General features: G+C 66.5%; 54 protein-coding genes (2 of these 54 cut by a window edge). 18 read left to right on the forward strand and 36 right to left on the reverse strand.

Going from position 1 to position 56,111, the window contains the following annotated elements:
* Positions 1-700, reverse strand: the 5' portion of a protein-coding gene (locus EV665_RS08020) for a branched-chain amino acid ABC transporter permease (protein WP_064331377.1). 170 nt of this gene lie to the left of the window's left edge; the window shows 700 of its 870 coding nt (coding positions 1-700); it begins with the start codon at positions 698-700; its stop codon lies off the left edge, out of view.
* A gap of 98 nt (positions 701-798) precedes the next feature.
* Complete coding sequence (locus EV665_RS08025) at positions 799-1,986, reverse strand: ABC transporter substrate-binding protein (RefSeq protein ID WP_064331378.1); 1,188 nt, start codon at positions 1,984-1,986, stop codon at positions 799-801.
* Positions 1,987-2,126: 140 nt separating this feature from the next.
* Between EV665_RS08025 and EV665_RS08030 the strand changes: the two genes are divergently transcribed.
* Complete coding sequence (locus EV665_RS08030; protein ID WP_133033689.1) at positions 2,127-2,921, forward strand: GntR family transcriptional regulator; 795 nt, start codon at positions 2,127-2,129, stop codon at positions 2,919-2,921.
* A 32-nt stretch (positions 2,922-2,953) separates the two neighbouring features.
* Here EV665_RS08030 and EV665_RS08035 read toward each other — a convergent pair whose 3' ends face one another.
* Positions 2,954-3,388: an Lrp/AsnC family transcriptional regulator gene (locus EV665_RS08035; protein WP_064331380.1), complete on the reverse strand. Its 435-nt coding sequence runs from the start codon at positions 3,386-3,388 to the stop codon at positions 2,954-2,956.
* Positions 3,389-3,513: 125 nt separating this feature from the next.
* On the opposite strand from EV665_RS08035, the gene EV665_RS08040 reads away from it, so the two are divergent.
* Both EV665_RS08040 and EV665_RS08045 read left to right on the forward strand, forming a co-directional pair.
* Positions 3,514-6,564, forward strand: a complete 3,051-nt coding sequence (locus EV665_RS08040; RefSeq protein WP_133033753.1) for an aminotransferase class III-fold pyridoxal phosphate-dependent enzyme — start codon at positions 3,514-3,516, stop codon at positions 6,562-6,564.
* A 95-nt stretch (positions 6,565-6,659) separates the two neighbouring features.
* On the forward strand, positions 6,660-7,670 hold the full coding sequence (locus EV665_RS08045; protein WP_133033690.1) for an amino acid ABC transporter substrate-binding protein: 1,011 nt from the start codon (positions 6,660-6,662) through the stop codon (positions 7,668-7,670).
* Positions 7,671-7,716: 46 nt separating this feature from the next.
* Here EV665_RS08045 and EV665_RS08050 read toward each other — a convergent pair whose 3' ends face one another.
* From EV665_RS08050 to nirK, 3 genes are all read right to left on the reverse strand, one after another.
* Positions 7,717-8,412 (reverse strand): Crp/Fnr family transcriptional regulator, encoded by a 696-nt coding sequence (locus EV665_RS08050; protein WP_133033754.1) that lies wholly within the window; start codon positions 8,410-8,412, stop codon positions 7,717-7,719.
* 75 nt (positions 8,413-8,487) lie between these two features.
* Complete coding sequence (locus EV665_RS08055) at positions 8,488-9,402, reverse strand: SUMF1/EgtB/PvdO family nonheme iron enzyme (RefSeq protein ID WP_133033691.1); 915 nt, start codon at positions 9,400-9,402, stop codon at positions 8,488-8,490.
* 133 nt (positions 9,403-9,535) lie between these two features.
* Positions 9,536-10,678, reverse strand: a complete 1,143-nt coding sequence (gene nirK / locus EV665_RS08060; protein WP_133033692.1) for a copper-containing nitrite reductase — start codon at positions 10,676-10,678, stop codon at positions 9,536-9,538.
* Positions 10,679-10,888: 210 nt separating this feature from the next.
* Between nirK and EV665_RS08065 the strand changes: the two genes are divergently transcribed.
* On the forward strand, positions 10,889-12,103 hold the full coding sequence (locus EV665_RS08065; RefSeq protein WP_133033693.1) for an NnrS family protein: 1,215 nt from the start codon (positions 10,889-10,891) through the stop codon (positions 12,101-12,103).
* A gap of 40 nt (positions 12,104-12,143) precedes the next feature.
* Here EV665_RS08065 and EV665_RS08070 read toward each other — a convergent pair whose 3' ends face one another.
* Genes EV665_RS08070 through EV665_RS08085 form a run of 4 tightly spaced genes read right to left on the reverse strand, consistent with a single transcriptional unit; the run spans position 12,144 to position 14,649 of the window.
* Positions 12,144-12,443, reverse strand: a complete 300-nt coding sequence (locus EV665_RS08070; RefSeq protein ID WP_133033694.1) for a metal-sulfur cluster assembly factor — start codon at positions 12,441-12,443, stop codon at positions 12,144-12,146.
* A gap of 4 nt (positions 12,444-12,447) precedes the next feature.
* On the reverse strand, positions 12,448-12,981 hold the full coding sequence (locus tag EV665_RS08075; protein ID WP_064331386.1) for a DUF2249 domain-containing protein: 534 nt from the start codon (positions 12,979-12,981) through the stop codon (positions 12,448-12,450).
* 3 nt (positions 12,982-12,984) lie between these two features.
* The gene (locus EV665_RS08080) at positions 12,985-14,337 is read right to left on the reverse strand and encodes a hypothetical protein (protein ID WP_133033695.1); all 1,353 of its coding nucleotides are present in this window, start codon (positions 14,335-14,337) and stop codon (positions 12,985-12,987) included.
* 33 nt (positions 14,338-14,370) lie between these two features.
* Entirely contained in the window at positions 14,371-14,649 is a 279-nt protein-coding gene (locus EV665_RS08085; protein WP_064331388.1) for a DUF2249 domain-containing protein, read from the reverse strand.
* A 227-nt stretch (positions 14,650-14,876) separates the two neighbouring features.
* Here EV665_RS08085 and hemN point away from each other — a divergent pair, with 227 nt between their 5' ends.
* On the forward strand, positions 14,877-16,229 hold the full coding sequence (hemN, locus tag EV665_RS08090; protein WP_133033696.1) for an oxygen-independent coproporphyrinogen III oxidase: 1,353 nt from the start codon (positions 14,877-14,879) through the stop codon (positions 16,227-16,229).
* A 67-nt stretch (positions 16,230-16,296) separates the two neighbouring features.
* Here the strand turns inward: hemN and EV665_RS08095 are convergent, their stop codons facing one another.
* From EV665_RS08095 to EV665_RS08120, 6 genes are all read right to left on the reverse strand, one after another.
* Positions 16,297-18,195, reverse strand: a complete 1,899-nt coding sequence (locus EV665_RS08095) for a nitric oxide reductase activation protein NorD (RefSeq protein ID WP_133033697.1) — start codon at positions 18,193-18,195, stop codon at positions 16,297-16,299.
* 9 nt (positions 18,196-18,204) lie between these two features.
* Positions 18,205-19,017: a CbbQ/NirQ/NorQ/GpvN family protein gene (locus EV665_RS08100; RefSeq protein ID WP_133033698.1), complete on the reverse strand. Its 813-nt coding sequence runs from the start codon at positions 19,015-19,017 to the stop codon at positions 18,205-18,207.
* Positions 19,018-19,082: 65 nt separating this feature from the next.
* Entirely contained in the window at positions 19,083-20,429 is a 1,347-nt protein-coding gene (locus EV665_RS08105) for a nitric-oxide reductase large subunit (RefSeq protein WP_133033699.1), read from the reverse strand.
* Between the two features lie 27 nt (positions 20,430-20,456).
* A complete protein-coding gene (locus EV665_RS08110; RefSeq protein WP_133033700.1) occupies positions 20,457-20,909 on the reverse strand; it encodes a c-type cytochrome in 453 nt (150 codons plus the stop codon).
* 157 nt (positions 20,910-21,066) lie between these two features.
* Positions 21,067-21,342: a cytochrome C oxidase subunit IV family protein gene (locus tag EV665_RS08115; RefSeq protein ID WP_064331394.1), complete on the reverse strand. Its 276-nt coding sequence runs from the start codon at positions 21,340-21,342 to the stop codon at positions 21,067-21,069.
* A gap of 7 nt (positions 21,343-21,349) precedes the next feature.
* Positions 21,350-21,901 (reverse strand): cytochrome c oxidase subunit 3, encoded by a 552-nt coding sequence (locus tag EV665_RS08120; protein ID WP_133033755.1) that lies wholly within the window; start codon positions 21,899-21,901, stop codon positions 21,350-21,352.
* 109 nt (positions 21,902-22,010) lie between these two features.
* Here EV665_RS08120 and EV665_RS32270 point away from each other — a divergent pair, with 109 nt between their 5' ends.
* Both EV665_RS32270 and EV665_RS08125 read left to right on the forward strand, forming a co-directional pair.
* Positions 22,011-22,166 carry a hypothetical protein gene (locus EV665_RS32270; RefSeq protein ID WP_023514989.1) on the forward strand — a complete coding sequence of 52 codons (156 nt, stop codon included), beginning with the start codon at positions 22,011-22,013 and terminating at the stop codon, positions 22,164-22,166.
* Between the two features lie 9 nt (positions 22,167-22,175).
* Complete coding sequence (locus tag EV665_RS08125; RefSeq protein ID WP_133033701.1) at positions 22,176-22,637, forward strand: hemerythrin domain-containing protein; 462 nt, start codon at positions 22,176-22,178, stop codon at positions 22,635-22,637.
* A 6-nt stretch (positions 22,638-22,643) separates the two neighbouring features.
* On the opposite strand, the gene ubiV is transcribed toward EV665_RS08125, so the two are convergent.
* The 3 genes from ubiV to ubiT are packed head-to-tail and all read right to left on the reverse strand — an operon-like array spanning position 22,644 to position 25,063.
* Positions 22,644-23,579, reverse strand: coding sequence for a ubiquinone anaerobic biosynthesis protein UbiV (gene ubiV, locus EV665_RS08130; protein WP_133033702.1), 936 nt, complete (start codon positions 23,577-23,579; stop codon positions 22,644-22,646).
* Positions 23,580-23,588: 9 nt separating this feature from the next.
* Positions 23,589-24,566, reverse strand: coding sequence for a ubiquinone anaerobic biosynthesis protein UbiU (gene ubiU / locus EV665_RS08135; protein WP_133033703.1), 978 nt, complete (start codon positions 24,564-24,566; stop codon positions 23,589-23,591).
* Entirely contained in the window at positions 24,557-25,063 is a 507-nt protein-coding gene (ubiT, locus tag EV665_RS08140) for a ubiquinone anaerobic biosynthesis accessory factor UbiT (RefSeq protein ID WP_133033704.1), read from the reverse strand. Before ubiT ends, ubiU begins: the two co-directional genes overlap by 10 nt.
* 104 nt (positions 25,064-25,167) lie before the next feature.
* Here ubiT and EV665_RS08145 point away from each other — a divergent pair, with 104 nt between their 5' ends.
* Both EV665_RS08145 and EV665_RS08150 read left to right on the forward strand, forming a co-directional pair.
* Complete coding sequence (locus EV665_RS08145) at positions 25,168-26,679, forward strand: UbiD family decarboxylase (protein WP_133033705.1); 1,512 nt, start codon at positions 25,168-25,170, stop codon at positions 26,677-26,679.
* Positions 26,676-27,254 (forward strand): UbiX family flavin prenyltransferase, encoded by a 579-nt coding sequence (locus EV665_RS08150; protein ID WP_133033706.1) that lies wholly within the window; start codon positions 26,676-26,678, stop codon positions 27,252-27,254. Before EV665_RS08145 ends, EV665_RS08150 begins: the two co-directional genes overlap by 4 nt.
* A gap of 53 nt (positions 27,255-27,307) precedes the next feature.
* Here EV665_RS08150 and putA read toward each other — a convergent pair whose 3' ends face one another.
* Positions 27,308-30,994, reverse strand: a complete 3,687-nt coding sequence (putA, locus tag EV665_RS08155) for a trifunctional transcriptional regulator/proline dehydrogenase/L-glutamate gamma-semialdehyde dehydrogenase (protein ID WP_162853004.1) — start codon at positions 30,992-30,994, stop codon at positions 27,308-27,310.
* A gap of 176 nt (positions 30,995-31,170) precedes the next feature.
* On the opposite strand from putA, the gene EV665_RS08160 reads away from it, so the two are divergent.
* Positions 31,171-31,644, forward strand: a complete 474-nt coding sequence (locus EV665_RS08160) for an Lrp/AsnC family transcriptional regulator (RefSeq protein ID WP_133033708.1) — start codon at positions 31,171-31,173, stop codon at positions 31,642-31,644.
* Positions 31,645-31,650: 6 nt separating this feature from the next.
* On the opposite strand, the gene EV665_RS08165 is transcribed toward EV665_RS08160, so the two are convergent.
* The 12 genes from EV665_RS08165 to EV665_RS08220 all read right to left on the reverse strand — a co-directional run bounded on the left by EV665_RS08165 (position 31,651) and on the right by EV665_RS08220 (position 43,646).
* Positions 31,651-32,400 carry an ABC transporter ATP-binding protein gene (locus tag EV665_RS08165; RefSeq protein WP_064331403.1) on the reverse strand — a complete coding sequence of 250 codons (750 nt, stop codon included), beginning with the start codon at positions 32,398-32,400 and terminating at the stop codon, positions 31,651-31,653.
* Entirely contained in the window at positions 32,397-33,230 is an 834-nt protein-coding gene (locus tag EV665_RS08170) for an ABC transporter ATP-binding protein (protein WP_133033709.1), read from the reverse strand. Before EV665_RS08170 ends, EV665_RS08165 begins: the two co-directional genes overlap by 4 nt.
* Complete coding sequence (nikC, locus tag EV665_RS08175) at positions 33,227-34,144, reverse strand: nickel transporter permease (protein ID WP_133033710.1); 918 nt, start codon at positions 34,142-34,144, stop codon at positions 33,227-33,229. The genes EV665_RS08170 and nikC overlap by 4 nt, the downstream gene beginning before the upstream one ends.
* Entirely contained in the window at positions 34,141-35,187 is a 1,047-nt protein-coding gene (locus tag EV665_RS08180; protein WP_064331406.1) for an ABC transporter permease, read from the reverse strand. The genes nikC and EV665_RS08180 overlap by 4 nt, the downstream gene beginning before the upstream one ends.
* A 39-nt stretch (positions 35,188-35,226) precedes the next feature.
* Positions 35,227-36,876 carry an ABC transporter substrate-binding protein gene (locus EV665_RS08185; protein WP_133033711.1) on the reverse strand — a complete coding sequence of 550 codons (1,650 nt, stop codon included), beginning with the start codon at positions 36,874-36,876 and terminating at the stop codon, positions 35,227-35,229.
* A 222-nt stretch (positions 36,877-37,098) separates the two neighbouring features.
* The gene (locus tag EV665_RS08190; RefSeq protein ID WP_162853005.1) at positions 37,099-38,064 is read right to left on the reverse strand and encodes a glucokinase; all 966 of its coding nucleotides are present in this window, start codon (positions 38,062-38,064) and stop codon (positions 37,099-37,101) included.
* Positions 38,065-38,074: 10 nt separating this feature from the next.
* Positions 38,075-39,100 carry a Gfo/Idh/MocA family protein gene (locus tag EV665_RS08195; protein ID WP_162853006.1) on the reverse strand — a complete coding sequence of 342 codons (1,026 nt, stop codon included), beginning with the start codon at positions 39,098-39,100 and terminating at the stop codon, positions 38,075-38,077.
* A complete protein-coding gene (locus EV665_RS08200; protein WP_133033714.1) occupies positions 39,091-40,158 on the reverse strand; it encodes a Gfo/Idh/MocA family protein in 1,068 nt (355 codons plus the stop codon). Before EV665_RS08200 ends, EV665_RS08195 begins: the two co-directional genes overlap by 10 nt.
* A 59-nt stretch (positions 40,159-40,217) precedes the next feature.
* Positions 40,218-41,261, reverse strand: a complete 1,044-nt coding sequence (locus EV665_RS08205) for an ABC transporter substrate-binding protein (RefSeq protein ID WP_133033715.1) — start codon at positions 41,259-41,261, stop codon at positions 40,218-40,220.
* Positions 41,262-41,284: 23 nt separating this feature from the next.
* Positions 41,285-42,064 (reverse strand): ABC transporter permease, encoded by a 780-nt coding sequence (locus EV665_RS08210; RefSeq protein WP_133033716.1) that lies wholly within the window; start codon positions 42,062-42,064, stop codon positions 41,285-41,287.
* On the reverse strand, positions 42,061-42,852 hold the full coding sequence (locus EV665_RS08215) for an ABC transporter permease (protein ID WP_133033717.1): 792 nt from the start codon (positions 42,850-42,852) through the stop codon (positions 42,061-42,063). Before EV665_RS08215 ends, EV665_RS08210 begins: the two co-directional genes overlap by 4 nt.
* Positions 42,849-43,646, reverse strand: a complete 798-nt coding sequence (locus EV665_RS08220) for an ABC transporter ATP-binding protein (RefSeq protein WP_133033718.1) — start codon at positions 43,644-43,646, stop codon at positions 42,849-42,851. The genes EV665_RS08215 and EV665_RS08220 overlap by 4 nt, the downstream gene beginning before the upstream one ends.
* A 257-nt stretch (positions 43,647-43,903) precedes the next feature.
* Between EV665_RS08220 and EV665_RS08225 the strand changes: the two genes are divergently transcribed.
* The 8 genes from EV665_RS08225 (at position 43,904) to EV665_RS08260 (ending at position 53,130) form a co-directional block, all read left to right on the forward strand.
* Entirely contained in the window at positions 43,904-45,007 is a 1,104-nt protein-coding gene (locus EV665_RS08225) for a GntR family transcriptional regulator (protein ID WP_162853007.1), read from the forward strand.
* A 154-nt stretch (positions 45,008-45,161) separates the two neighbouring features.
* Positions 45,162-46,712, forward strand: a complete 1,551-nt coding sequence (locus EV665_RS08230) for a CehA/McbA family metallohydrolase domain-containing protein (protein ID WP_245507661.1) — start codon at positions 45,162-45,164, stop codon at positions 46,710-46,712.
* 76 nt (positions 46,713-46,788) lie between these two features.
* Positions 46,789-48,144, forward strand: a complete 1,356-nt coding sequence (locus tag EV665_RS08235) for an extracellular solute-binding protein (RefSeq protein WP_162853008.1) — start codon at positions 46,789-46,791, stop codon at positions 48,142-48,144.
* A 10-nt stretch (positions 48,145-48,154) separates the two neighbouring features.
* Positions 48,155-49,090, forward strand: a complete 936-nt coding sequence (locus EV665_RS08240) for a carbohydrate ABC transporter permease (RefSeq protein WP_133033721.1) — start codon at positions 48,155-48,157, stop codon at positions 49,088-49,090.
* Complete coding sequence (locus tag EV665_RS08245; protein WP_133033722.1) at positions 49,087-49,914, forward strand: carbohydrate ABC transporter permease; 828 nt, start codon at positions 49,087-49,089, stop codon at positions 49,912-49,914. The genes EV665_RS08240 and EV665_RS08245 overlap by 4 nt, the downstream gene beginning before the upstream one ends.
* A 1-nt stretch (position 49,915) precedes the next feature.
* Entirely contained in the window at positions 49,916-51,451 is a 1,536-nt protein-coding gene (locus tag EV665_RS08250) for a sulfatase (RefSeq protein ID WP_133033723.1), read from the forward strand.
* A complete protein-coding gene (locus EV665_RS08255; protein WP_133033724.1) occupies positions 51,444-52,508 on the forward strand; it encodes an ABC transporter ATP-binding protein in 1,065 nt (354 codons plus the stop codon). The genes EV665_RS08250 and EV665_RS08255 overlap by 8 nt, the downstream gene beginning before the upstream one ends.
* A gap of 412 nt (positions 52,509-52,920) precedes the next feature.
* Complete coding sequence (locus EV665_RS08260; RefSeq protein ID WP_133033725.1) at positions 52,921-53,130, forward strand: hypothetical protein; 210 nt, start codon at positions 52,921-52,923, stop codon at positions 53,128-53,130.
* Between the two features lie 179 nt (positions 53,131-53,309).
* Here EV665_RS08260 and EV665_RS08265 read toward each other — a convergent pair whose 3' ends face one another.
* The 4 genes in view from EV665_RS08265 to EV665_RS08280 are tightly spaced (at most 1 nt apart) and all read right to left on the reverse strand, a layout consistent with a single transcriptional unit that may run on beyond the window.
* On the reverse strand, positions 53,310-54,209 hold the full coding sequence (locus tag EV665_RS08265) for an ABC transporter ATP-binding protein (protein ID WP_133033726.1): 900 nt from the start codon (positions 54,207-54,209) through the stop codon (positions 53,310-53,312).
* Complete coding sequence (locus tag EV665_RS08270) at positions 54,206-55,009, reverse strand: ABC transporter ATP-binding protein (RefSeq protein ID WP_133033727.1); 804 nt, start codon at positions 55,007-55,009, stop codon at positions 54,206-54,208. Before EV665_RS08270 ends, EV665_RS08265 begins: the two co-directional genes overlap by 4 nt.
* Entirely contained in the window at positions 55,006-55,896 is an 891-nt protein-coding gene (locus tag EV665_RS08275; RefSeq protein WP_380684732.1) for an ABC transporter permease, read from the reverse strand. The genes EV665_RS08270 and EV665_RS08275 overlap by 4 nt, the downstream gene beginning before the upstream one ends.
* 1 nt (position 55,897) lies before the next feature.
* On the reverse strand, positions 55,898-56,111 hold the 3' end of the coding sequence (locus EV665_RS08280; protein ID WP_133033728.1) for an ABC transporter permease. 767 nt of this gene lie beyond the right edge of the window; the window shows 214 of its 981 coding nt (coding positions 768-981); the start codon falls outside the window, past its right edge; the stop codon is at positions 55,898-55,900.

Below are 56,111 nucleotides of genomic sequence, written 5' to 3' on the forward strand. Positions count from 1 at the left end.
CCGCGCCGCCGATCATGATCATCAGGAAGGCCTTGATCGAGGTCGGCCCGCCCATGCCGAGATTGACGCCGGTGATGGTGACGAGCAGGCCGCCGACGAGGCCGGCCAGCATCGCGCCGAGCGCAAAGCCGATCATCGAATAGCGGGCGACGTTCACGCCCATCAGCTGGGCAGCCATCTTGTCCTGCGCGAGCGCACGCATGGCGCGCCCGGTCTTGGAGTAGTTCATGAAGGCGATGAAGACCACGATGAGCAGGATGGCGAGCACGCCGATCAGGATGCGGTCATAGGGCATGATGATGCGCATGTCCCAGTTGAAGACGCCGTTGACGATCTTCGGCACGCCGCGCTGCTTTTCCCCGAAGAACAAGAGGATGACGGCATCGAGGAAGAAGGCGACGCCCGCGGCGAGCAGCATGGTCGATTCATCGCGCTTGGAGCGGCGAACGACCGGCGCGAAGAGGAATTTCTCGATCGCCGCGCCCATGACCGCAAGGACCACCGCCGAGGCAAAGAGGCCGACGATGAAGGGCAGGCCGAGCTGGACGACGACGGTGTAGGTGACGAAGCCGCCGAAGACGTACATCTGCCCGTGGGCGAAGTTGAGCACGTTCATCAGCGAGAAGATCAGCGTCAGCCCGAGGGCGATCAACGCATATTGCGCACCAAGGTAGAGACCGTTGGCGATTATCTGTTCCATCGTGAGCCTCCAATGGAAAGAAGGTTCAGGCAAGGGAGACCCGGCCGGACGACGTGGCACCGCCCGGATCCCCTGTTTGGAAAATGCCTAGGCTCCGATCAGTCGACCTGGCCGACGAACAGCGTCTCGAACTTGCCGCCCTTGTACTCGTTCACGACGAGCGGGACCGAGACCTGGCGCTTCTGGCCGAAGGAGGTCGTGCCGACATATTTCAGCTTGGCGTCGCCCTTCATGAAGGGGTTGGCGGCCTCGAACGTGTCCATGGTCTTCTTGTACTCGTCGACATTGTCGATCGCCGCCGGGTTCGCCTTCAGCGTCTCGATGATATATTCGAGCGCATAGACCTTGGTGTTTGACTCGTCGTTGTATTCACCGAACATCTTCGTGTAGCGCTCGACGAATTCGTTCATCGCATCGCTGGCAAGTTCCGGCGTCGATGCGCCGCCGACCGAGATGAAGCCTTCGGCGAGCTCGCCTGCGCCTTCCTGCAGCACCGTCGCATCCTGCGCCGTCTCCGTGGAGATGAGGCCGGTATAGCCGAGTTCGCGCGCCGAGCGGATGAGCTGCGGCGCGTTGGCCGGCGAGACACCCGAGAGGACGAGCAGATCGGGCGAAGCCTGGATGACCGGCAGCAGCACCGGCGTGAAATCGGTCGTATCCACCTGGTAGGTCACGTTTCCGGAAACCACTTCGAGGCCGAGCGCCTGCGCGGCGGCAATGCCGGATTCACGCTGGCTGAGCGGGTCGGATTCGTTGGCGGCGACGAAGGCAACCTTCTTCACACCCTTGTTTTCCATGAGATATTTGTAGATGGCCGGGCCCGACTGGTAGTTCGCCACCATGCCGAGGATCGCATTGGAGGCCGGCGGCGTGTAGAGCTCCTTCGGGAAGGCGTAGGGGAAATACATGATGCCGTTCTGCTCGGCGACCGGGCGGACCGCCGCCGCGCCGTCGTCGACATTCGGGCCGACGACGTAATGCACGCCGTCCTGTGCCATCTTCTCCATGCCGGCGATGGCGCGCTTGGGGTCCTTCTGGTCATCGAAGGGCACGATCTCGATATTGTAGGTCTTGTCGCCGATCGTCACGCCGCCGAGCTCATTCAGCCAGGCCGCGCGCGCCTCCATCGAGCGCTGGTTGGAAATGCCCCAGGCCGCCGCCGGGCCGGAAGTGACGCCGACGAAGCCGATCTTCAGCGTGGCGTTCTGCGCATGGGCCATCAGCGGCAACGACAGCATGGTCGCTGCGGCAAGAGCGGAAACTTTCAGGAATGTGCGCTTGTGCATGATTGTTCTTCCTCTGGGCCATTGATCTGTTTTTGATAGGCGCATGGGTCGCAAGGTGCGGCCCCAATCGGCCTTGGCCAGAGCATTGAGCGCATTGTTAACGATCTTGTCAAGTGGTTGTGAACAAGACATGCTGCTCCATGTCGACGAAATCGGTGCTTGTTGGTCAACCAAATCAGCCTTATTTAGGGGCTGTGCAACAGACTGCGCATGTCAGGGTGAGTTCGGTGGTTGATGTAGGCAGGGAAAATCTGGTGGAAGCGGAGGAGATCGACGAGAGCGATATCGTCGATCGCATTTTCGAAGCGGTCATCGAACAGAGATTGCCGCCGGGCACGAAGCTGTCCGAATCGGCGCTATGCGAAGCCTTCGGCGTCGGGCGCATGCGCATTCGCCGCAGCCTGCTGCTGCTGGCGAGCCGCGAGGTCGTGGAGTTGCATGCCAATCGCGGCGCCTTCGTCGCCTCGCCGACGCCCGAGCAGGCCCGCGAGGTCTTCGAAGCCCGCCTCGCGCTGGAGCCGAACATCGCCCGCCTTGCCGTCCAGCGTGCGCGCGAAGAAGACATCGCGGCGCTGACCCGTCATCTGGAAATGGAATATGTGGCGCACAAGGAGCGCCATCGCCACGACGCGATCCGCCTGTCCGGCCAGTTTCACACCTTGCTGGCGCAGATCGCCGGCAATGCCATCCTCATCCGCACGATGAAGGAGCTGGTGACCCGCACCTCGCTGATCATCGGCCTTTTCGGCGCGCCCGGCGTCAGCAACTGTCGTGATGATGACCATGCCGCCATCGTCGGCGCCTTTCACACGCGGGATGCGGAAAAGGCGGCCTGGATGATGACGCTGCATCTTCGCCACATCCAGGAACATCTGGAAGCTGGCGCCAAGACCTCCGACAGCGTCGATCTCATGGCCCTGTTCGGCAAGGCGTGATCCGGAGCGATTCCGGCAGGAGGACGCCGCGATCAGCTCCGCTCGATATCCCGCCGGAGCACGATGGAGGTCGTGAGGTCCTCGACATTGTCCATGGTCGAGACCTCGTTGCGCAATTCGTTGAGCGCATTGATCGAGCCGACCTCCACCTCCACCACGAGATCGAGCTGGCCGCTGACCGAGGAGACCTTGCGCACCGCGGAAAAGCCGGCGAGGCGATCAAGCACGCCGATCGAGGGCGTGCGCTTGAGGGTGACGAGCAGGAAGGCCTGGATCTGTCCGTCGTCGAGCTGGCCGATATCCGCCCGGTAGCCACGGATGATGCCGGCCTTTTCCAGCCGGCTGACACGCTCGGTGGTGGCGCTGCGTGAAAGGCCGATCCGTCCCGCCAGCGACTTCATGGGAATGCGCGCCTCACGGGAGAGAATGCTGAGGATCGTGCGATCGATGGCGTCCGTATCCTGCATGGCCCCTCCCGAAAACGCGCCGACAAGATGACGGTTATTATAAACAGAGTGCCGGCACAACCGGCATAATGCCGGATGCGCCGCCGCGCCGTCCATGCAACTCTTCGGCAGGAACGAGGATGACCATGAACGACATGCTGAAGACGACCCCGGATTTCTCCATCGACGCCGCCGCCGCGCTGCTTGCCGAGCATTACGGCCTTTCCGGCACGCTTTCGCCGCTGGCCAGCGAACGGGACCAGAATTTCAAGGTGGAGACGGCGGAGGGAACCTTCATCCTGAAGATCGTCAACGCCGCGGAGCCGGAGGTCGAGAGCGACTTCCAGACGGCGCTGCTCGCCCATCTCGGCGCCCATGCCGGCGACCTGCCGGTGCCGCATATCCGCCCGGCGCTGTCCGGCGCGAGCCTTGCCTCCATCATCGGGCCGCATGGCGCGCGCCATCGCATCCGGCTGGTCAGCTGGGTCGAGGGCAGGCCGCTCGCCGAGACGGAACGCAGCGATGCCGCGCTCCACGGCCTCGGCCGCATGCTCGGCCGTTTCGATGCGGCGCTGAAGGGCTTCATGCATCCGGGTGCGCTACGTGATCTCGACTGGGACATCCGCCATGCCGGCCGCTCCGCCGGGCGCCTGCAGCATGTCGCCGCCACCGAGGACCGGGCGCTGCTCGAACGCTTCCTCACGCGTTTCGCCGCCATCGCCCCGCGCCTTGCGATGCTGCGCGCCGCGGTGATCCACAACGACGCCAACGACTGGAACGTGCTCGTCGACAATGGCGATGCCGACCGGATCTCCGGCCTGATCGATTTCGGCGATGCGCTGCACGCGCCCATCATCGCCGAAGTCGCCATCGCCGCCGCCTATGCCGGCCTCGACCATGCCGACCCGATCGGCGCGGCCGCCGCCATTGCCAGCGGTTTTCATGCCGAATATCCGCTGCAGGAAGAGGAAATCGATCTCCTCTACGACCTCATCGCCATCCGCCTCGTCACGTCCGTGACGATCTCCGCCTCGCGCCGCAGCCACACGCAGGACAACCCGTATCTCGCCATCAGCGAGCGCCCGGCCTGGACGCTGCTGCGCAAGCTCGACCGCATGAACCCGCGTTTCGCCACCGCCATCCTGCGCAAGGCCTGCGGCTTCGAGGCCGCGCCGGGCGCCCGCACCGTCGCCGGCTGGATCGCGAGGAACCGCAAGGCGCTCGCCCCCCTGCTGGAGCGCCCGGCCGCGACCTATCCGGCAGCCCTTGTCCCCTACGGTGACCCGGCCCACCCGATGACCGTCACGTCCGCCGCCGAGCAACCGGACGCGGCGCAGGCGATCTGGGAGGCCCATTGCCGCGAGAACGGCATCGAACTCGGCATCGGTCCCTTCGGCGAGGAGCGCACCGTCTATGCCGGCGAGATGTTCGTCTCGCGCTTCATCGAGAAGACGCGCCGCACCCGCCATCTCGGCCTCGACCTCTTCATGGCCGCCGGCACGAAGGTCTTCACGCCGCTGCCGGCGACCGTCGTCAGCGTCGAGATCGAGAAGGACCCGCTCGGCTACGGCTGCCTGATCGCGCTGCGCCACGAGCCGGAAGGCTGCCCGCCCTTCGTCAGCCTCTGGGGCCATCTCGCCCACGAGGCGACGGGCCGCCTGAAGGCCGGCGAACGGCTGGAAGCCGGCGCGCTCGTCGGCGAGATGGGCCTACCCACGGAAAACGGCGGCTGGGCGCCGCATCTCCATCTCCAGCTCTCCACCGACACCAATCTCTCCGCCACCGAGATCCTCGGCGTCGGCGAGGCCCGCTATCTCGACGTCTGGGCGGAGCTTTTCCCCGATGCCAGCACCTTTGCCGGCATCGCCGGGGAGTTCTACGAACGCCACGGCCGCTCGCACGAGGAGATCGTCAAGCTCAGGCGCGAGCTGCTCCTGCCGAACCTTTCCATCTCCTACGACAAGCCGATCAAGTTCGTGCGCGGCGAAGGCGTCTTCCTGATCGACGACAGCGGCCGGGCCTATCTCGACTGCTTCAACAATGTCTGCCACATCGGCCATGCCCATCCGGTCGTGGTGGAGGCGATGGCGAAGCAGGCGGAAACGCTCAACACCAACACCCGCTACCTGCACGACAACATCGTCGCTTATGCCGAGCGCCTGACGGCGACGCTGCCGAAGGAGCTGACGGTCGCCGGCTTCGTCAACAGCGGATCGGAGGCCAACAGCCTGGCGCTCAGGCTGATGCGGGCGCATACCGGCCGCGAGAACGCCATCACGCTCGACTGGTCCTATCACGGCACGACGCAGGAGCTGATCGACATCAGCCCCTACAAGTTCCGCCGCAAGGGCGGCAAGGGGCCGAAGCCCCATGTCCATGTCGCGGCCGTTCCGGACAGCTACCGCGCACCCGACGACTGGCCGGTCGAGGAGCACGGCAAGCGCTTTGCCGAAAGCGTCGCGGAGCTGATCGCCGGCATGCAGGCCAGGGGCGAAGGCCCCGGCTTCTTCATCGCCGAATCCATTCCGAGCGTCGCCGGCCAGGTCTTCCTGCCGGAAGATTATCTCAAGGAGGTCTACCGGCTGGTGCGCGCGGCGGGCGGCGTGTGCATCGCCGACGAGGTGCAGGTCGGCTTCGGCCGCGTCGGCAGCCATTGGTGGGCCTTCGAGACGCAGGGCGTCGTGCCCGATATCGTCACCATGGGCAAGCCGATCGGCGACGGCCATCCCATGGCCGCGGTGGTGACGACCCGTACGGTGACCGACAGCTTCAACAATGGCATGGAATATTTCAACACCTTCGGCGGAAACCCGGTTTCCTGCGCCGTCGGCCTTGCCGTGCTCGATGTCATCGAAGGCCAGGACCTGCGCGGCAATGCGCTGGCCATCGGCAACCACCTGATGGACGCCTTCCGCGCCATGCAGGCGCGGTACGATGTGATCGGCGACGTGCGCGGCCTCGGCCTCTTCCTCGGCATCGAGCTCGTCACCGACCGCAGGACGAAGGCGCCCGCCACCGAGTTCGCCCGCGCCGTCTCCAACGGTGCCCGCCGCCGCGGCGTGCTGATGGGAACGGAAGGGCCGCATGACAACGTCCTGAAGATGCGCCCGCCGATGATCTTCTCGAAGCGGGACGCCGACCACCTGATCGCCGTGCTCGAGGAAACCTTCGCCGACGTCACCAAGACGCTCGGCTGAGGCGAACGCCACCACCACGCAACACCATGCCACCGGGAAGCATCTTCTTCCCGGCCGGGATGACGCATGCCCAGAACCAACAAGGAGGAGAACCCATGAAGATTGCAACATTGGCCCTGGCAGCCGCCACGCTCGCCGCCGGCACGGCCGCCCATGCCGGCACGCTCGACATCGTCAAGCAGCGCGGCGAGGTGCGCTGCGGCGTCAGCCAGGGCGTGCTCGGCTTTTCCGTGCCGGACAAGAACGGCGTGTGGGGCGGCTTCGATGTCGATTTCTGCCGCGCCGTCGCTGCCGCCACGCTCGGCGATCCGGACAAGGTGGCCTATGTGCCGCTCTCCACGAAGGACCGTTTCACGGCGCTGCAATCGGGCGAGGTGGACCTGCTCTCGCGCCAGACGACTTGGACGCTGTCGCGCGACACCGATCTCGGCATGAGCTTCGTCGGCGTCAACTACTATGACGGCCAGGCCTTCATGGTCAGCAAGGAGATCGGCGTGAAGAGCGTCAAGGAGATCTCCGGCGCCTCCGTCTGCACGGAAACCGGCACGACGACCGAGCAGAACATGGCCGACTACTTCAGCGCCAACCAGATCGAATACCAGGTCATCGCCTTCGAAAAGCCCGACCAGACGGTGCAAGCCTTCAACACCGGCCGCTGCGACGTCTATTCGACCGACGCCTCGGCGCTCTACGCCCAGCGCCTGACGCTCAACGACCCCGAGCGCTTCGAGGTGCTGCCGGAGGTCATCTCCAAGGAGCCGCTCGGCCCGGCCGTGCGCCAGGGCGACGACCAATGGTTCAAGATCGTGCGCTGGACGCTGTTCGCGCTGATCGAGGCGGAGGAGATGGGCATCGGCAAGGACAATGCGGCAAAGCTCGTCGAAAGCGGCACCGTCGCGCAGAAGCGCTTCCTCGGCATCGACAGCGAGGCCGGCAAGGCGATGGGCCTTGATCCGAATTGGGCCTACCAGGCCGTCTCGGCTGTCGGCAATTATGGCGAGATCTTCGAGCGCCACCTCGGCAAGGACAGTCCGCTGAAGATCGACCGCGGCCTCAACCGGCTGTGGAGCGACGGCGGCCTGATGTACGCCCCGCCCGCCCGCTGAAAATCGGGGAAACGCCGCAGGAACGATCCTGCGGCGTTTTTGCATTTTATTCGCGCGTGCCCTCGGCGAGCGCCGAAAGCCCCGCCATGTCGCGGATCAGCAATTTCTGCCGCCCCCCCTCGACGAGGCCGCGCGCTTCCCAGGCGCTGAGGATGCGCGAGATCGTGTGCAGCGTCGTGCCGGTCATCTCGGCGATATCCTGCCGCGAGATCGGGAAGTCGATGCGGATACCGGCCTCTTCCTTCCGCCCGGCCTGCTGGGACAAACGAAGCACGGCATGCGCCACCCGGCGCTCCACCTCCTGCGTCGACATCTCGCGGATACGGGTATGGGCCTCTTCCAGCCGCTGGCCGATCGTCTGCATGGCCGTGACGGCAAGGCGGGGATTCTGCTCGACGAAATGCGGCCAGAGATCCGTCGGCCAGCCGAGGATGACGCTTTCCGTCGCCGCCCGCGCGGTGCCCGGATAGTCCGTGCGCTGCAGCGCCTTGGCAAAGCCGAAGAGGTCGCCGGGATGCACGACGCGCACGATGATCTGCTGGCCGTCCTCCGTCACCTGCGTCACCTTCAGCCGGCCGTGCAGCAGGAGGAAGAAGCTCGCCGCCTGCTGGCCCTGTTCGAAGACGGCGTCGCCCTGCGCCACGCGGCGCGCCGTCGCATGGGTCAGCAGCCTGTCGAGGTCCTCGTCGCTCATCCTGTCGAACAGGGCAAGCGAGCGGACGACGGTCCGGTCGATCTTCACAGCCAAATCCCTCTCGCGTGAAAGCTACCGGCTTCTATCACGCCATCCCGCCGCCTGAAAGTTTGAACATCCCCGTCAGAAAGAAAACCCCTTCTCCTTCAAGGCGGCGAGCAGGGGCGCATACCAGCGCGTGTCCTTGACGAGGCGGAAGCCGACATTGTCCGGCGGCACGCCGACGGCGCAGCCGCCGCCCTTCGGGTTGCGCACGAACGAGCTCATCGCCGCCCGGTGCTTGCCGCTGGCAATGTAGATGCCGCACGACGACACGTCGTTCACCACCCTGCCCGCCTTATCGAGATTGACGCGCCGATGGCAGGTCGCCGTCCATTCCCAGACATTGCCGGCGAAATCGGCAAGGCCGAACTCGTTTTCGCCGAAGCGGCCGAGCGGCTGGGGAACGGGATCGCGCGAGGCCTTGCGCGCCGCCTCGCGGCGATAGTCCGCAAGCCAGCGCTCGGCCGGATTGGTGCTGTTGATGTCGACGCCGAGCGCATCGTCGGGAAAGCGCGTGCCGGCGGCGAAGGCAAGATCCTCGTCACGCGGCAGGGTCCAGATCTCGCCGGTGCGGGCGCTCAGCCAGCCGGCATAGGCCATCGCATCGTCATAGCTGACGCCCGTCGCCGGCGCCGTGGCCGCTTCCGCCGGCACGAAGCCGGGTTCGGCCGGCGCGCAGGCGCCGTCCGCGACGCAGCGCCGATAGTCGGCCGCGCTCACCTGGTATTTCATGATGGTGAGCGGGCGCCGCATGGTGACCGTCTTGATCGGCCCGTCGACGGCAAAGCCGTTGCGGAAGAATTCGCCGCTCTCGCGGTATTCGAAACGGCGCGGCGCGATCTCCACCGTCATCGGCTCGTCCAGCACGGGACCGGCGGGCGTAGCGCCGATAAGATCCGTCTTCACCGCGATCCCGCCGGCAAGCGCGGCGAGGAGCAGCGCGGGAAGGGCGAGCGATGTCCAGGTAGTGACGGGTTTCGAAGTCAGTGCAGCCATGACGGCCTCCTTGCGCATCGCCCGGACGATCGTTCGGCATCCGGGACGGGCGCCGCTTTCGGACCGGGCCGCCGGCGGCGGCCCGCATTGGCACGCCCGCCCTCACGGGCGGGCATGCCGGCAGCACGGGGCGTCAGGCGCCGCTCGGCGGCGTGACCGAGGTCATCAGGTCGTCGTTCCACTCGCCGGTGACCGTGAAGTGGGCGGCAGCGCCCAGCTCGAAGGCCTCGATCAGGTTGTGGTTGACATAGGCGTAGATGCCGGGCTGCTCGAAGGTGTAGAAGGCAGCGCCCGCCGTACCGCCCGGGATGAACCAGGTCTCCTGGTCGACGTCAGGCACGTTGCGGAACTTGCCGGTCGCCCAGACATAGTCGCCATGTCCGCCGATCAGGTGCGGCCTGGTATCGCGGTTGGCCTGCGAATGCACGATCAGCACCTTCTCGCCCACCTTGGCCTGCAGGGCATTGTCGCCGGTCAGCGCCCCGACGGCGCCGTTGAAGACGATGTGGCTCGGGGTCAGCGTGCGCATGACTTCGAGCGTATCGGCATACGATTCGCCGACGCTCGGATACCTCTTGTAGTTCCCTTCGGCATCGCGCGGCACGTAGAAATCCTGCTCGCCGACATAGTAGACCCGGTCATAGGTCAGCTCCTTGCCGTGCCCGTCCGTCAGGCCTTCGCGCGGCAGCACCATGATGGCACCGTTCATGCCCGAGGTGACGTGCCAGGGCACCATTCCGGGAGGTGCGCAGTGGTAGACGAAGACGCCGGCCTTGGTGGCCTTGAAGCGCAGCACCGTGCGTTCACCGGGGTTGACCACGGTCAGCGCGCCGCCGCCGAGCGCACCCGTTGCCGAGTGGAAGTCGATATTGTGCTGCAATTCGTTGGTGTCGGGGTTGATCAGCGTCAGCTCGACATAGTCGTTCTGGTGCACGACCATCAGCGGGCCGGGAACCGAGCCGTTGAAGGTCATCGCATGGACCTCGGTGCCCTTGTCGTCGAGGATCATCTTCTTTTCCTCGATCGTCATGGTGAATTCGTAGACTTTCGGTCCGCCTTCGGCCTTCTGTGTGTGGGCGTGAACGAAGGGCGGCTTGACCAGCTCGACCTTCACGCGTTCCAGCTTGGCGATGTCGGCCGCCGTTGCGGCTGCATTTGTCTCGATGGCGCCGCCTTCCGCTCGCGCCATCGACGCCGCAATGATCGGCGTCAGGACGCCGGCAAAGGCGGCTCCGCCCAGGATGGTGCGGCGTGTCATCTGAAACTGCTCGGTCATTGTTTCTCTCCTTTTGAAAGGACGGAGCGGTGTATCGCCCGGTCCTCTCTGTTCTAGGAGCATTCGCGCCGGCCTCTTTGTGATGGGACAAACAGGTCCTTCCGGCCGCTGCGGCATTTTGGCAGATGCTGATTTGCTCTTTGCCATCTCGCAAAGAAGCGCCACCGCGGCTGCCCTAGAAAGAGCTGACAAATGCAAAGGAACACGAACATGAGTGCAAGCCAAACCACCGCGCGCGTCAGCCGCGCCGTTCCCCGCGGCCTTTCCCGCACCGGCCCGGTGCTGTTCTCCTATGGCTTCCGGCCGTTCTTCCTCGGCGCCGGCCTGTGGGCGGTTGCCGCCATGGCCTTATGGATCGCAGCGATCACCGGGCATATCGAGCTTGGGGGCGATTACGGCGCGTCCAACTGGCACGCCCATGAGATGCTGTTCGGCTTTGCCTCCGCCGTGCTCGCCGGTTTCCTGCTGACGGCGGTGCCGAACTGGACGGGGCGCCTGCCCGTCTCCGGCTGGCCGCTCTTCGCACTGTTTACACTGTGGTGTGCCGGACGCCTCGCGCTGCTCGTGCCGGACACGATCGGCGTGATCGCGGCGGCCGTCATCGACGGGCTCTTCCTGCCGGCGCTGCTTGCCATCTGCACGCGCGAGGTCGTGGCGGGGCGCAAGTGGAAGGACCTCAAGGTGCTCGGCGGCCTCCTCGCCTTGTCGGTCGCCAACGGCATCTTCCATGTGGCGGCCATCGACGGCGAGCATGACCACATGGCGATCCGCCTTGCCGTCGCCGCCTATGTCGTGCTGGTGATGATCGTCGGCGGCCGCATCCTGCCGAGCTTCACCCGCAACTGGCTCAACAAGTCCGGCCGCACGGATTTCCCCGTGCCCTACAACCGCTTCGACATGGTCGCCATCCTTGCCGGCGTCGGCGCGCTCACCGCCTGGACGCTCGCGCCCGACCGCCCCGGCACCGCCGGCCTCGGCCTGGTCGCTGCCCTCCTGCATTGCATCCGCCTCCACCGCTGGCGGGGCTGGACGACGCGGCCGGAAAAGCTGCTCGTCATCCTGCATGTCGCCTATGCCTTCGTGCCGCTCGGCCTCGCGTCCATCGCCCTCAGCGCGCTCGGTTTTCTGGAGGAGCGCTCCGTGCTGCATCTCCTCTCGGTCGGCGCCATCGCCTGCATGATGCTGGCCGTCATGACACGGGCGAGCCTCGGCCATACCGGCCGCCCATTGCAGGCCTCGCGCCTCACCGTCGCCGCCTATGGCGCGCTGATCCTCTGCGCACTCATCCGCCCGCTCGGCGAGGTCTTTCCCGAGGCGAGCCACCTCGTCTACGCCGCCTCCGGGCTGCTCTGGATCGTGGCCTTCGGGCTCTTCTGCCTGGAATATGCGCCGATCCTCGCACGCAAGCGCCGCACACCGCTCTGAATGCGAAACGGCCCGGAAGCAGCTCCGGGCCGTTTTCTGCCTAGCCTTCCGCCGCCATCATCTCCGGCGTCCAGGGCGGCTCGTAGGTCAGCCGCACCTCGGCATATTCGACGCCCGGCACGTACCAGACACAATTGGCCACCGCATCCTTGAGGTAAGCGCTCGCCGGGCAGCCCCGCGTCGTCGTCGTCATGGCGATGCGCGCGATGCCGCCCTCCTCCACCGCGATCTCGTAGATCAGGCCGAGATCGACGATGTTGCGGCCGATTTCCGGGTCGATGATCATGCGCAGGGCATTGCGGATGGCCTCGGTCAGTGCAGCCTTCTCGTCCTCGTCCATCGGATCACGCCTTCGCCCGGCCGGCCCGCACCAGGATGCGATAGGCCGAACCCGTCTCGTCGAAATTGCCGGCCCACTGGTGGCCGCGCTTCGTCAATTCGGGGAACAGGAACAGTGGCTCGCGGGACAGGAGCGCGAAGAGGACCTCGCCCGGCTCCAGCGTCTCGGCCGCCGCAAGGATGCGGACCATCGGCTCGGGCGGATCGAGGTCGCTGAGGTCGAGATGAAGCGAGGGATCCGGCCAGGTCTCCGGGCGGTCCGCATTGTCGGAGGTCTCGACCGGCGCGGCCGCCTGCTGCGGCGTGAAGAGGACCTCCCAATCACCGCCCTCGATCTCATGGGCCTCATGGTCGAAGCCGCGGCTCGCCATGACGCGGAACAGCGGCTGGGGACGGAAGGTGGCGAAGAGCCGGAGCCCCTGCCCGGGGCCGAGCGACTGCACCGCCTCCATGATCGCCTGGAACGGCTCGCCGCCGCTTTCCAAGATCGGCCGCACGTCGAGGGTCTTGGGGGCGATGGCGTTTGAGACGTCGGACATCGGTTATCTCCTTGAAACAAATGTAGGCAGGAAGAGATGGGGGCGCACCGTGCCGACCGGCGCCCGCAGCGCTTTCGGCACGATGCAAAGCCGGCGCGCGCGGATGAATTCTCCTATCAACCCCAGCGTCGCGGCCAGTTGCACGAGGACCGCCGCGCGAAAAACGCCGGAAGCCTCCGCGAAAAGCGCGAGCGTGGCCGCCGCCACCGCGCCGTAGTAGAACCAGAACAGGACGCGACCACGCCCTTCATCGACCAGATCCTGCACGCGCGGCACCGGCGCGCGGCCGAGCACCGGCCCATAGGCCTCCAACCATGTCAGGAAGGCGACGATCTTGTAAAGCTGGGCAAGCCCCAGCCCCGTCAGCCAGCCGAAGACGAAAAGGTAGACGACCGCCGCAAGCCCCTCGCCCGCCCGGATGCCGGGCAGGTTGAGCAGGGCAACGGACAGCACAAGTGCGCCAAAGGCGGCGAACGTCGCCCGGATGTTCAGTTCCGCCTGCTTGCGCTTGCGCGCCCGGTAGAGATGCACGACGTCGCCGCCGTAGAGCAGCGCCGCGGCAAGCGTCAGAAGGAGGGCGGCGGCAAACAGCGCCGTCACGCCGGAGGCAGCGAGAAGGACGACCGGAATGCAGGCGGCGACAAGCCCGATGGCAAGGCTTGCCGCCCACCAGACGATGCGGCTCGTCGGCCGCTCCGTCTCGGGCGCCAGCAGGAACATGGCGAGCAGCCGGTAGCTGACGCCGACCGCGGTGACGCTCAGCCAGCCGCCAAGGCCCAGCGCCGCATGCAAATCCACGCCGTCGGTGACGAGCCGGACAAGCAACAGGCTGTCGCTGGTGCCGGAAAGGGCAAGCGTGAAAGCGAAACCGGCAAGGGCCGCGCCGACGAGCGCCGACAGCCCGACGGCGACGAAGCGCGCCGGCAGCGGCAGGGGCCGCGCCGCAAGAAGCGTGGCGGCAAGGATGGCGGCGAGGAGGACGAAACCGGCCAGCAGCAATCCGCCCCCCACCGGCAGGAGCGCGAGCGGCAGGTCGATGGCGCCGGACAGCGCCACGAAGCCCCCGACCAGCACGCAGAGCCCGGCAACGATCAGAAGCAAGGCAGGCGCCGCAAACCGCCCGCCGACCAGCGGGCGGGCGATCAGCACCGGCACGAACTGCAGGAGCGCCCCCGCCATCAGGAGGCTCAGCCACCCGATCGCGAGGACATGGACGAGCACCAGGGTTTCCGGCGCGCTGACGGCGACGGCCGGATAGCCGTAGCCCGCCAGCATCAGGCCCTGACCTGCGACGAGCATCAGACAGGCCAGGGCGAAATAGGACATGGTCCAGCGGGAGAGCGTCGCGCCCTGCATAAGGTTTCCCCTTCGCCGTGTGCCGTCTGCTGCCTAGTGGTCCGAGCCGCAGCAGCAATCGCAGCCGCGGTCCTCGATCCGGTCGATTTCGACGCGCCAGACCTCCGGTCCCTGTTCGAGATAGTCCCAGCCGAACTGGCCCGGGAAATTCGTCTCCAACTGATAGTGCAGCGGCCGCGGGTCGTGGTCGCTGGTGATCAGCATCGATTTACCGGGAAGCAGCGCGCCGAGCATGCCGAAGATGCGCGGATGACGCTCGCGCGGGGCAATGGTGCGGACATCGATGGAAGGCTTGGCCTGGTCGTCTGACATGGTTTTCTGTTCCGTCCCGGCCGCTCCGATCCCGTTCCGGAAGGCACGGCCCGACCGACCGGAACCAGCCGACGCTAACCCCGCGACCTGCCCGCCACTTTGACGTTGCGCAAACAATTCCGGAAATGCGCGGCCGCGACGTCCCGCTGCTTGGCTTTTCGCAAAGAAGCACTCCGGCCCGGCCCCTAGGCTCCTCCCATTCATCCACCCGGACAAAGGAATGCGCCATGCAACAGGCCCTGATCGAAAAATACGGCGAGGCACGGCTGCCGCGGTATACGAGCTATCCGACGGCGCCGGGCTTTTCGCCGACCGTCGGCACCGGCACCTATGGCGACTGGCTTGCCGCCATCCGGCCCGGCACCGATGCCTCGCTCTACCTGCACATCCCCTTCTGCCGCTCCATGTGCTGGTACTGCGGCTGTCACACGACGATCACCCAGCGCGACGAGCCGATCCTCGACTATATCGACATGCTCCGAAAAGAGATCGACCTCGTCTCCAGGACGGTCGGCGGCCGGCCGACCATCCGCCATGTGCATTTCGGCGGCGGCACGCCCACCATCATGCAGCCGGAGGAGTTCCGCGACCTGATCGGCCTCTTGCGCGCCCGCTTCGCCTTTGCCGGCGGCGCGGAGATCGCCGTCGAGATCGACCCGCGCACCCTCTCCGCCGAGATGGCGACGGCGCTCGGCGCGGCAGGCGTCACGCGCGCGAGCCTCGGCGTACAGAGCTTCGACCCCGTCGTGCAGAAGGCGATCAACCGCATCCAGAGCGAGGCGCAGACGGCCGAGGCCGCCGCGCGGCTGCGCAAGGCCGGGGTCAGCGGCATCAATTTCGACCTCATCTACGGCCTGCCGCACCAGACGGTCGCCTCCTGCATCGCGACCGCGCAGGCGGCGATCCGCATGCGGCCGGAACGTTTCGCCGTCTTCGGCTATGCCCACATCCCGTCCTTCAAGAAGCACCAGCGGCTGATCGACGAGCGCGCGCTGCCCGACGCGGCCCTTCGCAGCGCGCAGGCCGAGGCGATCGCCGAAACGCTTGGCGGCGCCGGCTATGTGCGCATCGGCCTCGATCACTATGCCCTGCCGGAAGACAGCCTCGCCCTCGCCGCCAAGCGCGGCCGGCTGCGCCGCAACTTCCAGGGCTATACGACGGATGCCTGCACCACGCTGATCGGCTTCGGCGCCTCGTCGATCGGCCGCACGGCGGAAGGCTACGTGCAGAACGAGGTGCCGCCCGGCCTCTATGCCCAGCGCATCGCCTCCGGCCGCCTCGCCACCGCCAAGGGCTACCGGCTGACGGCGGAGGACCGGCTGCGCGCCGAGATCATCGAGCGCCTGATGTGCGATTTCCGCGTCGACGTGACGGGCATCGCCGCGCGGCACGGCTTCGATGCGGCCCCGCTTCTCGACGGCAATGCCAAGCTGGCGGCGCTTGCGGAGGATGGCGCGATCGACATCCGCGGCGGCACCGTCACGGTGCGGCAGGACCACCGCTTCATCATCCGCGCGGTCGCCGCCGCCTTCGACGCCTATATCGACCGGTCGGCCCGCACGCACAGCAAGGCGGCCTGAAACCCAAACGAAAAAAGGGCCCGGCATGGTGCGGCATGCCGGGCCCTTCCTCGCAGATCTTGCGCCTCTATCCGACAAGACCGCGATAGATCGCCGGCAGCGCCGCAGGCAGCCGAGCGATATTGCTGACGATGGCATAGCCGTTGCGGCCGAAGATGGCCGGCACATAGACCTGCGCCTCCCGGTCGACCGTCACCCCGAACACGCTGACACCGGTGCGCCGCGACTCGTTCACCGCCCGACGGCTGTCCTCCAGCGCGAAGCGGCCCTCATAGTGGTCGACGTCGTTCGGCTTGCCGTCGGTGAGCAGCAGGAGGAGCTTTCGCCGGTTCGGCTGCTCGCGCAGCTTCGCCGCCGCATGGCGGATCGCCGGGCCGATGCGGGTGTAGAAACCCGGCTTCAGCGCCGCGATGCGCGCTTCCACGGCATGGTTCATCGTCTCGCCGAAATCCTTGACCGTCTCGACCCGCACCCAGGAGCGCCGCCGCGAGGTGAAGGTGAGGATCGAGTGGCTGTCGCCGCAGGCGGCAAGACCGTGCGCCAGCACCAGCAGCGCCTCCTTCTCCACGTCGAGCACCCGGCGGTTGTCGAACCAGGCGTCCGTCGAAAGCGACACGTCGACGAGGATGGTGACGGCAAGGTCATGCGCCTGCGGCCGGCTCATCAGGTGGATGCGGTCGCTGCCCTGCCCGCCGGCGGCAAGGTCGCTGCGGGCGCGCACCACGGCATCGAGGTCCAGCTCCGCCCCGTCGAGCTGCGCGCGCAGCATTTCATGGCGCGGCCGCAGCACCTCGAACTGCCGGCGTACGCGGCGGATCAGGCTCTTCGTGTCGGCATCGGCCTCGGGCACGGCAGCCATGTCCGGTGCGGGAGAAGCAAGCACCCGGCAATGGTCGGGCAGGTAGGTGCCGGTACGGAAATCCCATTCGGGATAGGTGTGCTCGCCGGTCAGCCGCGTGCGGTCGAGCGCTTCCGGCGGCAGGTCGAGATCGAAATGGAAGCGGGCGGACGGGCGGCCCTTGCGCTCGCCGAGCGTCATGTCGTCCAGTTCGTCGGCGGCGCTCGAATCGTGGTCGTCGCTGTCGTCGCCGGGGCGGTCGACATTGACCATCTCCGCCATGGCGAGGATCTTCTCGAAGCGGTTGAGGATGAAGGGGCTGCGCTCGTTCTTGCGGTTCTCGGCCTTCTCGCGCAGCGCGACATGGCGGCCGGTCTCCGGGGTCTCGGGCGTGCCGCCCGTTGCAGGCTGGTCCTCTTCGCCGCGCCCCTCGCCCTCCTCGCGCAGGAGCGCATCCGGCCATAGCGGCACAGGCAGCATCGGCAGGTATCCGGCCGGCGCCCGGTGCGGGAAGATGACCGGCAGCGCATCGTCCGCAAGGCCGGCGCCCTTCCTCAGGAGGCTGAGGATGCGGTTCTCCACATGCCGCTCGACGGAGGGAAGCGGCCGGCTGCGGCGCGCCGAAAGCGTGGCGGCCGAAAGCCGCCGGTAGCGCCGCGCAAGCCCCGGAAAGGCCGAAAGCACCGCCTTCACCGTCGCCTCCGCCCGCTGGAGGATGGCAAGGTCGCGCTGCAGAGGATCGCTCTCGACAACCGGATCGAGCGGCATCACCGCCATCGTCGCCGCGAGCCAGACATAAAGGTCCCGGTTGAGGCCGCGATCGGCGAAGAGGTCGATCGCGCCGGGCAGCATCAGCGTCGCATGGTCGCGGCCGGGCTGCACCAGCTTCTCCTCGCCGAGCCCCATGCGCTGGCGTAGCCTCAGGCGATGCGCCGAGGTGCGCCCGCGGGCGGGCGCGATCTGCACCGCGCCTTCGCCGCCGAAGCCGCGGAAGCAGACGGCGAGCACCGGCCGGACATCCTCCAGCCGCACGGCATGCTCCGGATGACGCGGCCAGGTGCCGGTATTGCCAACGAGCCGGTGCCAGGCCCGGCCGACCGTTTCCTCAAGCTCCAGGAAATCCAGCATGGCGGTTCCTCAGCGGATCATCGCGTCGGCGATTTCGAGAAGGGCGGCCCGGACATCCGGCTCGTCGGTCAGCGGCTCGATCATCGCCGCCCGCACCGCCTCGCGCATGGTCATGCCGCTGTCGATGAGGCAGGCGCAGTAGACGAGGAGGCGGGTGGAGACCCCCTCTTCCAGGTCGTGCCCCTTGAGCGCCCTCAACCGATGTGCCAGCGCGACGAGCGGCGCGACCTGCGCTTCGTCCAGCCCGCTTTCCGCGGCGACGACGGCGATTTCCTGGGGCTTCGGCAGGAAGTCGAACTCGATGGCGACGAAGCGCTGGCGGGTGGAGGGCTTCAGCGCCTTCAGGAGGTTCTGGTAGCCGGGATTGTAGGAGACGACGAGCATGAAGCCGGGCGGCGCTTCCAGCACCTCGCCGGTGCGCTCCAGCGGCAGGATGCGCCGGTCGTCGGTGAGCGGATGCAGCACGACGGCGACGTCCTTGCGCGCCTCGACGATCTCGTCGAGATAACACACGCCGCCCTGGCGCACCGCGCGGGTCAGGGGACCGTCTACCCAGACTGTATCACCGCCCTTCAGGAGGTAACGGCCGGTGAGGTCGGCGGCCGAAAGATCGTCATGGCAGGAGACGGTGGAGAGCGGCAGGCCGAGCCTTGCCGCCATGTGGCTGACGAAACGGGTCTTGCCGCAGCCGGTCGGCCCCTTCAGGAGCAGCGGAAGCTGGCGCGTCCAGGCCGTCTCGAACAGGGCGCATTCGTTGCCGGAGGGGCTGTAGGCCGGGATATCCGGAACGGGACGGGGCGTATCCTTGAGGAGGACGTTCATTCTGATCTCCAAGAAACTGTCGAAAGAAGGTGCCGGCCCCGCGGGATGACGGGGCCGGCCAGCGCTCACTCGGCCGGCTGGACCATCCGGGTGAGGCTGTCGCTGCGCTCCCGACCGGGCACGAGCACCGCCCAGATGAACATCAGCGCCGAAACGAGCACGACGGCGCCCGAGCCGAGGCGGACCCAGTAGAACAGCGCGAGCTGGTCCTGGACGTCCATGAAGCCTTCGCCGAGCACACGCTGCAGGTGGACCTGCACGACGCCGGCGAAGGTGAGCGCGAAGGTCATGACAGACATGGCCGTGCACATGATCCAGAAGCTGGCGATGGAAAGCCACTGGTTGAACGGCGCGCGGCCGCGGATTTCCGGGATCGCATAGGCCATCATGGCAAGGTTCAGCATCACATAGGCGCCGAAGAAGGCGAGGTGCCCATGCGCGGCGGTGACCTGCGTGCCGTGGGTGTAGTAGTTCACCGACGACAGCGTGTGCAGGAAGCCCCAGACGCCCGCGCCGAAGAAGGCCATGACCGAGCAGCCGATCGACCAGAGGAGAGCCGCCTTGTTTGGGTGGTTGCGGCCGGCCTTCCAGGTCATGACGAAGGTGAAGATGACCATGGTGAAGAAGGGCGCCACTTCCAGCGTCGAGAACAGCGAGCCGATCCACTGCCAGTAGCCCGGCGCGCCGATCCAGTAATAATGGTGGCCGGTGCCGAGGATGCCCGAGAAGAGCGCGAGGCCGACGATGACATAGAGCCACTTCTCCACGACCTCGCGGTCGATGCCGTTGAGCTTGATCATCAGGAAGGCGAGCACGGAAGCCATGATCAGCTCCCAGACACCTTCGACCCACAGGTGGATGACATACCACCAGTACATCTTGTCGAGCGCCAGGTTGACCGGGTTGTAGAAGGCGAAGAGGAAGAAGAGCGCGAGCCCCCACAGGCCGAAGAGCAGGATGTTGATAACCGTGGTCTTGCGACCCTTCAGCGCCGTCATGGTGATGTTGAAGAGGAACATCAGGACGACGACGACGATGCCGACCTTGGCGATGAAGGTCTGTTCCAAAAATTCGCGGCCCTCATGGATGCGGAACATGTAGCCGACCACCGTCAGGCCTGCCGCCACGAAGAACATCCAGAACTGCAGGACGGCGAGCTTCGGGCTGTAGAGCTCCGTCTCGGTCTCCTCCGGGATCATGTAGTAGGTGGCGCCCATGAAGCCCATGAGCAGCCAGACGACGAGCGCATTGGTGTGGATCATGCGCACGATGTTGAAGGGCAGCAGCTCGGAGAGCACATTCGGCAGCACGTAGATCGTGCCGGCGAGGACGCCGAAAGCCACCTGGGCGAGGAACAGGCCGAGCGCGCCGTAGAAATACAGCATGGCGACCTTTTGCGTTTGATATTTCATCTCTTGTCTCCTGAACGCGCGTGTCGGTCAGCCGGCATCGTTCGGCGGCCAGTTCTGGGTGTTGATCTTGCTCGTCCATTCAAGAAAGTCGGCGAGATCGTTGAGTTCCTGTTCGGTGAGGTGGAACTGCGGCATCTGCCGCCGGCCCTCCGCCCCGCTCGGCTGCGCCGCCATCCAGGCCTTGAAGGCCTCGCGTGCGCCTTCCGGATCGTCGGCACCGCCGTAGCGCTTCCACACATTGCCGAGCTCGGGCGCGAAATAGGCGCCTTCGCCGAGCAGCGTGTGGCAGTTGATACAGGCGTTCTTCTCCCAGACATGCTTGCCGCGCGCGACGTTGTCGGTCAGCGTCGTCTCGTCGGTGGCGGTCGTGCGCATGTAATAATGGGAATGGGCGGTCAGCCCGACGAAGATCGTGAAGAAGAAGATGGACCCGCCATAGAAGACGTTGCGGGCCCCGGTCTTGGTAAGGCGCTCTGCCATCCCATGGTCCTTTCCCTTGCCGGAAACTCCATGGCTCCGGCGAAAAACCCCCGCCGACTTTCTGCCGGCGATCCCCTCGCCGGCATTGCGGGACGTCCTTGTTCTAGCGGGAGGGAAAAAGCCTTCTTTGCGCATTGGCAAAGAGCGGGGCGGTTCGTCAGCCGATGAGCGCGCCGAGGACCGAGCGGGCGAGCGCCAGCGACAGGAGCAGCGCCGGCCAGGCAAGCAGGGCCGGCCGCAGCGCGCTGCGGCTCGCGCGCAACTCCATGAAATCGAGGATGACGAAACGGCCCTTGGCATAGGCCATGATCAGCACCGCGGTGATGGGCACCAGGAGCCCGCCGCTGAGCCCGCCGACGAGGGCGCCGCCGACGGCGAGCGTCAGCAGCATGGCGAGGGTGGCGATGAACTGTTCGCGGGCCTGTCGGGTCATGGCGGTCTCAGGTGAGGTAGACGATCGGGAACATCACGAGCCAGACGAGGTCGATCGCATGCCAGAGCGTCGCGATCATCACGACATTGCTCCGCGACGGGCGCCAGGCGACGAGAAAGAGGATGGCCGCGCCGAAGACGACGTGCAGCAGGTGGAAGCCGGTGACGAGGAAATAGAGTTCGGCAAGCGTGCCCGCCCCGCCGATGCCGGAGCGGACCTCCATCCCATATTCGGCGAGTTTCACCGCCGCAAAGGCAAGGCCGAGAAGGCCCGCAAGGACGAGGGAGCGGCGAACGCCCGAAAGATCCGCCCCGCGGCGAACCGCCAGCGCCGCCTGCCAGCCGCTGAGGACGAGAAGGACCGTGTTGAGCGCGGCAAGGCCGGGATGGAGGTGCGCGCGCAGGAAGGACGCATTGGCGACGTCCACCAGCGTCATCACCATGAAGGCGACGAGCAGCGCGCCGAAGGCTGCAAGTTCGCTCCACACCAGGATCCAGAGAAGAAGGCAATCGCCCTCCCCGCTCTCCGCCTTCGCAACCGCCGTGCGCATATCGTCCATCGTCGCCATGGCCCAGCCCTAGCGCAGGAAGCCGCGGGCTTCTTTGCGCCGGCGCAAAGAGCGGCAATGCCGGACGCGGCATGATGGCGGCAACGGAAAGGACCTTCCCATGACGGATGCACAGTTCGGTCTCCTCATCGCCGCTCCGGTCATCGCCGGCTTCGCCCTGATGCTCTACCGCATGGGCGTGCTGCAGGGCGCGGGAACGCTGTCCGCCGTCAGCGCCTCTGTTGTCATCGCCGCCGTGCTCTTCTTCGGCCAGTAGGAGGCGGCGATGGACGACGCGAGCCTCAACGCCGCCGATATCGACCGGCTGGAAACGCTTCACCAGGCCCTGCTCGATCTCTGCCTGCATCTCGAAGAGATCGCAGGCGAACCGGGCACCGCCGGTGAGCTGCGTGCGCTCGCCGACGCCATTCCGCCCGCCCTCAGGGCCGTGCACGAGCTGGAGGAGCGCCTGCTCTTCCCGGATTTCGACCGGCATGCCGGCTCCTGCTTCGCCGCCCTGGCGATCGAGCGCCTGAAGGCGGAGCACCGCTGCGACCGGCTCGCCGCCGAGGAGCTCTCGCTGACGCTGAAGGCCGTCGCCGACGGTCGCTGCGGGCTTTCGCCCGAGACGGTGTCGCGCATGATAGGCGGCTTCCAGGAAAGCCTGCGCCGCCATGTCTTTTCCGAACAGATGATCCTGGAGACGCTCATCGCCGCCAAGGCGGAGGCGCGCGACGTCTTCGCCTGACCGCCCTCAGTCCCGTCCCATCGCCGCGTTTCGCCCGCGCGACACCCAGGCCGCGCCCTCCTGCCGGTGCAGGAAACCGTTCGAGAAGCGCACGCCGGGATAGACCTTCGCCAGGTCCGCGATCGCCTCCTCGCCATCGATCCTGCCGTCGAGCACCCTGCGGTAGAGGCTTGCCACCTTCACCATGTCGCAATCCTGCGGCGAGAGCCGCACGCGCGACAGGCCCGCTTCGACGAGCGGTGCAAGGTCATCGACGAGCACGACGCAACTGTTCGACATCGTCTGCACGCCGTTCAGCACGAGGAAGGACTGGCGGTCGAGCGTACGCAGCGGCAGGCCATCGGGCTCCTCGCCGCAGACGAACTGGCAATTGTCCTTCGTCAGCCCCTTGGAACGCGCATGGGCGCAGCGCGCAGAAATGGCGAGCGGCATGCGGCCGAAGGCGAAGACTTCGAAGGAGAAATCCGGCATGGCCTCCAGCATCTGCCGGATGGAGCCAGCCGGCAGCTCCGGCGGCAGACAGATGTTCTCGGCACCGCGGGCGGCAAGCGTGCGGGCCGTCGCCGCATTGTAGACATTGACCAGCGGGCCGATCGAATGCGGACGGCCCTTGAGGAGGCCGAGCGCGGAGAGGTCGTTCGCCTCCACCGGATGCAGGCTGTCGGCGATCAGGTCACGCACATGCCGGCTTTCGCGCGGCAGCGTGACCATGGCGAGCGTGGAGAGCGTCACGCGCTTGCCCGCCGCCTCCAGCCGCTCGACGACCTCGGCGACATGCGGCTCGCTGAAATGCTGGCGCTTGGAACAGACCGTTTCCCCGAGCGTGACATGCTCGACCGCCGCCTCGTCGGCAATGCGGAAGTAGAAGTCCCGCCATTTCGGCCCATCCCAGAGGAAGTAGACCGGGCCGAGGCTCAGCGCCGGTTTGCCTGTCGTCGCCATCACCGTCTCCTATCGCCAGCGTTTGTCATAGGCGCCCGTCGTCGTGCGCTGGCCCTCGCTCATCGCGCGGAGCCGGGCGACGAGTGCCGCGCGCTCGCCGGGCGAGGCACCAAGCGCCTTCTTGAGCGACGACACCACCTCGGCGACATAGGCCTTGCCGCGCTGGCGCCCCTCGATCTTCAGCGCCGAGACGCCGGCCGCGCGCAGCGCGTCGATCTCGTCGATGACGTCGAGCGAGACGGGGTCCTCGAAGGCGTAGCCCTCGACGTCGCCGATCTCGAAGCGCCCCTTGCAGAGCGTCGGATAGCCGGAGGCCTCGCCGGGGCCGAAGCGGTTGATCGTGTAGGCGCCGAGCTCGGAGACAAGGTCCGCACCGTCCTGCCGGTAGCGGACATGGCTCGCCGGCGAGCAGACGCCGTTCATGTTGGGCGACTTGCCCGTTGCATAGGAGGAAAGCGAGCAGCGCCCCTCCGCCATGACGCAGAGCCCGCCGAAGGCGAAGACCTCGACCTCGCAGTCGATCTGCCGCGTCAGCCGGGCGATATCCTGCACGGTCAGAACGCGGGGCAGCACGACGCGCTTTGCCCCGAAGGCTTCGACGAGGAAACGGATCGCCTCCGGGTTCGAGGCGGAGGCCTGGACGGAGACGTGCAGCCGCTGCTGCGGATACTTTTCAGCGACATAGGCCATCAGGCCGAAATCGGCGAGGATCAGCGCATCGGCACCCATCGCCACCGCATCGTCGGCGGCCGAATACCAGAGCGCCTCGTCGCCCGCCCGCATGAAGGTGTTGAGCGCGACGAAGGTCTGCACCTTCTTGCGACGGGCAAGCGCGATCGACTGGCGCAGCTCCTCGCGACTGAAATTGAGGCCCGGGAAGTTGCGGGCATTGGTCTCGTCGCGAAAGCCGCAATAGACGGCATCGGCACCGGCCTCCACCGCCTCGCGGAAGGCGGCGGGCGTGCCGGCGGGGCAGATCAGTTCCATGTCGCGTCCCTTCCTTCGAGCGCCTTGCCGCGGATATAGCGCGCCGTGCCGGCGACGAGCGGCGAGAACGGCCCGGCCAGCGCGCCGAGTTCGCGCGGCAGGTCGATGGCGCTGTCGTCGAGCGCGTTGCGCAGCGCCAGCATCGCCTCCATGTCGCCGGTGACCGAAAGGTCGCGCGAGAAGAACAGCGCATCCGCATCGCAGCGCCCTTCGAGCAGGCCGAGAAGCAGCACCAGCGGCCCCTCAATGCGCGCATCGACGAGCGGCGGAGCGCCGCGCGAGACGGCGAGCGTCTTCATGGCCGGCACGACGGTGAAATGCAGCGGCAGATCGACGGGCGAGAAGCCGTAACAGGTCTCACGATAGGCGCCGAGCCGTTCGAAGAGATCGGGATGGGCCTTCAGCACGCCGGAAAACAGGTGGCGCGCCACCCGTTCCACCAGCCAGAGAGGCGCAAGATCGACCGGTTTGACGAGAAGAGGCGGAAGCGATGGCATGCGGGACTTTCCAGAAACGAACGTCTGGACCCTAGGCAGCGTCGGGCGCCAAGAGTTTGCGCCAGCACAAAGACCGTGACGTTTTTCCCCGGCAAGGGAGCGTCATGAAAGCCGATGCCCCCGTTCCGCGCCGTTTCGACGGCCTTCAGGATTTCGTCGCCCTCCTGGAGCGGCGGGCGCGGCTGACGCGCATTTGCGAGCCGGTCTCGCTCGTCCACGAGGTGACGGAAATCCATCGCCGCGTGCTGGCCGAGGGCGGGCCGGCGCTGCTCTTCGAACGGCCGGTGGATGCCGCGGGCCGCATTCAGCCCATCCCGCTTCTTGCCAATCTCTTCGGCACGCGCGAGCGCATCGAATGGGGCTTGGGCCTTGAGGCCGGCGGCCTGCCGCACCTTGCCGCCTTCCTCGCGGACCTGCGCGATCCGCAGCCGCCACGCTCCCTGCGCGATGCCTGGCAGAAGCTGCCCCACCTGAAGGCCGCCCTGTCGATGAACCCGCGCACGGTCCGCCGCGCCCCTTGCCAGGCGATCGTCTGGCAGGGCGAGGAGGCCGATCTCGACCGCCTGCCGATCCAGACCTGCTGGCCGGGTGAGCCCGCCCCGCTCGTCACCTGGCCGCTCGTCATCACCCAGGCGCCGGACAACCCTGCGGACATCAATGTCGGCATCTACCGCATGCAGAAGCTCGGCAAGGACCGGCTCATCATGCGCTGGCTCGCCCATCGCGGCGGGGCGCGCCACCATCGCCTCTGGCAGGCGTCCGGGCGCGACATGCCTGTCGCGGTCGTCATCGGTGCCGATCCCACGACGATCCTTGCCGCCGTCATGCCGCTGCCCGACGGCTTGAGCGAACTCGGCTTTGCCGGTGTGCTGAACGGCCGGCGACAGGAGACGGCCTGTGGCCTCACCGTGCCGCTGCCCATCCCCGCCAGTGCGGAAATCGTGCTGGAAGGCACGGTCTCGGCCAGCGAGACGACGGACGAAGGCCCCTATGGCGACCATACCGGCTATTACAATGCCGTCGAGCCCTTCCCGGTCATGACGCTCTCGGCGATCACCCTGCGGAAGAACCCGCTCTACCTCTCCACCTATACCGGCCGGCCGCCGGACGAGCCGTCGAGGCTGGGCGAGGCGATGAACGAACTCTTCGTGCCGCTGGTGAAGCGCCAGTTCCCGGAGATCCTTGACCTCTGGCTGCCGCCCGAGGCCTGCTCCTACCGTGCCATGGTGGTTTCCATCGACAAGCGCTATCCCGGCCAGGCACGGCGGGTGATGATGGGCCTGTGGTCCATGCTGCCGCAGTTCAGCTACACCAAGCTGATCATCGCCGTCGACGGCGACATCGACGTGAAAAGCTGGCCGGACGTGATCTGGGCGCTCTCCACCCGCTTCGATGCCGGCCGCGACCTGATGCTCGTGGAAAACACGCCGATCGACTATCTCGACTTCGCGTCCCCGAAATCCGGCCTCGGCGGCAAGCTCGGGCTGGATGCGACGCGGAAGATCGGCACGGAGAGCGAGCGGGAATGGGGCCGGGTCCTCGCCATGACGCCCGACGTGGTCGCCAGGGTGGACGGCCTGTGGGCATCCCTAGGCCTTCCGGAGCCGTTCGCATGAAGACCGAACGGGTGGTCGTCGGCATCACGGGCGCTTCCGGCGCGGCACTGGCCGTGCGTATCGTCGAGCGGCTGGCCACGCTCGGCGGCGTCGAAACCCATCTCGTGGTCTCCGATGCCGCGCGCCGCACGCTGGACCTCGAATGCGGCACGGACGCGCTGGAACGCCTGTTGCCGCTCGTCCATCGCCATCATCCGACAGGCGATATCGGCGCATCGATCGCCAGCGGCTCGTTTCCCGTCCGCGGCATGATTGTCGCCCCCTGCTCCATGCAGACGCTTTCGGCCGTCGCTACCGGCCGTACCGACACGCTGATCGGTCGCGCCGCCGATGTACAACTGAAGGAGCGCCGCCGGCTCGTCCTTCTGGCGCGCGAGACACCGCTGCATCTCGGCCATCTGCGCAACATGTGCGCCGTGACGGAGATGGGCGCGATCGTCATGCCCCCGGTGCCGGCCTTCTACCATCGCCCGCAATCCGTGGCCGACATCGTCGACCACCTCGCCGCCCGCGCCATTGATCTCCTGGCAATGCCGCACCCGTCCCTTGCGAAGCCCTGGGAGGGTGCCGGATAGTCGGAAAACGAAACCGGGCCGCTCGAAGGAGCGGCCCGGTTTTTTATCATGCCTTAGCCGATGCTCATCAGGCTGGCATTGCCGCCGGCGGCCGCCGTGTTGATGGAGGTCGAGACCTCTTCGAGCAGCCAGTTGAGGCAATAGGCATCCGCACCCGCCCGGATTTCCGCCGTGGTGGCGGCCTGCGTCAGGACGAGCGGACCGGGCAGCGCGGCGATGTGGCGGGCGGCCTCGACCACCCTGTCCCCGTCCCCTTCGACGAGCGCACCCGCATAGGGACCATCCGCCGCCCAGTCGGACGACCAGGAGATCAGCGCCGCAAGGCTCGCCGGAAGGCCGGCAAGGGCAGGCTGGAGACCGGAGGCGGCGTCGATCACCGCCCTGTTGCCCGTGGCGAATACCGCGCCGAGCTGGGCGAGCAACCCCTCCTCCGTCGCCGGCGCGAGGAGGATCCGGCCGCGCGGATGGAGCGCATAGAGGTTCTTCTCGCCGACCGGGCCGGGAAGCTCGAGGTCCAGCCCGAGCGCCGAATTGCTGCCGAGATCGCGGACCTGATCGGAAAGCTCGGCCTTACCCTTACCGCGCAACCACTGGGCGAAATCGAGCACCGCCGGCTGGATATGCACGGAGCTGTGCTGCGGGGGAACCGGCGGAACCTGCACGAGGCGACCGATATAGAGCGGGCCGCCCGCCTTGGGCCCGGTGCCCGAAAGCCCCCGGCCGCCGAACGGCTGCACGCCGACGATGGCGCCGATGATGTTGCGGTTGACGTAGATATTGCCCGCCTTCACGCGGCTGGTGACATGGGCGATCGTCTCGTCGAGGCGCGTATGCAGGCCGAAGGTCAGGCCATAGCCCGTCGCATTGATATCGTCGATCAGGCGGTCGACATCCTCGCGCTTGTAGCGGATGACATGCAGGACCGGGCCGAACACTTCACGCTCCAGATCGGCAAGCGACTGCAGCTCGATGATGGTGGGCGAAACGAAGGTGCCGCGATCAGCTTCCGCGGGCAGCGCCACCTGCTCGATCTTGCGGCCACGCGCGCGCATCTTCTCGATATGCGCCTCGATCGTCTGCTTGGCCTCCGCGGTGATGACCGGGCCGGTATCCACACTCAGCTTGTCGGTGCGGCCGATCGTGAGTTCGGCGAGCGCCCCTTTCAGCATGGTGAGCGTACGGTCAGCGACGTCCTCCTGCAGGCACAGCACGCGCAGCGCCGAGCAGCGCTGGCCGGCGCTGTCGAAGGCCGAGGCGATGACATCGAACACCACCTGTTCGGCAAGCGCCGAGGAATCGACGATCATCGCATTCTGCCCGCCGGTCTCGGCGATCAGCGGGATCGGCTTGCCGGCGGGCGAGAGGCGGCCGGAGAGTTCCTTCTGGATGAGGCGGGCGACTTCCGTAGAACCGGTGAACATGACGCCCGCCGTTTCCGGCGCACCGACAAGGGCAGCGCCGACGCGGCCATCGCCGGGCAGCAGTTGCAGCGCGCCCGAGGGAATGCCGGCCTCATGCAGGATCCGCACCGCCTCGGCGGCGATCAGCGGCGTTTCCTCGGCCGGCTTTGCCAGCACCGGGTTGCCGGCGACGAGCGCGGCCGCGATCTGGCCGGTGAAGATCGCCAGCGGGAAGTTCCACGGGCTGATGCAGACGATCGGGCCGAGCGGCGCATGGCCGGCACCGAGCGTACGCCGCGCCTGTTCGGCATAATAGCGCAGGAAGTCGATCGCCTCGCGCACCTCGGCAATGGCATTGGCGGCGGATTTGCCCGCCTCGCGGATGGCAAGGCCGATCAGCGTCGCGATCCCCGCCTGCATCAGGTCGGCGGCACGATCGAGCCGGTCGCCCCGCTCGCGCGGCGGCACGGTAGCCCAGGCCGGGGCCGCTTCGAGCGCCAGCCTGGCGGCCTTCGCCACGCCCGCATCCGTCGTCTCGACGACGGTGCCGACCAAGTCCCTGTGATCGGCCGGATTGAGCACCGGCCGCCGCTCGCCCTCGCTGGAACCGTCGGCGATGACAGGCGCGGCCTGCCATTCGACAGCCGCGGTCTTCGCAAGGTCCTGCGCCAGCTTCGCCAGCACCGCCTCATTGGAAAGGTCGAGACCGGCGGAGTTCAGGCGGCCCTTGCCGTAGAGTTCCGCGGGAAGCGCGATCTTGTCATGCTTGCCGCCCGGCACCGGCATGGCGCGCACGACGGCAGCCGGATCGGCAATGAGCTCGTCGACCGAGACGGCGGGATCGGCGATGCGGTTGACGAAGGAGGAGTTCGCGCCGTTTTCCAGCAGGCGGCGGACGAGATAGGCCAGCAGTGTCTCGTGCGTGCCGACCGGCGCATAGATGCGGCACGGGCGGTTCAGCTTCTCCTCGCCGACGACCTCGTCGTAGAGCGGTTCGCCCATGCCGTGCAGGCACTGGAACTCGTAGTCGCCGACGCGGAAATCCGGGCCTGCGAGCTGGTAGATCGTGGCGAGCGACTGAGCATTGTGCGTGGCGAACTGCGGGAAGACCACATCCTTCGCCGCCAACAGTTTCCGGGCGCAGGCTATGTAGGAGACGTCCGTGTGGATCTTGCGCGTGAAGACGGGGAACTCCTCCAGCCCGTCGAGCTGCGCGCGCTTGATCTCGGCATCCCAATAGGCGCCCTTGACGAGGCGCACCATGATGCGCCGGTTGGCGCGGCGGGCGAGATCGATGATGAAATCGAGCACGAAGGGGCAGCGCTTGCCATAGGCCTGCACCACGAAGCCGACGCCGTCCCAGCCCGCAAGGGCCGGATCGTGGCAAAGCTCTTCCAGAAGGTCGAGCGAGAGTTCCAGCCGGTCGGCCTCCTCCGCATCGATGTTGAGGCCAATATTGTAGGACTTCGCGATGGCGGCCAGCGCCTTCACTTTGGGTAGCAGCTCGCCCATCACCCGTTCGGCCTGGGCGCGCACGTAGCGCGGATGCAGCGCCGAGAGCTTGATCGAGATGCCGGGACCTTCATAGATGCCGCGGCCGGCCGAGGCCTTGCCGATGGCGTGGATGGCGTTCTCGTAATCGCGATAGTAGCGCTCCGCGTCCGCGGCCGTCGTCGCCGCCTCGCCGAGCATGTCGTAGGAATAGCGGAAGCCCTTGCGCTCCAGGGCGCGCGAATTGCGCAGCGCCTCGTCGATGGTCTCGCCGGTGACGAACTGCTCGCCCATCATGCGCATGGCCATGTCGACGCCGCGGCGGATGACCGGCTCGCCGCAACGAGCGATGAGGCGCGTGAGGGCAGCGGAAAGGCCGCGGTCGTTGACGGTGGAGGTCAGCTTGCCCGTGACCACGAGGCCCCAGGTGGCGGCATTGACGAAGAGCGAGCGGCCGCCCCCCATATGCGACTTCCAGTCGCCTTCCGAGATCTTGTCGCGGATCAGCGCGTCGCGCGTGGCGTTGTCGGGAATGCGCAGCAGCGCCTCGGCAAGGCACATCAGCGCGACGCCCTCCTGGCTGGAGAGCGAATATTCGTGCACCAGTCCCTCGACGCCCGAGCCCTTGTGCTTGGCACGCAGCGCGACGATCAGCGTGCGCGCGGTCTCGCGGATGCGCGCGGCGACATCGGCCGGCAGGGCGGCCTTTTCGAGCAGCGGCCGGACCGCGTCCTCTTCCGGCGTGCGGTAGGCGGCGGTGATGCGCTGGCGCAGCTCGCCCTGCGGCCGGATCGGCGGCGCGAAGTCAGCGAAAGCGGAGATTTGTTGTTCGTTTGCAGACTGGACCATTTCCATCACCATCTCGGGTTCGGCCACTGGATGCGAGGAGAGGATACACCGCTTGCCGATGCATTCCAGCCTCATGGCGCTGGCGCGGAACATAGTCGATTGCCGTGCGACTTTCTCACCATTATATGCGTATAGACAGGAGCTATCTCCATATATTGGCGCTTTAGGTGAGACAAATGTCCAAGATAAAGCCATTTCCTGGCGAAATCGACGCAATCGACCGCAAGATCCTCGACCTTCTCGTTGAAAATGCTCGGATTTCCATTACCGAAATGTCCGAAATCGTCGGGCTTTCGAAGACGCCCTGCACGCTGCGCCTGCAGCGCCTGATCAATGACGGTTATATCGACGGCTTCCGCGCCGTGCTCAACCCGAAGAAGCTCGGGCTCGACCATGTCGCCTTCGCCGAGGTGAAGCTTTCGGACACCAAGGAAGCGGCGCTCAACGCCTTCAACAGCGCGGTGCGCAAGATCAAGGAGGTCGAGGAGTGCCACATGATCGCCGGCCGCTTCGACTACCTGATCAAGATCCGCACCGCCGATATCCGCCGCTACCGGGAGGTGCTGGGCGAGAAGATCTCGAGCCTGCCGAATGTCGCCAGCACCTCGACCTCCGTCGCCATGGAATCCATCAAGGAAGGCGGGCGCTGAACCCGGTCAACCATTGCGGCGGAAGCCTTCGCTGGCCGTGAGCAGGCTGCGCGTATAGTCCTGCGTCACCCGGTGCGCCGCAAGGTCCGCGGAGGCGAGCTGTTCCACTGCCTGGCCGTGCTGCATGACCATCAGCCGGTCGCACATATGGGTGACGACGGCAAGGTCGTGGCTGACCATGACGAAAGTGAGCTTGCGCGCCGCGCGCACCTGTTCGAGCAGGTTCAGCACCTCGGCCTGCACCGAGGCATCGAGCGCGGAGGTCGGCTCGTCGAGCAGCAGGATGGAGGGTTCGAGGATCAGCGCCCGGGCGATCGCCACGCGCTGGCGCTGGCCGCCGGAGAGCTGGTGCGAATAGCGGAAGCGGAAGCTCGCGCCGAGCCCCACCTCATCCAGCGCCCGCACGATACGGCTTTCCGAATTGTCGAAGCCGTGGATGGCGAGCGGTTCCAGCAGCAGCCGGTCGACCGTCTGGCGCGGGTGCAGCGATCCATAGGGATCCTGGAACACCATCTGCACCTGTCGATAGAAGGCCTTGTCGCGCTTGTCGCCGAGCGGCTTGCCGTCAACCGTGATCGTGCCGTCGGAAACCGGCGCGAGCCCGGCGACCGCCCGCAGCAGCGTCGACTTGCCGGAGCCGGATTCCCCGACCAGCCCGAAGGATTCGCCAGGCGCCACCGTGAGGCTGACATCCTGGAGGGCGACGAAATCGTCGAAGACGACGCTGAGGCCGTCGATGGCAAGAGCGGCGGTCATAGCGCCCACTCCGGCCTGCGGTCGAGAACCGGCAGGGGATGCCGGTCGACGCCGATCTTCGGCATGCAGTTGAGCAGGCCTCGCGTATAGGGATGCTCGGCCTCGGAAAGCCGGGAGGCCGGCAGCTCCTCGACGATGCGCCCGGCATACATGACGATGACCCGGTCGCAGAAGGACGACACGAGCCGGAGGTCGTGCGAGATGAAGATCAGCCCCATGCCGCGATCGGCGACCAGCCGGTGAAGGATGCCGAGCACGTCGAGCTGCACGGTCACGTCGAGTGCCGAGGTCGGCTCGTCGGCGATCAGCAGCTCCGGGCCGGCCACCAGCATCATGGCGATCATGGCGCGCTGGCCCATGCCGCCCGAGACCTCGTGCGGATAGAGGCCGAAGACGCGCTCGGGATCGCGGATCTGCACGGCGGCCAGCATGTCGAGCGCCCGCCTGCGCGCCTCCGCCCTGCCGACCGGCTCATGCGTGCGCAACGTCTCGATGATCTGGCGGCCGATGCTCATGACCGGGTTGAGCGAATATTTCGGGTCCTGCAGGATCATGGCGATGCGCTTGCCGCGCAACGCCCGCCGCTCGGCCTTCGACGCCCGGGTGAGGTCGATGCCGTTGAACTCCAGCTTCTCCGCCGAGATGCGGCCATGCTCCGGCGTCAGGCCCATGATGGCGCGGCCGGTCTGCGACTTGCCCGAGCCGCTCTCGCCGACAATGCCCAGCCGCTCGCGGCCGAGCGTGAAGGAAACGCCGCGCACCGCCTCCACCACGCCGGTGCGGGTGGGGAAGGAGACGCGCAGGTCCTTGACGTCGAGGAGCGTACTCATTGGCTGCTCCCGCGCGGGTCCAGCGCATCGCGCAGGCCGTCGCCCAGCAGGTTGAAGCCGAGGCTGACGATGAGGATGGCGAAACCCGGCATGGCGGCCACCCACCACTGGTCGAGGATGAAGCGGCGGCCAGAGGCGATCATCGCGCCCCATTCCGGCAGCGGCGGCTGCGCGCCGAGGCCGAGGAAGCCGAGGCCGGCGGCCGTGAGGATGATGCCCGCCATGTCGAGCGTCACGCGCACGATGAGCGAGGAGATGCAGAGCGGCATGATATGGCGCAGCACGATGCGCCAGGGCGAGGCGCCCATCAGCCGCACGGCCGAGATATAATCGGAATTGCGCACCGTCAGCGTCTCGGCGCGGGCAATGCGCGCATAGGGCGGCCAGGAGGTGATGGCGATGGCGATGATGGCATTGCCGATGCCGGGCCCGAGCGCCGCGACGAAGGCGAGCGCCAGCACCAGCTTGGGAAAGGCGAGGAAGATGTCTGTGATGCGCATCAGCACCGCATCCACCCAGCCGCCGGCATAACCGGCGACCGTGCCGACCAGAAGGCCGAGCGGCGCGGCGATGATGGCGACCAGCACCACGACCTGGAGCGTCAGGCGCGAGCCATAGATGAGGCGCGAGAGGATGTCGCGGCCCTGGTCGTCCGTGCCGAGCCAATGGGCAGCGTCCGGCGGCAGCAGGCGGGATTTGGCGAGATCGCCGACATAGGGCGAGTACGGCGCCAGCAGCGGCGCGAAGATCGCGAGCACGATCAGCCCGAGGATGATCAGCATGCCGATGACGGCGAGCCGGTTGGCGGCAAACCGCCCCCAGGTGACATAGGCACGGCCGAGCCGGGCCTGCAGGCGCGATTGCGGCCGGTCGGTCAGAAGCCATTCGCGGCGGGTCATGGCGGTCTCGTTCATCGTGTCCTCGTCCGCGGGTCGAGCATGCGGTAGAGCACGTCGGAAAGTAGATTGATGGCGATGAAGACGGAACCGATGACGATGGTGCCGCCGAGAACCGCGTTCATGTCGGCATTCTGCAGCGAATTGGTGATGTAGAGGCCGAGGCCCGGCCAGGCAAAGACGGTCTCCGTCAGCACCGAGCCTTCCAGCAGGCCGGCATAGGAGAGCGCGATCACCGTGACGAGCGGAACGGCGGCATTGCGCAGCGCATGGCCCCAGATGATGCGGGTTTCCGACAAGCCCTTGGCGCGCGCCGCGACGATATATTCCTGGCTGAGCTCGTTCAGCATGAAGGACCGCGTCATGCGGCTGATATAGGCGAGCGAGAAATAGCCGAGCAGCGAGCCCGGCAGCACGATATGCGAGACGATGTCGCGAAAAGCCGCCCAGTCACGATTGAGGATCGCGTCGAGCAGGAAAAAGCCGGTGATCGGCGTGAAGGTGTATTCGAACACCACGTCCATGCGGCCGGGGCCGGACGTCCAGCCGAGACGGGCATAGAACACGAGGAGGGCGAGGAGGCCGAGCCAGAAGATCGGCACCGAATAGCCGACGAGGCCGACGATGCGCACGATCTGGTCGGCAAGGCTGCCGCGCCGGACGGCCGCGAGCACGCCGAGCGGAATGCCGAAGGCGGCGCCGATGACCGTGCCGACGGTGGCAAGCTCCATGGTCGCCGGGAAGACACGGCGGATATCGGTCATCACCGGATTGGTGGTGAGCACCGAGGTGCCGAAGTCCCCCTGCAGCACGCCTTTCACATAGAGGAAGAACTGCTGGTAATAGGGCAGGTTGAAGCCCATTTCCTGCCGCACGCGCTCGACGACATGGGACGGCGCCCGGTCGCCGACGATCGCCAGCACCGGGTCGATCGGCACGACGCGGCCGATGAAGAAGGTCACGGCGAGAAGACCGAGATAGGTGGTGGCGACGACCACGACGAAGCCGGCGATCGATTTGAGGGTCGCGAAGGCGCGCCTGTTGGCGCGCCTTGCCGGCATCCGTCTTTCAGCAGTGCTCAAGGGACCGGTCCTTCAGACTTAGTCCTTGGTCACGGGCGCGAGGAAGTTCGTATCGAAGTTCGGCCCGAGCTTGTAGTTCTTGACGTTGCCGCGCATGCCGGCCACTTCGGTCTGCTGGAAGATCATGACAAAGGGGCTCGTGTCCAGCGCCTGCTGCTGCAGCTTCTCGTACATCTCGGCGCGCTTGTCGTTGTCACGCTCCAGAAGCGCCGCTTTCACCTCTTCCGTCAGCTCTGGGATGTCCCAGGCGTTGCGCCAGGCCAGGGTCTTGACCGAGGCCTCGTCGCCATTGTCGGGGTTCGATGTGAAGGCTTCCGCGTTCGAGTTCGGATCCCAGTAGTCCATGCCCCACTGGCCGATATACATGTCGTGGTTGCGGGCGCGGTATTTGGTCAGCGTCTGCTTACCATCACCGGGAATGATCTCGACCTTGACGCCGGCCTGGCCGGCGGTCTGCTGGAAGGATTCGGCAATCCCGGTCACGGGCTGCGTGTTGCGCACGTCGAAGGTGACGGAGAAGCCGTCCTTCAGGCCCGCCTTTTCGAGAAGCTCCTTCGCCTTGGCGACGTCGAACGTGTAGGGGCTCGCATCGAGCGCGCCGAGCACGCCCTTGGCCTGGTAGGTCTGGCGGATCTCGCCGATGCCCTTGATCAGCGTGGCGCCGATCGCATCGTAGTCGACGAGATACTTGAACGCCTCGCGCACTTCCGGCTTGGAAAGGTTCTCGTTCTTCTGGTTGAGGCTGATGTAATAGACCGTACCCTTCGGCGCGCTGGTGGTGGCAAGGTCGGCATTCTTGGAAACCGCCTCGAGATCACCCGGCTCGAGATTGCGCGCGACGTCGATGTCGCCGGCCTCGAGCATCAGGCGCTGGGTCGCGCTTTCCTTGACATGGCGGTAGATGACGCGGGTGAGCGCCGGCTTCTCGCCATAATAGTTGTCGTTGCGCTCCATCACGAGGATTTCGTTGGCGCGCCAGTCGCGGATCTTGAACGGACCGGAGCCGGCATAGTTGGTCTTCAACCATGCATAGCCGAAATCCGTGTCGTACTTGTAGTCGTCGCTCGGCGTCCTGGCTTCGGCGTGCTCCATGACGAGCTTCTTGTCGAGCACGGCGCCCACCGTGGCGGTGAGGCAGTTGAGCACGAAGCTCGGCGCATAGGCCTTGTCGACGGTGAAGACGAACGTGCCCTCGTCCACGGCCTTGGCCTTTTCGGTGACATTGTCGCCGTTAAGGCCGAACTGGGTGAGGATGAAGGCCGGGCTCTTGTCGAGCTTGACGACGCGCTCGAAGGACCAGGCGACGTCCTCGGCGGTGACCGGATTGCCGGAGGCGAACTTGATGCCCGGCTTCAGCTTGAACGTATAGGTCAGGCCGTCCTCGGACACCTCCCAGCTCTCGGCGATGCCGCCCTTGACCTTGGTCGTGTCGTCGATATCGAGACGCACCAGCATGTCATAGCCGTTGCCGAGGAATTCGGCGGGGCTCAGCTCGAAGGATTCGGCCGGGTCGAGCGTGATCGTGTCGTCGATCGCCCAGGCCTGCACCAGCGTGTCGGCCGGCGTCTCGGCAAAGGCCGGCGCCATGCCGCCCGAAGCAAGCAACAACGAAAAGGCCACGCCGGCCAGCAGCGGACGAACGCGTACGGTGATGTTTTCCCTGTTCATTCCAGTTCCCCGTTTCACACGATTTTCCCTCGGCACTCCATGCACGCGCGTGCACCCGATGCCATTTTTAAAATTCAATCACGATATCGACGGCAAAGACAATCCCCCTTCGGGGCCATACAGGGTAAATCGGTTGGCAGCAGTGCCGCAGCCACGGCAAAACCGGCAATTGCCAAGCAATATGAAAGACTTTGCTAACGGAAGAACCGTCGCCAGACGGCATTAGCCCGAGGAAAGGCGCAACCACTCCGCACAGCCCTGGAGCGCCGTCCGGTCGTCGAGGAGCAGGTGAACAGGGAAGCGCTCCATGAAGTCCGTCTGGCGGCCTTTCGCCCGGAACGCATCGAGGAACGTCGGGTCCTGCACCAGCGGTCCGGCAAAGGCACGCGAGACGCCACCGGAGAGATAGACGCCGGAAAAGGGCAGATAGGCGAGCGCAAGATCGCCGCAGACCCGCCCGAGCAGGCGCATGAACGTATGCCCGGCCTGTTCGCAATCCCTGTCCGCCCGGGCGACCGCAAGGCGCGACACCTCCGCAGCCGTCGCAACGCAGGGCGCACGGCCGGCCTCAGCACATTGCCATTGATAGATCTCAAAGAGGCCGCGGCCCGACAGGGCGCGTTCCACCGACGCCCGCCCGCGCCCGGCCGAAAGCGCGCCCTGCAGCGAGAACTCCGCCGCGCCGGCCAGCGGCAGCGTCATATGACCGCATTCCGCCGCCACGACATGCGGTGCCCCGCCGAAGCGGGAGGGACACCACGCCGAGGCATTGAAGCCCGTACCCGCGCCGAGCACCAGACGCGGCCCCGGCTGGCGGGGCGCCCTGCCCGGTGTCAGGCACTGCGTCTCGAGCTTCTCCACCTGCCCCATCGCATAACCGAGCGCCTCGAAATCGTTGATGAAATCGACCCGGTCGGCACCGCAGGTCTCCGCCACGCGATCACGCCTGATGGTCCAGTCCCGGTTCGTCAGCGTGGCCCCCTCAGCCGTCGCCACGGCCGCAAGCGCAATACAGACGCTGTCGACGCGATTCTCCCCGCGTCCGCGCAGGTACGTCGCGGCGACGGCATAGAAATCCTCGAAGTGGTCATTGGCATAGCTGCCCGCGCTCCCGGGCAACAGGATGCCGTCGCGGACAAGGCCGAGGCGGGTGTTGGTCCCGCCGATGTCGCAGGCAAGTGCAAGCATGGAGATCCGCCTATCGCGCAATCGGCTGCGCCGAACCGCTGGCGGCCGCCCGATAGGCGGCATCGATCATCGCGAAGGCTCTGCGGCCGTCCTCTATCGTGACCGGCATCGGGCCGCCGTTCTTCAGCGCATCGACGAAGGCCCAGGCGACATGTTCGTGGAACACGCCCGTCTTGAACGATGGCACGACCGGCAGGGCGGACCATCCCTCCGCCTCGCCGCGCCGGAAGACGCGCAGGAAATCCGCCTCGCGCGTCGGGCGTGAGGCGATGTCCACGCCGGAAAGCAGGATCGAGCCCTCCGTCCCGTAGATTTCGATCGAGGTATCCGCGCCGGCAAAACACCAGCTCGTCGTCACCTCGGCGATCATGCCGTCCGCATAGCGGAAGGTGGCGACCGCCGTGTCCTCCACCGGCAGGCCGAGCGTGGAGGAAAGCGTGGCATAGGCGGTTTCCGGCTCGCCGAACATCCAGCGCAGGAAATCGGCGGCATGCACGCCCTCGTCGAGCAGCGTGCCGCCGCCCGAGCGCGCCGGATCGACGAACCAGGCGGAGCGAAAGGCCTCCGCCAGGCCGTGGCTGTGGCCATGCCGCACGCGACACAGCGTCACCCGGCCGAGCGCCTTCTCCTTGAGGAGGCGCGCGATCTCGTGGTTGGCCGGGTCGAAACGCTTCGGGAAACTCTGCATGAAGCGGATGCCTTTGCGTGCCACCACGTCGGCGATGGCATCGCACTGGGCGCGGTCGATGCCGAGCGGCTTTTCGCAGAGCACCGGCCGGCCGGCGGCGGCCGCCGCCTCCACCAGTGCCAGGTGGTCGCTCGTCGCCGAGCAGATGGCGACCGCATGGCTCTGGCGGATGAGGCCGGGAAGGTCCTGCGCCACATCGAGGCCATGGCGGGCGGCAAACTCCGCGGCCGCCGTTTCGGACGCATCCCAGACGCCGACGACCTGTACCTCGGGCCGTTCCAGAAAGGCGCAGGCCCAGAAATTGGCGTGGTAGTGCGCAACGCCGAGTATCGCGATCTTCAGGCGCATCCGGCCTTCTCCCCTTCCCCGCATACCGGCATCCGCGTGCCGGCCCGTGCTGCTGCATAGAGCGTTTCCGCCACCTCGACCGAGCGCAGCCCGGCGGCGGCCGTGTCGTCCGCTGGTGCTTCACCCCGCACGATGGACAGCCAGTGGCGGTGATGGGCCGCGCCGAGCGGCTCTTCCGGCAGGTCGGGCGCCACCCAACCCGCCGCGTCGGTGACGGACGGCGCGTGCATGGCCGCCGCGCCGCGCTCGGTGCGCAGCCAGACCGTGCCGCGTTCGGCATAAAGTTCCAGGCGAAAGCGGTCGCATCCGGCAAGCTCGGTATAGCTCATCTCGTGGCTCACCCGCGCGCCGCCGGCCAGCCGGTAGGTGGCGAGCACATTGTCCTCCAGCTCCGTGCGCACGATGCGGCCATCGGCAAGCCGGCGCTCCGGCCTCGCCGTCGTCATGTCGGCGGCAACGGTTTCAATCGGGCCGAGGAGATGCTGGACGAGATCGATGCCGTGCACGCCGAGCTGCATGACGACGCCGCCCGAAACGTTGCCGGGCTTGAAGAACCAGTCGTTCCAGTCCGCTCCGGGCGTGGCGTTGCGAAGGCGCACCGAATGGATCGCGCCCAGCGCGCCGGCCGCGATCTGGCTGCGCAGCCAGCGCACCTCCGGGAAATGGCGGTGCATGAAGCTGACGGTGAGGCTCCGCCCCGCCCGTTCGTCCGCGGCGAGGATGGCGCGGCACTGGACGCTGTCGAGCGCCATGGGCTTTTGCAGCAGCACGGACTTGCCGGCCTCCAGCGCATCGATGGCGATGCGCTCATGCGTGTCGTCGGGCGTCGCGATCACCACGGCGTCGATGGCGCTGTCGTCGAGCACGCGGCGATAGTCGGTCTCGGCCCGGCCGATGCCGAGCGCTTCGGCCCTCGCCTGCGTCGCCTCCGCCCGCCGGCCGACGAGCGCGGCGACATCCGCTCCGCCGGCGGCGCGAAGGCCGTTGATGTGATAATCGGCGATGAAGCCCGCGCCGATGACGGCGACGGCGATCCGATCGGCAGCCGAACGGGACATGGTGATCAATCCGCTTGGGTGGCAGGGGGGCGCCGGCCCATGGCAGGCGCCCGGTTTCTTCAGGGCGTCCACTGACCCTCGACCGACACGGCCGCGGCATTCACCGCCTTCAGCGGGGCGGTATAGGTATAGGTGAGCACGTCCTTCGCCTCGCCCGGAATGCGGTTCGTCGCCTTCAGGTAATCGACGATCGCCGCCATGTCCTCGACATAGGACGGATCGACATCCGGCGTGAAGGTGTAGTCGCCGAGGAGCGCGGCGTTCATCTCCACCGGCTGCTTCTGGAAATCGGAGAAGATCTTCAGGACCTCGTCCTTGTTGGCGGGGTCGGCCACATAGGCCTGCGCCTTGGCGAGCACCTTCACCAGCGCTTCCGTCGCGACGGGATGGGCGCGCACCCAGTCCTGCGAGGCGACCCAGACGGTGCGGTTGTTGGAAACGGCGACGTCCTCGCCGCTGTTCTTGGCGAAGAAGCTCTTCGTGCCCGTATGCACGATCTTCGCACCCTGCTCCTGCACCGCGCGATAGGGGAAGGGCTCCCAGAAGACGATGCCCTGGATCTCGTTGTTGGCCATGGCGGCCATCGCCTCCGGCGGCGCAAGGTTCACCGTCTGGAGCTTCGTCTCGTCGAGGCCGTAGTGCTTGGCGACATTGGCAAGCAGGGCGCCTGACGTGGAGGAGACCAGAAGGCCGAGCTTCACCTTGGTGAGGTCTTCCGGGTTCTCGACGCCGGCATCCTGGCGCACCACGATCTTCTCCAGCCCGTGGCTGACGGCATTGGTGCCGAGGACCACCACGGGCACGCCGTTATGCGCCATCGAGACCGGCGGCAGGTTGCCGGGCGTCCAGAGCTGGATCTCGTCGGCAAGCAGCGCCTCGCCGGCGAGATTGCCGGAGGCGAAGGTCTTGAACTCGACGTTCTTGAAGCCGGCCTCGTCGAACCAGCCCTTCTCCTTGGCGACGATATGGACGAGGAACGGCAGGCCCGGACCGATGCTGATGGACAGCGTGTCGGTTTCCACGTCCGCGGCGGCGGACGGGCCAGCCGCCAGGAGCATGCCGGCCATGGCGGCGGATATCAGGGATTTCAAGACGATGCGCATGTGGTTCTCCCTCTCGTTATACGTCAGGCGCCGTGCCAGCGCCCGATCCAGCGTTTGATCGCGGCGCCGATCGCCGCGTCGGTGATGAGGTTGAGCGCGCCGATGAGCAGGATGCCGACGACGATGACGCCGACGGAACCGCCGGTGTTGCGCTCGTTGATGATCATGTAGCCAAGCCCCCGGTCGGCGGCGATCAGCTCGGCGGCGACCAGCACCCCGAAGCTCAGCCCCCAGCCGATGCGCACGCCCGTCGCAAGATCGGGCGCGGCGGCCGGCACGGCGACGCGCAGGAGCAGCGGTACGCCGCTGAGGCCGAAGGTCTGCGCTGCCTTCAACAGCATCGGATCGATGCTGCGCATGCCCTGATAGGCCGCCGTGACGACGGGAAAGAAGGCGCCGAGGAAGATGATGAAGAATTTCGACGGCTCGCCGAGGCCGAACCAGATGATCGCAAGCGGGATCCAGGCGAGCGGCGGGATCGGCCGCAGGAGCTCGATCAGCGGCCGCGCGAGGGCGCCGAAGCCGCGATACCAGCCCGCCGCGATGCCGACCGCCGCCCCGGCCAGCGCACCCAGCAGGAAGCCGGAAAAGACGCGCAGCAGGCTCCAGAACAGGTTGTCGGCGACGGTCTCGGCCGTCAGGCGCTCGGCCGCCGCGCGGATGGCAAGCGACGGGCTCGGAAAGATCGCCGGGTCGACCAGCCCAGTGCGGGCGCTGATTTCCCAGGCGGCGACGGCGAGGAACGCGCCGATGAGGCCGAGGGTCAGGTCGCTGGCGGCGGAAAGGCGGGAAAGCGGCTTCATCGGCGCACCCGGTCGAGATCGCCCGCCCAGGGCAGCATGGCGCGTTCCAGCGCCATCAGGCCGGCGGAGATGGCAAAGCCGATGAGGCCGATGACCAACATGCCGATGATGGTGATCTCGCTGCGATAGAAGGTGCGGGCCTCCATGATGAGCGCGCCGAGCCCTTGGATCGTCCCGATCATCTCGGCGCCGACGATGACCATGAAGCCGACGCCGAGCGCCATGCGCGCGCCGGCGAAGATGCGCGGCAGGGCAGCCGGCAGCACGACGCTGCGATAGAGCTCCAGCCCCTTCAGGCCGAAGGTGCGCGCGGCCCTGACGAGCGTCGGATCGACATAGCGCACGCCGGCGATCACATTGGACAGCATGACCCAGAAGCAGCCGTAGCCGATGAGGAAGACCTTGGTCAGCTCGCCCGCGCCGAACCAGACGATGACGAGCGGCAGGAGGCTCAGCGTGGCGACCGAGCGGCAGAAGACGATGAGCGGCGCCGTCAGCTTGTCCACGACAGGCAGGGCACCGATGACGAGGCCGAGCGGGATCGCCAGCGCGAGCGCCGCGCCGTAGCCCTGAAGCACCCGCAGAATGGTGGTCAGCGCATGCGACCAGATCGACACGCCCGTCGGAAAGCCCGTCGTCGACAGTTCGACGAATCCCCGCGCGATGCGGCTGACCGGCGGGAACTGGTAGGGCTTGAGGAAGCCGTAGCGCACCCCCGCCTCCCAGAGAAGGAGAAGAACCGTGAAGGCGGCGAGCGGCGGAAGGGCCTGGACAAGTTTGCGCGTCATGTCGAAAGCTCGTTCCAGATGGCCTGGTAGAGCGCATTGAAACCCGGATCGGTGCGCAGGCGCGGGCGCGGCAGGTCGACCGGGAAGATACGCTTGATGCGCCCCGGATTGGACGCCAGCAGTACGATCCGGTCCGACAGCGTCAGGGCCTCGCTGATCGAATGGGTGACGAAGACGATGGTCTTGCGCCGCGCCTCCCAGATGCGCAGCAGCTCCTGCTGCAATTCGATGCGCGTCAGTTCGTCGAGCGCGCCGAAGGGTTCGTCCATCAGGAGGATCTGCGGATCGAGCGCCAGCGCGCGGGCAATGGAGACGCGCTGCTGCATGCCGCCGGACATTTCGCGCGGATAGCGCCCTGCCGCCGCGTCGAGGCCGACGAGCGACAGGAGCTCCAGGGCGCGCCGGCAGCGCTCGGCCTTGGCAAGGCCCGACTTGCGGAAGCCGAAGGCGACATTGTCCACCGCCGTCAGCCAGGGAAACAGCGCATGCTGCTGGAAGACGACGCCCTGCCCCTGCCCCGGCCCGGTGACGACCTTGCCGGCAATGGCGATGCGGCCGGCCGAGACGTCCTCCAGCCCGGCGATCATGTTGAGGAGGGTCGTCTTGCCGCAACCACTGCGGCCGATGAACGAGACGAATTCGTTCTCGGCGATGGCGAGATCGACATTGTCGAGCACCGGCACGGCGCCGCCGCTGCGCTGCGTGAACACCTTGCGCGCGCCATCGATGCGGATGAAGGCCGCTTCGGCAGGCCCGCGGCCTCCCACGCCGGTATCCGGGCTGCGTCGTTCCATGACAGGGCTCTGCGACACGACGGACTCCCCTTCCGATCGCTGCGACGGATGGCTTTTGCCATTCCGGGATCAAGCGTATACGTGAAAATCAAATTGTAAAGTGCAATTTGTATCCGCTATAATACAATCAGGCGTGAACAGGAGGCCCACCTCCCCGCATCATCAGCCGAAGAGGCGGGATTGCCGGGGCGGGATTCAAAATGTATCCGGTTGGAAGCAACAAGAAGCAGACACGAATCGACGATCGGGGCAGACCTTTGCGCGCAGCCTCTTCACATGCGGTCCTTGCATCCCTGCGGGACCAGATTGCCCGGCTGGACGACGGCGCACGGCTGCCGACGGTGCGCGAGCTGATGCGCAGCCACCAGGTCAGCCAGGCGACCGTGCAGGAGGCGCTGACGCGCCTGCGCGAGGAAGGACTCCTCACCTCGCAGGTCGGCCGCGGAACCTATGTCGTCAAGGATGGCGAGGCGGCCGCGCAGGACGGCGCCGACGCCGCCAGGCACCTCGACAGCCTGCTGATCCTGTCGAATGCCAGCCTCAACGAGCGCTGCGTGCTGGTGCAGAACCACATCGTCGGGCACCTATCGCGCACGGGCAGCAAGGTGGTGCAGATCTCCTACCACAATACCGGTCACCTGCTGGACATCCTGACGTCGGTTCCGGATTTCGACGCCGCGATCCTGCAATCCCACTACGAGAACATCCCGATCCGGCTGCTCCATCTCCTCCAGGGCAAGACGCGCGCCCTCGTCGTCGACGGGAATTCCGTGGCGGGCGTCGATATCGACCGGGTCGGCACCGACTGGGAGGAGGCGCTGGATCTCGCGCTGGAGCATCTTTCGGAGTTGGGACACCGCTCCATCGCGCTGGTTTCGCTGGATTCCATGGCCCAGCCCATCCTGTCCGTGCGGCGCGCCTTCGACCGGCTCGGCCGCCGCCACAAGGCCGGCTGGGAACACACCGAAAGCATCGCGCTCGGCGGGGTGCTGCATCCCACCCAACGGGTCGGCGACGCCCTGAAGACGGCGCTCGGCGCATTGGTCGACCGGCACGGCCGGCTTCCCTTCACGGCGATGGCGACGCTCGGCATTTCCGATTCCCTCGGCATCCGGCAATGCCTCACCGAAATGGGTATCTCCTGCCCGCAGGACCTCAGCCTCGTCGTGCTCGGCCACCACGACGTTCCGACCGAGCATTTCGGCTTCATGAGCATGGCCGGCAGCTCGTATCTGGCCGCTGCCAGGAGCCTGATCGAGGTCATCCACAAGCGCATCGCGGCGCCGCGCGAGGCGCCGCAGATCGTCTATCTCGACTGCCTCGCCGAGTTCCGCGACAGCACCGGCACGCCGCCCCGCTGAAACACAGGCGCCGGCCGGGCGACGGCGCACGCCCTCACCCAAAAAACAGGCTTGCATCGAGGGATGCATCTGCTACGGTACAATACATATTGTATCAGTCGAGTTTGCCCGGAGCATGGCGCGTCCTGGCCATTCGCAATGGGGAGGGTGCAGTATGTTGGGTGAGCGTCTGCCGGAGCGGCTCCAGCCGCTTGCCTCGCGCTTCGGCGTCCGGCCCTATTACGGCGACATCCACAATCACTGCGACATTTCCTACGGCCATGGCAGCCTCGAACAGGCGCTGCGCCGGGCGCGCCGACAACTGGATTTCGTCTCCGTCACCGGGCATGCCTACTGGCCCGACATGCCGGTCGACGATCCGCGCGTCGCCCATATCGTCGATTTCCACGTCAAGGGCTTCGCCAGGCTCGAAAAGCTGTGGGGCACCCATTTCGATACGCTGGCGGCGGCGGACGAGCCGGGCGTCTTCACCGTCTTCCCGGGCTACGAAATCCATTCCTTCGCCCATGGCGACTATACGATCGTCTATCGCGACATCGCCCGCCAAGAGGTGATCAAGGCCGATACGCCGGCAGAACTGCACGCCCGGCTGCGCGCCGCCTATGGCGACGGCGTCTTCGCATTCCCGCACCATATCGGCTACCGCCTCGGCGCGCGCGGGGTGAACTGGGATACGGTCGTGGAAGACCTTTCGCCTGTCATGGAGATCATCTCCATGCACGGTTGCTCCGAGACGTCGGTCATGGACCGGCCGTTCCTGCATTCCATGGGCCCGAGCGACGGCCAGTCCACCGCCCGCCATGGCCTCAACCGCGGCATCCGCTTCGGCTTCCTCGGCAATACCGACCATCACAGCGGCTATCCCGGCTCCTACGGCCACGGCCGCTCGGCCGTCTATGCACCGGAAAACTCCCGCACGGCCCTGTGGGACGCCGTCCACCGGCGCCGCACCAATGCGCTGACCGGTGATGCAAGCCATCTCTTCTTCGCGATCGGCGACGCCATGCAGGGCGGCAGCGTGGCCGCCGGCGGACATGACATGCTGGAGCTTGAAGCGGTCGCGGGCGGCGCTATCGACTATATCGACCTCATCCGCAACGGCGACGTCGTCGGCCGGGTGACACCGGACCTGCAACAAAGCCCGATCGACACCGCCGACGGCAGCATGGAAACCCTGCTCGTGCTGGAACTCGGCTGGGGCGCACGCGGAAAATTCCACGACTGGCAAGGCTCGCTGGAGCTTTCCGGCGGCGACATCCTCTCCGTCGAGCCGCGCCTGCGCGGTTCCGAAGTGGTCTCGCCGCTGGAGGGTGGCGGCGACGCGAAGGACGAAAACGACATTCGCCTTTCCGGCAACCGCATCGACTTCACGATCCGCTCGATCGCCAACCCCAACAACACCACCGCCGCCATGCAGGCCATCGCGGCTCGCATCCGCATCACGCCGGATGCGAGGGTCCGCTTGGTGCTCGACGGCCAAAGCTTTGAGGCGAGCGCCGAGCGCCTGCTCGAAGGCGCGCTTTCGGGCAATCTCGGCCCGATCGACAGCCCCGCCTTCCGCCTGCACCCACTGCCGCGCCCGCATCAATGGCAGTGGCGCGGCGGGCTCGCCATCGAGCCGCTGCGCAAGGGCGACTGGATCTATGCCCGCATGCGCCAGGCCAATGGCCAGTGGAACTGGGCGAGCCCGATCTTCTGCGAATAGGAAACCGGGGAAGCCCCGTTTTCCGCGATGCCGAAAGCAAGCACTGAACATTCATGAGGCAATGGGAGACTCATCGATGACCTCTACGACCCGCATTCCAAGACGCAACGTCCTCAAGGGCGTTGGCATGGCGGCCGCCGCCAGTCTCGTTCCCGGCGCATTCCGGCCGCTTTACGCCGCCAGCGTCGCGCCGATCACCATCGTGATCAACCAGTCGCCCTGGTTCGAAAGCTTCCGCAAGACGGTGGAAGTCTACGAGGCCGAAACCGGCAACAAGGTCGAGCTCGACGTCAACCCCTTCGCGGGTTCGCTCGAAAAGCAACGCAACTCCGTACGAGCGAGCGCGGGCCAGTACGACATCCTGATCATGAACTCCGGCTGGTTCGCCGAGATGTATGCCGGCGGCTTCGTCGAGGCCATCACCGACATCGACCCCGGCTTCCAGCTCGATCCGGAGGTCTACACGCTCGGCGACACGATCTACTATGACGCCGCCGACAAGACGATGACCAAGGCCGGCAAACTGATGTCGATGCCGGTCTCACCGCTGATTCCGATGCTCTACTATCGTGGCGACCTCTACGAGGAGGCCGGCCTTTCGGCACCGAAGACCTTCGCCGAACTGGAAGCCAACGCCAAGAAGTTCCACAACCCGCCGGGCATGTACGGCATCGTGCAGCGCGGCGCGCGCGGACCGCACACCGTCGCATACGACTTCTACCCCTATCTCTACGGTTTCGGCGGCGGCATCTTCAAGGACCAGTCGACGGGCGACTACTCCGTCACGCTGAATTCCGACCAGGGCCGCGAAGCGCTCGACTACTATGTGCGCCTCGCCAAGGAAGCCGGCCATCCCAAGACGGCGGCCTCCGACCAGGCCGAGGTCATCCAGGCCATGGTGACCGGCCATACGGCGCATATCATGATGGTCATCGCTGCCTGGTCGCAGATGGACGATCCCAACAAGTCCGCCATCGTCGACAAGGTCGAATGGGCACCGACGCCCTCCGTCGAAGGCTTCCCCACCTCGCCCGGCCTCGGCCACTGGCTGGCCGGCATTTCCAAGAACGTGCCCGACGACCGCAAGCGCGCCGCCGTGGAGTTCCTGCGCTGGTTCCAGACGAAGGCCGCACAGCTCGAAACGGCCAAGGCCGGCGGCATCCCCGTCCATGCGGCAGTCTACAAGGAGCCGATCGCCGACGAGCGCCGCTATCGCTGGATGAAGCCACTCGCCGAAGCCCTGCCGCATGCGGTGAACATCTACCAGTTCCCCGAGGCGAGCGAGGTCATCTCGGTGCTGGAGCTCGGGCTCAACCGGGCCGTCGCCGGCGAGATCACGACCGTCGACGCGCTGAACGGCATGTCCGACGAGATCGAGAAGATCATGGCCGGCCATGCCTACAAGACCGGCAAGCTCGATCCGCTGAAGTAAGGACCGGACCATGGCCGCCGCGCAAGCCCAGATCCAATCGTCCCCGCGGCGGCCGACACAGGTCTTCGAAGACCGCGGCCAGCGTCTCTGGCGCTGGCTGACCTTCTCGCCGGCCCTCGCCATGATGCTCGCCCTCAGCGTCCTGCCCATCGCAAACCTGTTCCTCACCAGCTTCCAGAACATCACCTGGGCGGACGGGCAGCAGGTGCGCACTTGGGTGGGCCTCACCCATTACCAGGCGCTGTTCTCCGACAGCCTTTTCGGCGCCGGCATCTCCAACACGCTGATCTTCGCCTTCGGCGCCGTCGCCGGCCAGATGGTCCTCGGCTTCGCCATGGCGCTGCTCTGCACCAAGATCGTACGTGGCCGCGTGCTCTACCGGGCGATCTTCATCCTGCCCATCCTCATCCCGGGCATCGTCATCGGCGCCATCTGGAAGCTCATGCTCAATTTCGACTTCGGCCTCGTCAACAAGGCCCTCGGCCTCGTCGGAATCCTGCCGCATGACTGGCTGGGCAGTCCCGAAACAGCCCTCTTCTCGGTCATCGTCGTCGACATCTGGCACTGGACGCCGTTCTGCTTCCTGCTGTTCCTGGCGGGGCTCGAATCCCTGCCGCAGGATGTCTTCGAGGCCGCCAGGATGGACGGCGCGGGCGCCTGGCAGGAGCTGATCTACGTCACGCTGCCGCTGATGATCCCGACGATCGTCGTCACCTTCGCCTTCCGCCTCGTGCTCGCCTTCAAGGTCTTCGACGAGGTCTATCTCCTCACCAGCGGCGGCCCCGGCACCTCGACCGAGGTGATCAGCTTCACGCTCTACCAGCGCTTCTTCACCGAGGACAAGGCGGGCTACGGCTCGGCCATGTCGGTCACCGTCATCTTCCTCGTCTCGCTGCTTCTCGTCGTCGCCCTTTCGGCGCGCCGCCGCACGGGAGCCACCTCATGAGCCGGCGCACCCATTCCGCCCTTCCGGTCCATATCACATTGGCGATCGGCGCCGCGCTCGTCCTCGTGCCGATCATCTGGACCGTCGCGGCCGGCTTCCGCACGCAGATCTCGCTTCTGATGGGTGATGTGCTCTTCACGCCGATCGGCAGCAACTTCGCCGAGGTGCTCTGGTCGAAGACCTCCGACTTCCTTCTCAACTACCGCAACTCGATCATCGTCGGCATCGCCAGCACCCTCCTGTGCGTCGTCGTCGCCACGCTTGCCGCCTTTTCGCTCAACCGGATGCGCTGGCCCGCCTGGACCGTGCATCTCTTCCTCGCCTGGACGATGATCTTCCACATGATCCCGCCGGTGGCACTGGCGAGCGCCTGGTTCACCATGGCGCGGGCGGTGGGGCTGGAAAACACCTTCACCGGTCTGATCCTCGCCCATGCGACGCTCAACCTGCCGATGGCGATCTGGCTGATGGCTGTCTTCGTGCGCGACGTGCCGAAGGAGCTGGAGGAGGCGGCGATCATGGACGGGGCGGATACGCCGCATATCCTGTGGCATGTCATCCTGCCGCTGATCACGCCGGGCCTTGCCGCGACCTCGATCCTCACCTTCATCTTCTCCTGGAACGAATTCGCCGTCGCCCTGACACTGACGATGAAGCAGACGGCCACCGTGCCTGTCGCCATCGCCAAGTTCGCCCAGGATTTCGAGATCCAGTACACCCAGATGGCCGCCAGCGCCGCGCTGGCCATGGTCCCGGCCATCCTCGTGCTGCTCGTCGCGCAGCGCTACATCGTCAAGGGGCTCACGCAAGGAGCAGTGAAATAGCATGAAGGCGGTTTTTGTCCTGTTCGATTCCCTCAACCGGCACCTGCTCGGGCCCTATGGCGGAACACGCATCCCGACGCCGAATTTCGACCGGCTCGCCGCCCGCAGCGTGACCTTCGACAAGCACTATGTCGGCAGCCTGCCCTGCATGCCGGCAAGGCGCGACATGCTGACCGGCCGCCTCACCTTCCTGCACCGCAGCTGGGGGCCGCTGGAGCCCTTCGACAATGCCTTCCCGGAAATCCTGCACCGGGAGCGCGGCACCTACAGCCATCTGGTGACCGACCATTTCCACTATTGGGAGGACGGCGGGGCGACCTATCACAACCGCTACGATTCCTATGAATTCGTGCGCGGCCAGGAGGGCGACCGCTGGAAGGCGATGGTGCAGCCGCACTGGGAGCGCCTGCGCGAGAAATACCACGCCCGCCAGTTCAGCGACCAGCGCCGCTCCTATTTCGGCCAGAACATCATCAACCGCGAGTTCATCAAGGAAGAGAAGGACTTCCCCTCCGTGCGCTGCTTTGCCGAGGGCTTCGACTTCCTCGACCGCAACCGCGACGCCGACAACTGGATGCTGCAGATCGAGACCTTCGATCCGCACGAACCCTTCACGGCGCCCGAGCGTTTCAAGGCGCAGTTCGATACCGGCTGGCAAGGCCCGATCCGCGACTGGCCGCGCTATGGCCGCGTCGACGAGCTGCCGGAGGAATGCGAGGAGCTGCGCGCCAACTACTATGCGGTGGTGGCGATGTGCGACCACCTGCTCGGCGAATTGCTGGACTATTTCGACCGCCACGAGCTGTGGAAGGACACCGCCCTCGTCGTCACCACCGATCATGGCTTCCTGCTCGGCGAACACGACTTCTGGGCCAAGAACCGCATGAACCTCTACGAGGAAGTGGCGCATATCCCGCTCTTCCTGCACGACCCGCGCCATGCGGAACGCGCGGGAAGCCGCTCCGGGGCGCTCACCCAGTCGATCGACCTTGCGGCGACCTTCCTCGACCTCTTCGGCGCCACACCACCGGCCGAGAACGAAGGCTTTTCGCTTTGCGCCATGGCCGACGGCACAGCGCCGCGCCAGGGCGCCCTGTTCGGCTATTTCGGCGGGGCTGTGAACGTTGCCGATGGCCGATACACCTATCATCGCTTCCCGGAGGACCTGTCGCAGCAGGAACTCTATCAGTACACGCTGATGCCGACGCATATCTTCTCGCCGTTCACGCCGGCCGAGCTTGCCTCCGTCGAACTCTCGCCGCCGCTTGATTTCACCAAGGGCGCGACTCTCCTCAAGGTGCCGGTGATCGAGCGTTCGCCGATGTACAACAACTACGGCCCCGGCGCGCTGCTCGAATCCGAAACGCGCCTCTACGATCTTGAAAGCGATCCCGGGCAGGAAAAGCCGCTCGCCGATCCCGGTGAGGAGCGGCGCCTTGCAGAACTGATGGCCCGGCTGATGCAGGCGAACGGCGCGCCGCCCGAAGCCTTTTCACGTTTGGCCTTCGATGCCGTTTCGGGAGAAGACCATGGCTGAAGTCCAGATCCGGGACGCCCGCAAATCCTATGGCGCCGTGGAAGTGCTGCGCGGCGTCGACGTCGAGGTCAGAGACGGCGAGTTCGTCGCACTGGTCGGGCCGTCCGGCTGCGGCAAGTCCACCCTCTTGCGCATGATCGCTGGGCTGGAGGGCATTTCCGGCGGCGAGATCCGTATCGGCGCGCGCGTCGTCAACGATATCCCGCCGAAACAGCGCGACGTCGCCATGGTCTTCCAGAACTATGCGCTCTATCCGCACATGACCGTCGCCAAGAACATGGGCTTCTCGCTGAAGCTCGCCGGCAAGCCGAAGGACGAGATCGACAGGCGCGTTGCGGCCGCCGCCGAGATCCTCGACCTCTCCACCCTGCTCGACCGCCTGCCGCGCCAGCTCTCGGGCGGGCAGCGCCAGCGTGTGGCGATGGGCCGCGCCATCGTGCGGAACCCACGCGTCTTCCTGTTCGACGAGCCGCTGTCCAACCTCGACGCCAAGCTGCGCGTGCAGATGCGCGCGGAAATCAAGGCGCTGCACCAGCGCCTCGGCACGACGACGGTCTATGTCACCCATGACCAGGTCGAGGCGATGACCATGGCGGACAAGATCGTCGTCATGCGGGCCGGCGTGGTCGAGCAGGTGGGCTCGCCGCTCGATCTCTACGACCATCCCGCCAACATGTTCGTCGCCGGTTTCATCGGCTCGCCGGCGATGAATTTCATCGAGGGGCACATCGAGAAGGGACGGTTCATTTCCGGCTGCGGCCTGTCGGTCGCGACGGGACCGACCGCCGACACCGCCCGGGCCGTGCTCGGCATCCGCCCGGAGCATCTGACGCTCGATCCCGCGGGCACGGCCGCGACCGTCGTGGTCGTCGAGCAGACCGGTTCTGAAACCCTGCTGCTGCTTGACATGGCCGGGCAGAAACTCACCTATCTCGGCCGCGACCGCCTGCCCATTCGGCCGGGCGAGACCGTCCACATCCTGCCGGACGCCACGCGCCTGCATCTCTTCGACCCGCAAAGCGGCCACCGATTGGGCGACAGGCCGGGCACCGCTTGAACCCGGCACCCCGACCGTCAAGACGGCGCGCCGAAGGCGCTACACCTTCCAGATCCCGGCTATGAAGTCCGTCTCTGCCTGTCGGCATCTGCCTACAAGGGGGAGAGGGCTGGCAGCCTGCTTTTCCCGCCAATTCTCCCTATGAGAGTGCCGCAGGTTAAGCCCCTCCCCCTGGTGGGGAGGGGTCTTCAACTCATATCGATTGCCCTGCCGAGCCCAGGACGGAGGCATTGCCGCTGGCGCAGCATGGCTAAGCCCATCGACCGGTGACGCATTTCGGCACATCTGATAACCAATTGCTTACCCTTTGCGGAGTCGATCGGCGCATACAATCAAGAGTAGGTGGGACCACGCGAATGGCTGGGTAAACGTGAGCCCGCTCCATGATGGAGCCGATTCGAGGTGCCATTTCATGCCCATGCAGACCGTTCATCGTCTGACCAACGACCCGACACCCGCCCAGCGTCTTGCCCGTGCCATCAAGGACATCGACAGGCGACTGGACTGGATCCACCGAAACAACCTGCCCGTTCCCCTGAACGCCTATCGTGCCCGACGCATCCTGCACGAGGCGCTTGCCCGTTGTCGCGAGCGCAATAGCATTCTCCCGCCGGCTCGCTGACGGGAGACACTGCGCGAGCGGATGCGATGCCCAAGCCGCGCCGGTCGCGCAGGGACCCGGTCGAGCGATACGAGGCGCTCCCGGGTCTTTCCTTTGCAATCAGAACTCAATGCCTGAAGCAGAGCGGGCAGCCACGCACCGCACCGCCGAGCCCAACGCGGCACGGCTGAAGGCTCTTTTCAGACGGCGAGGACGAAGTGGTTTTCGCCTGCCGTGACGACCTCGCTCTGGTCCTTCGCCGCGATGCGGCGGACGGCCTCCACCGCGCCGGGGTCGATCCGCGAGGCGGCATCGGAGAAGCGGCACGCCGGATCGGGCACGGCCGACAGCAACAGCTTCGTATAGGGATGCTGCGGATTGTCGATCACCGCGCCGCAATCGCCCCATTCGACGATCTGGCCGCTATACATGACCGCGATATCCTCCGCGACGTAGCGGGCGGTGGCGATGTCGTGGGTGATGTAGAGGAGGCCGAGATTGCGCGCCGCCTTCATCTCGTTGAGCAGGTTCAGCACGCCGAGGCGCACCGAGACGTCCAGCATCGAGGTCGGCTCGTCCGCGACGAGGACCTGCGGGCGGGCCGCGAGCGCGCGGGCGATGTTGACGCGCTGGCGCTGGCCGCCGGACAGTTCGTGGGGGTATTTCGGGGCGACGATGGCGGGATCGAGCTTGACGCCGGCAAGCTGCTCGAAGACCGCGGCGTCGAGGTCGGCAGATCGGATATCCGGGCGGTGCAGGCGCAGCGTCCGCTTCAGGTGATAGGCGATGGTGTGCGCCGGGTTGAGCGAGGCGAACGGATCCTGGAAGATCATCTGCACGGCCTGCCGGTAGGTGGCAAGGTCGCGGCCGCGCCGGCCCGCCGTCGGCTCGCCCTTGAACAGCACGCGGCCGCTCGTCGGCAGGTATTCCAGCATGGCCATGCGCGCGCAGGTCGTCTTGCCGCTGCCCGATTCCCCGACGATGGCGAGCGCCCGCCCGCTGTGGAGTGCGAAATTGACCGAGCGCGCGGCCCGCACGCCGCCCGTTTCGCTGCCGAAGGTCTTGCTGACAGTGTCAAAGCGCAGAAGCGGTTCGTTCATCCGAGCACACCTCCCTTGAGCGAGGGGAACGAGGCCCAGAGCCTCTTCGTATAATCGTGTCGCGGCGTGCGGAAGATCGCCTCCGACGGTCCCTGTTCCACCATCCTGCCCGACAGCATGACGCCGATGCGGTCGCAGAACTGCACCATCAGCCCGAGATCATGGGTGATGAACAGCACGGAAAAGCCGCGCTGGCGGCGCAGTTCGTCGATCCGTTGGAGGATTTCGCGTTGCACCACCACGTCGAGCGCCGTCGTCGGCTCGTCCATGACGACGAGCTTGGGATCGAGCGCCATGCAGATGGCGATGACGATGCGCTGGCGCATGCCGCCGGAGAACTGGTGCGGATAGTCGCGCATGCGCTCCGGCCTGATGTCGACGAGCGTCAGCATCTCGGCGGTGCGGTCGCGCGCCTCCTTGCGCGTGCAGCCGGTATGGGTGCGCAGCACATCGTAGAACTGCTCCTCGATGCGCAGCACCGGGTTCAGCGAGTTCATCGCGCTCTGGAACACCATCGCCACCTCGCGCCAGCGGAAATCGGCGAGCGCCCGTTTGTCGAGGCCGAGCACGTCGCGGCCGGCAAGGCGGATCTCGCTGCCCTTGCGGATCAGCGCCGGCGGGCCATGCAGCCGGCTGACGGCAAAGGCGATGGTGCTCTTGCCGCAGCCCGATTCCCCGGCAAGCCCGAAGACCTCCCCCGGCGCGACGTCGAAGGAGACGTCGTCCACCGCACGAAAATCCGTCTCCGCGCCGATATAGTCGATCGTGAGGTTCCTGACGGAAAGCAAGGCGTCGCTCACAGGCGTCCCTCCCCGGATCTGATGAGGCTCGACCAGCGGGCAAGGCGCCCGCCGGTGCGCAGCCGCGGATTGGCAATCTCATCCACCGCGAAGTTGAGCAGCGACAGACCGATGCCGAGCAGCGCCAGCGCCAGGCACGGCGCAAGGATGTCCCACCAGGCGCCGACCGAGAGCGCCGAGGCCTTCTGCGCGTTGTAGAGCATGGTGCCCCAGGAGATGACGTTGGGATCGCCGAGCCCAAGGAACTCCAGTGTCGCCTCGGTGATGACGGCGAAGATGACGCTGCCGATGAAATTGATGCCGACGATGGAGAAGACGTTCGGGAAGATCTCGAATGCCATGATGCGCCATTGCGGCTCGCCCATCATCTCGGCGGCCTTCACGAAATCCCGCTGCTTGACGGACAGCGTCTCGGCCCGCGTGACGCGCGCCCCCCAGGCCCAGGAGGTGAGGCCGAGGATGAGCGCGATCACCATAGGCCCCGCCTGCCCGACGAAGGAGGCGATGACGAGCAGCAGCGGCAGGTTCGGCACGACCAGCACCATGTTGGTGAGGAAGCTGATCACCTCGTCCGTCTTGCCGCCGCGATAGCCCGCGATGATGCCGAGCGTCGTGCCGACGACGGTGATCAGCAGGCCGGCGGCAAAACCCACGGCGAGCGAGGTCTGCGCGCCATAGATCAGCCGCGCCCAGACATCCTGCCCGAGGCGGGTCGTGCCGAGGATATGTTCGGCCGAGGGCGGCTGGTGCGGCCGGCCGGTGCGGCCGGCGGGATTGTATTCCGTGAGCAGCGGCGCGGCGACCGCCACCAGCACGATGAGGAGCACGATGGCAAGGCCGACGAGCGCCTTGCGGTTGCGGCGAAGGCCGATCAAGAGCTGGCCCATGTCAGCCACTCCCCTTCAGACGCGGGTCGAGCAGAACATAGCTGACATCGACGAGGAAATTGGACACCAGCATGGCGGCGGTCATGACGAGGAGCTGGCCCTGGATGACCGGATAGTCGCGGGCGAGAATCGCCTGATAGAGCGTGTTGCCAAGGCCCGGATAGTTGAACACCACCTCCGTCACCAGCGAGCCGCCGAGCACGGTGCCGAGTGCG

The organism is Shinella granuli (assembly GCF_004341885.1).
Classification (GTDB): Bacteria; Pseudomonadota; Alphaproteobacteria; order Rhizobiales; family Rhizobiaceae; genus Shinella; species Shinella granuli.

Bases quoted from the DNA above. Each gene is read 5' to 3' on its own strand.
- ubiU (WP_133033703.1), bottom strand. From the start codon at position 24,566: ATGGAACTGATCTGCCCCGCCGGCACGCCCGCCGCCTTCCGCGAGGCG.
- EV665_RS08240 (WP_133033721.1), top strand. From the start codon at position 48,155: ATGGCCGCCGCGCAAGCCCAGATCCAATCGTCCCCGCGGCGGCCGACA.
- EV665_RS08120 (WP_133033755.1), bottom strand. From the start codon at position 21,901: ATGGACGATATGCGCACGGCGGTTGCGAAGGCGGAGAGCGGGGAGGGC.
- EV665_RS08085 (WP_064331388.1), bottom strand. From the start codon at position 14,649: ATGTCAGACGACCAGGCCAAGCCTTCCATCGATGTCCGCACCATTGCC.
- EV665_RS08125 (WP_133033701.1), top strand. From the start codon at position 22,176: ATGGACGACGCGAGCCTCAACGCCGCCGATATCGACCGGCTGGAAACG.
- EV665_RS08095 (WP_133033697.1), bottom strand. From the start codon at position 18,195: ATGCTGGATTTCCTGGAGCTTGAGGAAACGGTCGGCCGGGCCTGGCAC.
- EV665_RS08045 (WP_133033690.1), top strand. From the start codon at position 6,660: ATGAAGATTGCAACATTGGCCCTGGCAGCCGCCACGCTCGCCGCCGGC.
- EV665_RS08110 (WP_133033700.1), bottom strand. From the start codon at position 20,909: ATGGCAGAGCGCCTTACCAAGACCGGGGCCCGCAACGTCTTCTATGGC.
- EV665_RS08160 (WP_133033708.1), top strand. From the start codon at position 31,171: ATGTCCAAGATAAAGCCATTTCCTGGCGAAATCGACGCAATCGACCGC.
- EV665_RS08245 (WP_133033722.1), top strand. From the start codon at position 49,087: ATGAGCCGGCGCACCCATTCCGCCCTTCCGGTCCATATCACATTGGCG.
- EV665_RS08040 (WP_133033753.1), top strand. From the start codon at position 3,514: ATGAACGACATGCTGAAGACGACCCCGGATTTCTCCATCGACGCCGCC.
- EV665_RS08030 (WP_133033689.1), top strand. From the start codon at position 2,127: ATGTCGACGAAATCGGTGCTTGTTGGTCAACCAAATCAGCCTTATTTA.
- EV665_RS08275 (WP_380684732.1), bottom strand. From the start codon at position 55,896: ATGGGCCAGCTCTTGATCGGCCTTCGCCGCAACCGCAAGGCGCTCGTC.
- EV665_RS08205 (WP_133033715.1), bottom strand. From the start codon at position 41,261: ATGCGCATCGTCTTGAAATCCCTGATATCCGCCGCCATGGCCGGCATG.
- EV665_RS08025 (WP_064331378.1), bottom strand. From the start codon at position 1,986: ATGCACAAGCGCACATTCCTGAAAGTTTCCGCTCTTGCCGCAGCGACC.
- EV665_RS08075 (WP_064331386.1), bottom strand. From the start codon at position 12,981: ATGTCCGACGTCTCAAACGCCATCGCCCCCAAGACCCTCGACGTGCGG.
- EV665_RS08065 (WP_133033693.1), top strand. From the start codon at position 10,889: ATGAGTGCAAGCCAAACCACCGCGCGCGTCAGCCGCGCCGTTCCCCGC.
- EV665_RS08215 (WP_133033717.1), bottom strand. From the start codon at position 42,852: ATGACGCGCAAACTTGTCCAGGCCCTTCCGCCGCTCGCCGCCTTCACG.
- EV665_RS08220 (WP_133033718.1), bottom strand. From the start codon at position 43,646: ATGGAACGACGCAGCCCGGATACCGGCGTGGGAGGCCGCGGGCCTGCC.
- EV665_RS08190 (WP_162853005.1), bottom strand. From the start codon at position 38,064: ATGCTTGCACTTGCCTGCGACATCGGCGGGACCAACACCCGCCTCGGC.
- EV665_RS08210 (WP_133033716.1), bottom strand. From the start codon at position 42,064: ATGAAGCCGCTTTCCCGCCTTTCCGCCGCCAGCGACCTGACCCTCGGC.
- EV665_RS08150 (WP_133033706.1), top strand. From the start codon at position 26,676: ATGAAGACCGAACGGGTGGTCGTCGGCATCACGGGCGCTTCCGGCGCG.
- EV665_RS08265 (WP_133033726.1), bottom strand. From the start codon at position 54,209: ATGAACGAACCGCTTCTGCGCTTTGACACTGTCAGCAAGACCTTCGGC.
- ubiT (WP_133033704.1), bottom strand. From the start codon at position 25,063: ATGCCATCGCTTCCGCCTCTTCTCGTCAAACCGGTCGATCTTGCGCCT.
- EV665_RS08180 (WP_064331406.1), bottom strand. From the start codon at position 35,187: ATGCCGGCAAGGCGCGCCAACAGGCGCGCCTTCGCGACCCTCAAATCG.
- nirK (WP_133033692.1), bottom strand. From the start codon at position 10,678: ATGACCGAGCAGTTTCAGATGACACGCCGCACCATCCTGGGCGGAGCC.
- EV665_RS08100 (WP_133033698.1), bottom strand. From the start codon at position 19,017: ATGAACGTCCTCCTCAAGGATACGCCCCGTCCCGTTCCGGATATCCCG.
- EV665_RS08200 (WP_133033714.1), bottom strand. From the start codon at position 40,158: ATGTCCCGTTCGGCTGCCGATCGGATCGCCGTCGCCGTCATCGGCGCG.
- EV665_RS08105 (WP_133033699.1), bottom strand. From the start codon at position 20,429: ATGAAATATCAAACGCAAAAGGTCGCCATGCTGTATTTCTACGGCGCG.
- hemN (WP_133033696.1), top strand. From the start codon at position 14,877: ATGCAACAGGCCCTGATCGAAAAATACGGCGAGGCACGGCTGCCGCGG.
- EV665_RS08195 (WP_162853006.1), bottom strand. From the start codon at position 39,100: ATGCGCCTGAAGATCGCGATACTCGGCGTTGCGCACTACCACGCCAAT.
- putA (WP_162853004.1), bottom strand. From the start codon at position 30,994: ATGGTCCAGTCTGCAAACGAACAACAAATCTCCGCTTTCGCTGACTTC.
- ubiV (WP_133033702.1), bottom strand. From the start codon at position 23,579: ATGGCGACGACAGGCAAACCGGCGCTGAGCCTCGGCCCGGTCTACTTC.
- EV665_RS08230 (WP_245507661.1), top strand. From the start codon at position 45,162: ATGTTGGGTGAGCGTCTGCCGGAGCGGCTCCAGCCGCTTGCCTCGCGC.
- nikC (WP_133033710.1), bottom strand. From the start codon at position 34,144: ATGAACGAGACCGCCATGACCCGCCGCGAATGGCTTCTGACCGACCGG.
- EV665_RS08115 (WP_064331394.1), bottom strand. From the start codon at position 21,342: ATGACCCGACAGGCCCGCGAACAGTTCATCGCCACCCTCGCCATGCTG.
- EV665_RS08260 (WP_133033725.1), top strand. From the start codon at position 52,921: ATGCCCATGCAGACCGTTCATCGTCTGACCAACGACCCGACACCCGCC.
- EV665_RS08035 (WP_064331380.1), bottom strand. From the start codon at position 3,388: ATGCAGGATACGGACGCCATCGATCGCACGATCCTCAGCATTCTCTCC.
- EV665_RS08145 (WP_133033705.1), top strand. From the start codon at position 25,168: ATGAAAGCCGATGCCCCCGTTCCGCGCCGTTTCGACGGCCTTCAGGAT.
- EV665_RS08255 (WP_133033724.1), top strand. From the start codon at position 51,444: ATGGCTGAAGTCCAGATCCGGGACGCCCGCAAATCCTATGGCGCCGTG.
- EV665_RS08070 (WP_133033694.1), bottom strand. From the start codon at position 12,443: ATGGACGAGGACGAGAAGGCTGCACTGACCGAGGCCATCCGCAATGCC.
- EV665_RS08055 (WP_133033691.1), bottom strand. From the start codon at position 9,402: ATGGCTGCACTGACTTCGAAACCCGTCACTACCTGGACATCGCTCGCC.
- EV665_RS08170 (WP_133033709.1), bottom strand. From the start codon at position 33,230: ATGAGTACGCTCCTCGACGTCAAGGACCTGCGCGTCTCCTTCCCCACC.
- EV665_RS08235 (WP_162853008.1), top strand. From the start codon at position 46,789: ATGACCTCTACGACCCGCATTCCAAGACGCAACGTCCTCAAGGGCGTT.
- EV665_RS08165 (WP_064331403.1), bottom strand. From the start codon at position 32,400: ATGACCGCCGCTCTTGCCATCGACGGCCTCAGCGTCGTCTTCGACGAT.
- EV665_RS08185 (WP_133033711.1), bottom strand. From the start codon at position 36,876: ATGAACAGGGAAAACATCACCGTACGCGTTCGTCCGCTGCTGGCCGGC.
- EV665_RS08250 (WP_133033723.1), top strand. From the start codon at position 49,916: ATGAAGGCGGTTTTTGTCCTGTTCGATTCCCTCAACCGGCACCTGCTC.
- EV665_RS32270 (WP_023514989.1), top strand. From the start codon at position 22,011: ATGACGGATGCACAGTTCGGTCTCCTCATCGCCGCTCCGGTCATCGCC.
- EV665_RS08080 (WP_133033695.1), bottom strand. From the start codon at position 14,337: ATGCAGGGCGCGACGCTCTCCCGCTGGACCATGTCCTATTTCGCCCTG.